This is a genomic window from Proteus sp. FME41 (assembly GCF_014897315.1).
Classification (GTDB): Bacteria; Pseudomonadota; Gammaproteobacteria; order Enterobacterales; family Enterobacteriaceae; genus Proteus.
The window spans coordinates 1-57671 of record NZ_JABUYL010000020.1; the positions used below are offsets into that span (position 1 = coordinate 1).

At 39.7% G+C, this 57671-nt stretch carries 49 protein-coding genes and 1 rRNA gene (1 of these 50 running past the window's edge); 28 read left to right on the plus strand and 22 right to left on the minus strand.

The window, feature by feature from the left end:
* Positions 1–125: 125 nt before the first annotated feature.
* Positions 126–241: ribosomal RNA gene (rrf, locus tag INT04_RS15700) — 5S ribosomal RNA — on the plus strand.
* Positions 242–382: 141 nt separating this feature from the next.
* On the opposite strand, the gene INT04_RS15705 is transcribed toward rrf, so the two are convergent.
* Positions 383–1042 (minus strand): GntR family transcriptional regulator, encoded by a 660-nt coding sequence (locus INT04_RS15705; protein ID WP_193017036.1) that lies wholly within the window; start codon positions 1040–1042, stop codon positions 383–385.
* 457 nt (positions 1043–1499) lie between these two features.
* Here INT04_RS15705 and INT04_RS15710 point away from each other — a divergent pair, with 457 nt between their 5' ends.
* From INT04_RS15710 to INT04_RS15740, 7 genes are all read left to right on the plus strand, one after another.
* Positions 1500–2750: an NRAMP family divalent metal transporter gene (locus tag INT04_RS15710; RefSeq protein ID WP_193017037.1), complete on the plus strand. Its 1251-nt coding sequence runs from the start codon at positions 1500–1502 to the stop codon at positions 2748–2750.
* Positions 2751–2763: 13 nt separating this feature from the next.
* Positions 2764–3549: a LamB/YcsF family protein gene (locus INT04_RS15715; protein WP_193017038.1), complete on the plus strand. Its 786-nt coding sequence runs from the start codon at positions 2764–2766 to the stop codon at positions 3547–3549.
* 2 nt (positions 3550–3551) lie between these two features.
* Entirely contained in the window at positions 3552–4358 is an 807-nt protein-coding gene (locus INT04_RS15720; RefSeq protein WP_193017039.1) for a putative hydro-lyase, read from the plus strand.
* A gap of 14 nt (positions 4359–4372) precedes the next feature.
* Complete coding sequence (locus tag INT04_RS15725; RefSeq protein WP_193017040.1) at positions 4373–5950, plus strand: urea amidolyase family protein; 1578 nt, start codon at positions 4373–4375, stop codon at positions 5948–5950.
* A gap of 16 nt (positions 5951–5966) precedes the next feature.
* Positions 5967–7712: an acetyl/propionyl/methylcrotonyl-CoA carboxylase subunit alpha gene (locus INT04_RS15730; RefSeq protein ID WP_193017041.1), complete on the plus strand. Its 1746-nt coding sequence runs from the start codon at positions 5967–5969 to the stop codon at positions 7710–7712.
* Positions 7713–7913: 201 nt separating this feature from the next.
* Positions 7914–8711: a sulfite exporter TauE/SafE family protein gene (locus tag INT04_RS15735; RefSeq protein WP_193017042.1), complete on the plus strand. Its 798-nt coding sequence runs from the start codon at positions 7914–7916 to the stop codon at positions 8709–8711.
* A gap of 103 nt (positions 8712–8814) precedes the next feature.
* Positions 8815–9045, plus strand: coding sequence for a hypothetical protein (locus INT04_RS15740; RefSeq protein ID WP_193017044.1), 231 nt, complete (start codon positions 8815–8817; stop codon positions 9043–9045).
* Positions 9046–9083: 38 nt separating this feature from the next.
* On the opposite strand, the gene INT04_RS15745 is transcribed toward INT04_RS15740, so the two are convergent.
* Positions 9084–9524 carry a PACE efflux transporter gene (locus INT04_RS15745; protein ID WP_193017046.1) on the minus strand — a complete coding sequence of 147 codons (441 nt, stop codon included), beginning with the start codon at positions 9522–9524 and terminating at the stop codon, positions 9084–9086.
* 110 nt (positions 9525–9634) lie between these two features.
* Between INT04_RS15745 and INT04_RS15750 the strand changes: the two genes are divergently transcribed.
* Complete coding sequence (locus INT04_RS15750) at positions 9635–10537, plus strand: LysR family transcriptional regulator (protein ID WP_193017048.1); 903 nt, start codon at positions 9635–9637, stop codon at positions 10535–10537.
* Here INT04_RS15750 and narL read toward each other — a convergent pair.
* Together narL and narX are read right to left on the minus strand one after the other, a co-directional pair.
* Positions 10534–11187, minus strand: a complete 654-nt coding sequence (gene narL / locus INT04_RS15755) for a two-component system response regulator NarL (protein WP_109402871.1) — start codon at positions 11185–11187, stop codon at positions 10534–10536. The genes INT04_RS15750 and narL overlap by 4 nt on opposite strands.
* Before the next feature lie 25 nt (positions 11188–11212).
* On the minus strand, positions 11213–13018 hold the full coding sequence (gene narX / locus INT04_RS15760; protein ID WP_193017050.1) for a nitrate/nitrite two-component system sensor histidine kinase NarX: 1806 nt from the start codon (positions 13016–13018) through the stop codon (positions 11213–11215).
* 297 nt (positions 13019–13315) lie between these two features.
* Between narX and INT04_RS15765 the strand changes: the two genes are divergently transcribed.
* The 6 genes from INT04_RS15765 to INT04_RS15790 all read left to right on the plus strand — a co-directional run bounded on the left by INT04_RS15765 (position 13316) and on the right by INT04_RS15790 (position 23125).
* Positions 13316–14710 (plus strand): NarK family nitrate/nitrite MFS transporter, encoded by a 1395-nt coding sequence (locus tag INT04_RS15765; protein ID WP_193017051.1) that lies wholly within the window; start codon positions 13316–13318, stop codon positions 14708–14710.
* A 52-nt stretch (positions 14711–14762) separates the two neighbouring features.
* Positions 14763–18524 (plus strand): nitrate reductase subunit alpha, encoded by a 3762-nt coding sequence (locus INT04_RS15770; protein WP_193017052.1) that lies wholly within the window; start codon positions 14763–14765, stop codon positions 18522–18524.
* The gene (gene narH, locus INT04_RS15775; RefSeq protein ID WP_193017054.1) at positions 18524–20077 is read left to right on the plus strand and encodes a nitrate reductase subunit beta; all 1554 of its coding nucleotides are present in this window, start codon (positions 18524–18526) and stop codon (positions 20075–20077) included. Before INT04_RS15770 ends, narH begins: the two co-directional genes overlap by 1 nt.
* A complete protein-coding gene (gene narJ, locus INT04_RS15780; RefSeq protein ID WP_193017055.1) occupies positions 20077–20802 on the plus strand; it encodes a nitrate reductase molybdenum cofactor assembly chaperone in 726 nt (241 codons plus the stop codon). The genes narH and narJ overlap by 1 nt, the downstream gene beginning before the upstream one ends.
* Positions 20799–21476: a respiratory nitrate reductase subunit gamma gene (gene narI / locus INT04_RS15785; RefSeq protein ID WP_193017057.1), complete on the plus strand. Its 678-nt coding sequence runs from the start codon at positions 20799–20801 to the stop codon at positions 21474–21476. Before narJ ends, narI begins: the two co-directional genes overlap by 4 nt.
* A gap of 452 nt (positions 21477–21928) precedes the next feature.
* Positions 21929–23125 carry a lactate oxidase gene (locus INT04_RS15790; protein WP_193017059.1) on the plus strand — a complete coding sequence of 399 codons (1197 nt, stop codon included), beginning with the start codon at positions 21929–21931 and terminating at the stop codon, positions 23123–23125.
* 74 nt (positions 23126–23199) lie between these two features.
* Here INT04_RS15790 and eptB read toward each other — a convergent pair whose 3' ends face one another.
* On the minus strand, positions 23200–24891 hold the full coding sequence (gene eptB / locus INT04_RS15795; RefSeq protein WP_193017061.1) for a kdo(2)-lipid A phosphoethanolamine 7''-transferase: 1692 nt from the start codon (positions 24889–24891) through the stop codon (positions 23200–23202).
* 530 nt (positions 24892–25421) lie between these two features.
* Between eptB and fdhF the strand changes: the two genes are divergently transcribed.
* The 4 genes from fdhF to INT04_RS15815 all read left to right on the plus strand — a co-directional run bounded on the left by fdhF (position 25422) and on the right by INT04_RS15815 (position 31702).
* Positions 25422–27566 (plus strand): formate dehydrogenase subunit alpha, encoded by a 2145-nt coding sequence (gene fdhF, locus INT04_RS15800; protein ID WP_193017062.1) that lies wholly within the window; start codon positions 25422–25424, stop codon positions 27564–27566.
* Positions 27567–27865: 299 nt separating this feature from the next.
* A complete protein-coding gene (locus INT04_RS15805) occupies positions 27866–29440 on the plus strand; it encodes a PTS transporter subunit EIIC (protein ID WP_193017064.1) in 1575 nt (524 codons plus the stop codon).
* A 15-nt stretch (positions 29441–29455) separates the two neighbouring features.
* A complete protein-coding gene (locus tag INT04_RS15810) occupies positions 29456–30817 on the plus strand; it encodes a 6-phospho-alpha-glucosidase (protein ID WP_193017066.1) in 1362 nt (453 codons plus the stop codon).
* A gap of 108 nt (positions 30818–30925) precedes the next feature.
* Positions 30926–31702, plus strand: a complete 777-nt coding sequence (locus INT04_RS15815) for a MurR/RpiR family transcriptional regulator (protein ID WP_193017067.1) — start codon at positions 30926–30928, stop codon at positions 31700–31702.
* A 21-nt stretch (positions 31703–31723) separates the two neighbouring features.
* Here INT04_RS15815 and INT04_RS15820 read toward each other — a convergent pair whose 3' ends face one another.
* Positions 31724–32611, minus strand: a complete 888-nt coding sequence (locus tag INT04_RS15820; protein ID WP_193017069.1) for a 2OG-Fe dioxygenase family protein — start codon at positions 32609–32611, stop codon at positions 31724–31726.
* Between the two features lie 176 nt (positions 32612–32787).
* Positions 32788–34401, minus strand: a complete 1614-nt coding sequence (locus tag INT04_RS15825) for a sigma 54-interacting transcriptional regulator (protein WP_193017070.1) — start codon at positions 34399–34401, stop codon at positions 32788–32790.
* A 404-nt stretch (positions 34402–34805) separates the two neighbouring features.
* Between INT04_RS15825 and hydN the strand changes: the two genes are divergently transcribed.
* From hydN to sugE, 4 genes are all read left to right on the plus strand, one after another.
* Complete coding sequence (gene hydN / locus INT04_RS15830) at positions 34806–35363, plus strand: electron transport protein HydN (protein ID WP_193017072.1); 558 nt, start codon at positions 34806–34808, stop codon at positions 35361–35363.
* Positions 35364–35435: 72 nt separating this feature from the next.
* A complete protein-coding gene (gene hypA, locus INT04_RS15835; protein WP_193017073.1) occupies positions 35436–35777 on the plus strand; it encodes a hydrogenase maturation nickel metallochaperone HypA in 342 nt (113 codons plus the stop codon).
* Positions 35778–35785: 8 nt separating this feature from the next.
* Positions 35786–36076 (plus strand): hydrogenase maturation factor HybG, encoded by a 291-nt coding sequence (gene hybG / locus INT04_RS15840; protein WP_193017075.1) that lies wholly within the window; start codon positions 35786–35788, stop codon positions 36074–36076.
* 131 nt (positions 36077–36207) lie between these two features.
* Positions 36208–36522: a quaternary ammonium compound efflux SMR transporter SugE gene (gene sugE, locus INT04_RS15845; RefSeq protein WP_072069833.1), complete on the plus strand. Its 315-nt coding sequence runs from the start codon at positions 36208–36210 to the stop codon at positions 36520–36522.
* 65 nt (positions 36523–36587) lie between these two features.
* On the opposite strand, the gene frdD is transcribed toward sugE, so the two are convergent.
* The 4 genes from frdD to frdA are packed head-to-tail and all read right to left on the minus strand — an operon-like array spanning position 36588 to position 39895.
* On the minus strand, positions 36588–36947 hold the full coding sequence (gene frdD, locus INT04_RS15850; protein ID WP_193017077.1) for a fumarate reductase subunit FrdD: 360 nt from the start codon (positions 36945–36947) through the stop codon (positions 36588–36590).
* Between the two features lie 14 nt (positions 36948–36961).
* Complete coding sequence (gene frdC / locus INT04_RS15855; protein WP_193017079.1) at positions 36962–37354, minus strand: fumarate reductase subunit FrdC; 393 nt, start codon at positions 37352–37354, stop codon at positions 36962–36964.
* A 14-nt stretch (positions 37355–37368) separates the two neighbouring features.
* Positions 37369–38106, minus strand: a complete 738-nt coding sequence (locus INT04_RS15860; protein ID WP_193017080.1) for a succinate dehydrogenase/fumarate reductase iron-sulfur subunit — start codon at positions 38104–38106, stop codon at positions 37369–37371.
* On the minus strand, positions 38099–39895 hold the full coding sequence (gene frdA, locus INT04_RS15865; RefSeq protein WP_193017082.1) for a fumarate reductase (quinol) flavoprotein subunit: 1797 nt from the start codon (positions 39893–39895) through the stop codon (positions 38099–38101). Before frdA ends, INT04_RS15860 begins: the two co-directional genes overlap by 8 nt.
* 943 nt (positions 39896–40838) lie before the next feature.
* Here frdA and epmA point away from each other — a divergent pair.
* Complete coding sequence (epmA, locus tag INT04_RS15870) at positions 40839–41816, plus strand: elongation factor P--(R)-beta-lysine ligase (protein ID WP_193017083.1); 978 nt, start codon at positions 40839–40841, stop codon at positions 41814–41816.
* Positions 41817–41861: 45 nt separating this feature from the next.
* Here epmA and INT04_RS15875 read toward each other — a convergent pair whose 3' ends face one another.
* The 7 genes from INT04_RS15875 to glpT all read right to left on the minus strand — a co-directional run bounded on the left by INT04_RS15875 (position 41862) and on the right by glpT (position 47341).
* Positions 41862–42275: a hypothetical protein gene (locus tag INT04_RS15875; RefSeq protein WP_193017085.1), complete on the minus strand. Its 414-nt coding sequence runs from the start codon at positions 42273–42275 to the stop codon at positions 41862–41864.
* Positions 42272–42814, minus strand: coding sequence for a LemA family protein (locus INT04_RS15880; protein ID WP_193017087.1), 543 nt, complete (start codon positions 42812–42814; stop codon positions 42272–42274). Before INT04_RS15880 ends, INT04_RS15875 begins: the two co-directional genes overlap by 4 nt.
* A gap of 9 nt (positions 42815–42823) precedes the next feature.
* Entirely contained in the window at positions 42824–43729 is a 906-nt protein-coding gene (locus INT04_RS15885; protein ID WP_193017089.1) for a hypothetical protein, read from the minus strand.
* Positions 43707–43913 carry a hypothetical protein gene (locus INT04_RS15890; RefSeq protein WP_193017091.1) on the minus strand — a complete coding sequence of 69 codons (207 nt, stop codon included), beginning with the start codon at positions 43911–43913 and terminating at the stop codon, positions 43707–43709. Before INT04_RS15890 ends, INT04_RS15885 begins: the two co-directional genes overlap by 23 nt.
* 36 nt (positions 43914–43949) lie before the next feature.
* Positions 43950–44507 (minus strand): LemA family protein, encoded by a 558-nt coding sequence (locus INT04_RS15895; RefSeq protein WP_193017093.1) that lies wholly within the window; start codon positions 44505–44507, stop codon positions 43950–43952.
* A gap of 266 nt (positions 44508–44773) precedes the next feature.
* A complete protein-coding gene (gene glpQ, locus INT04_RS15900; protein WP_193017094.1) occupies positions 44774–45853 on the minus strand; it encodes a glycerophosphodiester phosphodiesterase in 1080 nt (359 codons plus the stop codon).
* 135 nt (positions 45854–45988) lie between these two features.
* Positions 45989–47341, minus strand: coding sequence for a glycerol-3-phosphate transporter (gene glpT / locus INT04_RS15905; protein WP_193017095.1), 1353 nt, complete (start codon positions 47339–47341; stop codon positions 45989–45991).
* A 379-nt stretch (positions 47342–47720) separates the two neighbouring features.
* Between glpT and glpA the strand changes: the two genes are divergently transcribed.
* From glpA to glpC, 3 genes are read left to right on the plus strand one after another with little or no spacing between them, the layout of a single operon-like run.
* A complete protein-coding gene (gene glpA / locus INT04_RS15910; protein ID WP_193017096.1) occupies positions 47721–49379 on the plus strand; it encodes an anaerobic glycerol-3-phosphate dehydrogenase subunit A in 1659 nt (552 codons plus the stop codon).
* A complete protein-coding gene (gene glpB / locus INT04_RS15915; protein ID WP_193017097.1) occupies positions 49369–50676 on the plus strand; it encodes a glycerol-3-phosphate dehydrogenase subunit GlpB in 1308 nt (435 codons plus the stop codon). The genes glpA and glpB overlap by 11 nt, the downstream gene beginning before the upstream one ends.
* A complete protein-coding gene (gene glpC / locus INT04_RS15920) occupies positions 50673–51866 on the plus strand; it encodes an anaerobic glycerol-3-phosphate dehydrogenase subunit GlpC (protein WP_193017098.1) in 1194 nt (397 codons plus the stop codon). Before glpB ends, glpC begins: the two co-directional genes overlap by 4 nt.
* Positions 51867–52044: 178 nt before the next feature.
* Here the strand turns inward: glpC and INT04_RS15925 are convergent, their stop codons facing one another.
* The 3 genes from INT04_RS15925 to INT04_RS15935 form a co-directional block, all read right to left on the minus strand.
* Complete coding sequence (locus tag INT04_RS15925; protein ID WP_193017099.1) at positions 52045–53190, minus strand: phosphoenolpyruvate-utilizing N-terminal domain-containing protein; 1146 nt, start codon at positions 53188–53190, stop codon at positions 52045–52047.
* A gap of 59 nt (positions 53191–53249) precedes the next feature.
* A complete protein-coding gene (locus tag INT04_RS15930) occupies positions 53250–54353 on the minus strand; it encodes a glycerol dehydrogenase (RefSeq protein ID WP_193017100.1) in 1104 nt (367 codons plus the stop codon).
* Positions 54354–54719: 366 nt separating this feature from the next.
* Positions 54720–55394: a 7-cyano-7-deazaguanine/7-aminomethyl-7-deazaguanine transporter gene (locus INT04_RS15935; RefSeq protein WP_193017101.1), complete on the minus strand. Its 675-nt coding sequence runs from the start codon at positions 55392–55394 to the stop codon at positions 54720–54722.
* Positions 55395–55600: 206 nt separating this feature from the next.
* Between INT04_RS15935 and tusA the strand changes: the two genes are divergently transcribed.
* Entirely contained in the window at positions 55601–55855 is a 255-nt protein-coding gene (gene tusA, locus INT04_RS15940) for a sulfurtransferase TusA (RefSeq protein WP_036933135.1), read from the plus strand.
* A gap of 87 nt (positions 55856–55942) precedes the next feature.
* Here tusA and INT04_RS15945 read toward each other — a convergent pair whose 3' ends face one another.
* Positions 55943–57671: the 3' portion of a zinc/cadmium/mercury/lead-transporting ATPase gene (locus INT04_RS15945; RefSeq protein ID WP_193017102.1), read on the minus strand. It continues 647 nt past the right edge of the window; 1729 of the gene's 2376 nt are visible here — the last part of the coding sequence; its start codon lies off the right edge, out of view; the stop codon is at positions 55943–55945.

Below are 57671 nucleotides of genomic sequence, written 5' to 3' on the forward strand. Positions count from 1 at the left end.
TTAACCTGACAACACCGAAGGTGTTTTGTCTGAGAGACAAAGAGTAGATGAAGTAGGCTTGTTAAAGATTGAGATTACTGGTTATGGAGTAGGAATACGAGATAACGGGTAATAAACAGAATTTGCTTGGCGGCCATAGCGCAGCGGACCCACCTGACTCCATGCCGAACTCAGAAGTGAAACGTTGTAGCGCCGATGGTAGTGTGGGGTCTCCCCATGTGAGAGTAGGGAACTGCCAGGCATTAAATAAGACAAAAAAGCCAACCCAATGGGTTGGCTTTTTTGCGTTTGAAGCATTTGAAATTTATAAATAATAAAAAATCTGCTCAAATATTAAAACGCCCCAATATAGGGCACTTTATTTCTATTATAACTAAAATGGTTAACAGAGATTATAGCGAGAGAATGCCGCTAACACTGTTCTTTCTGAAATTTCCAAATACTCATCCATTGCAAGTGCTGCTTCTAGTGCTTTGCCATCCATTAAAAGTGTTAAAATTTGCTCATTTTTTTCAATATAAGGTGCATGTAGTAATTGGGGGTCATTTAACAAACCAAATGCTAAGCGTAATTCTGCAGAAATAAGTTGATACTGCTTAAATAATCGAGGGCTATCTGAAAGCTCAACAATAGCAGTATGAAAATGCATATTACAGGTTCCCACACCACTCCAATCTTGCTGTTCTTGAAACTTTTTTGCTTGATTAACATTATCTTGCATTCTAACAATAGCTGGATGCATAGGATAAGAATGTCGTAGAGCATCACATTCAATCAATCGTCTTACACGATAAATATCCATAATAGAGGCCATATCTGGCACTGAAACAAAAACACCACGATTAGGTTTGTAAGTCAAAAGCCCTTCTTGAGTGAGTACACGAAAAACCTCCCTTAAGGTATTACGCGATATCTCTAGCGTTTCACTTAATGCAGTTTCTGACAATCTCTCACCAGGAGGTAATTCTCCAATAGTGATTTTCTGCCGAATAACATTTGCAACTTTTTGAGAAAGAATTTGTGGTGATGTTTTTTTCTGCATTATCTTCTGCTATTAGCTCAATAGAAGCGCCTATTCTATCAGTGAGTTTTACAATATATAACCTCTATTATGCCAGTATGTTGTACTTCTCACTGTATACCATGTTGCTTGCTATCAAAAAAAGTTAATTTCTTCGCGATATATTTTTAATTATGACGTTTTTTGACGTTAATCTTATGCACCATTTTTGGGCATTTCATCTTTTTGCGCCTCATTTAGGTGCATATTCGATGCAAATTAATTTATGTTAATTGTCAATAAAATGTTAAAAATGCGATCTTCTTTGCACTTTTATCATCTCATATTTAAATCTATTTGCTTATTTATTCATCTATTATTATTAATTGTTCAACAATCCAATATCAGGTGATTAACAATTACGTATTCATGCTCAACAATGGCATGCAAATTGCCTTAGTAATAATAATTAAAATAATGATGATAAAGGGGGTAGCTTATGGCTACACAAGATTCTGCAAATACGGCTCCAACTGCGTTTATAAAAAATAGACGTTCTTCTCTGATTGCTGCTATTTTTTTAATGGCAACCTCGGCAATTGGCCCCGGCTTTATTACACAAACGGCAACCTTTACTGCCACAATGGGGGCTGCATTTGCATTTGGAATTTTAGCTTCGATAATTATTGATTTCATTGTGCAACAAAGCATTTGGCGAGTGATTACGGTAACCAATATGCGTGCATCAGATATTGCTAACAAAGCTATTCCTGGAAGTGGGTACTTGTTAGCAGTCTTAGTTATCTTCGGTGGGTTAGTTTTTAATGTAGGTAATATTGCAGGTGCAGGATTAGGACTTAACGCTATGGTTGGGCTAGATCCTAAATGGGGTGGGATCTTAAGTGCATTACTTGCGATCTATATTTTCTCATCACGTAAAGCCAGTAACTTTATCGATCGAATGATCATTATTCTTGGTATCGTCATGATCTTATTAACTGTTTTTGTGATGTTTGCCTCGAATCCTCCTATTGGTGAAGCATTACGACAAACCGTTTTACCTGATTCAATTAACTTTGCCACAATTACCACGATTGTGGGAGGGACGGTAGGCGGCTACATCTGTTATGCCGGTGCTCATCGCCTTCTTGATAAAGGTACAACAGGTATTGAGAATATTGAGGCTGTCTCTAGCGCTGCAACTAAAGGCATCTTAGTGGTTGGGTTAATGCGCTACATTTTATTTCTTGCCATTTTGGGTGTCGTTGCCAGTGGCGTAACGTTAGATATTTCTAGCCACGCAGCCAATCCAGCTTCTCAAGCATTCCAACATGCCGCTGGTTTAACAGGGTTACGCATCTTTGGTCTTATTTTATGGGCGGCTGCTCTTACTAGTGTTATTGGTGCTGCTTATACCTCCATGTCATTTATCACGGTGTTTAAAAAAGGGATCACAGAACGTCAGCGTAATATCGCAACCATTATTTTTATTGCTGTTTCATTAGCTATTTACATGGTGATGGGAACTGCGCCCGCGGCATTATTAGTCTTTGCTGGGGGATTTAATGGACTGATTTTACCTATTGGTATGACGTTATTTATTTTTGTTGCTTGGCGTCGTCAAGATTTAATGAATGGCTATAAATATCCAGCATGGTTGCTATGGTCAGGGATTATTGTCTGTGTGCTAACTTGGTATATGGGCATTATGTCAGTGGGTACCATTTTCAATTACCTCAACATTGCTTAAAGGAATAATAACAATGATTAAAACTATCGATTTAAACAGTGATTTAGGTGAAAGTTTCGGGCAATGGGCAATGGGGAATGATGATGCGGTACTTGAAATAGTCAGTAGCGCCAATATTGCCTGTGGTTTTCATGCCGGCTCACCAGATGGAATTTTAAAAACATTAAAAGCAGCGAAGCAGCATAATGTCGCGATAGGTGCGCATGTTGCTTATCCTGATTTAGTGGGGTTTGGTCGTCGTAATATGGATATTGCCAGTGATGAATTAACCGCAGATGTGATTTATCAAATAGGTGCTTTGCAAGGATTGGCTAAAGCCGCGGGTTTAAGTGTGACCTATGTTAAGCCACATGGTGCACTTTATAACACCATTGCTCATGATAAACGCCAAGCACTTGCTGTTATTGAAGCGATACTTGCTGTAGACCCTCAACTGACACTAGTTGCTTTAGCGGGATCACCTTTGATTACACTTGCGAAAGAAAAAGGCCTTCGAGTAATCGCAGAAGCTTTTGCAGACAGAGCTTATCATGCTGATGGTACGTTAGTTTCTCGTAAAAAAGAGGGCGCTGTTTTACATGATCCTGAACGTGTTGCTCAACGCATGTTACGACTTGTGCAAGAAGGTGGCGTTGAGTCCATAGAAGGCGTTTTTACTACGATACAAGCTGATTCCATTTGTGTTCATGGTGATAGCCCTGACGCAGTTAATTTAGCAAAAAGCGTAAAAGAAATTTTAATCAATCATGATGTTGCAATTAAGCCATTTGCACCTGCTTTACTGAAAAATGAGGCATAAATATGACTTATTTAATGAAAGCAACTGCGGATGCAATTGGCAAAGCACAAGAAGCTCGATTAGCTATTCGTCATGGTTTAGCTATACCAACGGCAGGTATGGCGAAAGGAATGACGCAAGCTAACATGATTAGTTTACCTCGTGATTGGGCATTTGATTTTCTGCTCTACGCTCAACGTAACCCGAAAAGTTGCCCAATATTGGATGTTTGTGAATCAGGCAGCTATCGTACTGTTCTCGCGAAAGACGCCGATCTGCGTACTGACATTCCTCTTTACCGAGTTTGGGAAAACGGCAAATTAGCGGATGAAATAACAGATGCCACTGAAATTTGGGCACAACATCCCGATCTCGTGACGTTTCTTATTGGTTGTAGTTTTACTTTTGAAACCCCTATGTTAGAAGCGGGCATTGAAATTCGACATATTACAGATAACGGCAATGTCCCGATGTATAAAACGAATCGTTTGTGTCGTCCAGCAGGGCGATTAGAAGGCGAGTTAGTGGTTTCAATGCGTCCTATTCCTTCAGATAGAGTCGCTGATGCGGTGATGATCAGTGGTCGTTTCCCTTCAGTACATGGTGCTCCCGTACATATTGGATCGCCCGACGCTTTGGGTATTAAAGATATTATGTCGCCAGATTTTGGCTCACCAGTGAGAATTGAAAAAGGCGAGATCCCCGTCTTTTGGGCGTGTGGTGTAACGCCTCAAGCTGCGGTAATGCGTTCAGGTGTACCTTTCGCACTTAGCCATGCTCCGGGGCATATGTTTATTACCGATGTGCCCGATGCAGCTTATCACGTATAAGGGAGGAAGAAACTTTGCGCTTTTTACCCGTTAATTTATCGCATTTATTAGTGGAGCTTTCTTCTTTAAAAGAGACGCTTGCGTTGTATGAGTCCGTTAAACAAGCGGATATTGCTGCTATTCAAGACATTGTACCTGCGGCAAAAACACTCTTAATTCACTATACGCCGTGGCTAATCACAGCTGAAGAACTTGTGTTTCAACTTCGACAGTTAGAAGTTAAAGCGGTATCAGCACGTCAAACACAATCATTAACGATCCCCGTTCATTATCAAGGTGAGGATCTTAATGAGGTCGCTGAATTATTAGGGATCGCTACCCGTGAAGTGATCCGCAGACACACAGAACAAACCTATCAAGTTGCCTTTACGGGTTTCGCTCCGGGTTTTGCCTATTTGATTGCAGATGAAACTGCGCTTTATGTGCCTCGTCGTAAAACACCGCGTACACGAATTCCGGCTGGATCAGTAGGACTCGCGGGTGAATTTAGTGGTGTGTATCCACAACAAAGCCCCGGTGGTTGGCAACTTATAGGTACCACAGAAATAAAAATGTGGGATCTTTCCCGTGAACAGCCTGCTTTTTTATTACCGGGTAATGAAGTGCATTTTGTTGATGCACAAAAATCACCAATAACAGTTTCATTACCTGAGAAAAAATCAGCAGTCACTTCCCAACTGTCTCTGAATGATAAAGGGTTATATGTTATTTCAGCGGGGCTGCAGACATTATTTCAGGATGAAGGACGCATTGGTGCAGCATCAATGGGCGTTTCTGCGTCAGGCGCACTTGATAAACCTGCATTACATTCAGCTAATCGCTTAGTGGGTAATCCTACAACTTGTGTTGCCCTTGAGGTAACGCTCGGGGGATTAACACTTAAAGCGCGACAAGATTGTGTGATCGCTTTAACCGGGGCGGATTGTTCCATTACGCTAAAACATGAGTCGGGTGAGACTGAATTCTTATCTGGTTATCAACCTATCGATGTTCGCTGTGGCGATGAAATTATTTTAGGTATGCCAAAAACAGGTGTACGTAGTTATCTTGCCGTGAGAGGTGGGTTTAAATTACCTAAAGTTTTAGGGAGTTATGCTTTTGATACCTTAGCGCAAATTGGTCCAAATGCGTTACAAGAAGGTGATGTTCTTCATCTTAATAACGAAAGTATACAAAACAGTATTATTGTTGAGGAACAACCGACATCAACACTTCCAAAACAAGGTGATATCGTCACGCTTGATATCGTTTTAGGACCTCGTACAGATTGGTTTACAACAGACGCGATAAAGATATTAACGTCACAATTATGGCAAGTCACTCCACAATCCAATCGTATCGGTTTACGTTTATTCGGTGATACGCCTCTTGCCCGAGAGCAACAACAAGAATTATCGAGTGAAGGTACCTGCATTGGCGCAATACAAGTGCCGATTAATGGACAGCCTGTTTTGTTTCTTAACGATCACCCATTAACGGGAGGCTATCCTGTTATTGGTGCTGTTGCTGAATACCACTTACCACTTGCAGGGCAAATTCCTGTGAATGCTAAAATTCGTTTTAACCCAATCACCGAATTTCAAGAATATTGATAGGAGCATGCCACTCATGACAACCATTAACCAAAAACAACGAGTGAAGCATCGGATACTTATTGCTAACAGAGGTGAAATTGCTGTTCGTATTATTCGTGCTTGTCAGGACTATGGTGCCACTTCAATTGCTATTTATGCCAATGATGATATTGATGCTCTGCATGTCCGCCTTGCAGATGAAGCGTATGGATTAAAGGGTAATTTACCCAAAGAGAGCTATTTAGATATCAATAAAATTATTGATATCGCCCATAAAGCCAACGCAACCATGATCCATCCCGGTTACGGTTTTCTTTCAGAGCGTGCAGACTTTGCAAAAGCGGTACAAGAGGCTGGATTTATTTGGGTTGGGCCAAACCCAGAAACGATCGAAGTGCTTGGCGATAAAGTGAAAGCGCGTAAAATTGCACAATCGGTTGGTGCGCCGCTTGTGAATGGTACGGCTGATCCCGTTAATGATGCCAAAGAAGTATTAAATTTTGCTAAACAATATGGTTTGCCCGTTGCGATTAAAGCTGCGTTTGGTGGGGGGGGACGAGGTTTAAAAATCGCCCACAAAATGGACGAAATTGAAGAACTTTATCATTCAGCAGTACGAGAGGCTGTAACGGCTTTTGGTCGTGGCGAATGTTATGTTGAGCAATTTTTAGATAAGCCTCGTCATATTGAAGCACAAATTATTGCCGATAAATTGGGTAATGTCGTCGTCGTTGGAACACGAGATTGTTCATTACAACGCCGTAACCAAAAGCTTATTGAAGAAGCGCCAGCACCTTATTTAAGTGATGAACAACGTGAACGTATACATCAATCAGCGAAAGATATTTGCGCTAAAGCAGGTTACGTGGGTGCGGGTACAGTCGAATTTTTATTAAGTGCAAATGGTACTATCTCCTTTCTGGAAGTAAATACACGTTTACAAGTAGAGCATCCCGTTACCGAAGAAACTGCAGGTATCGATTTAGTTATCGAACAACTCCGCATTGCAGAAGGTTTTGCGTTAAGCATTGATAAAACGCCGGTTCCTCGAGGGCATTCTTTTGAATTTAGGATCAATGCAGAAGATCCCGCAAAAGGTTTTTTACCTACCCCAGGTTTAATTACACATTTTTCTCAGCCATCCGGCCCTGGTGTACGAGTGGACAGTGGTGTTACTGAAAACAATCAAGTATCACGCCAATTTGACTCTATGATGGCAAAACTAATCGTTACAGGTGCAACACGCGAACAAGCGATTTCACGAGCCCGCCGAGCCTTGTCTGAGTTTAAAATTGAGGGGGTAGCAAGTGTATTACCTTTTCATTGTGAGATGATGAAGCAACATGATTTTACTGAAGAGTTTAAGGTACACACTCGCTGGATTGAAACCGATTTTCAGGCGAAAAAGAGTCATTTTCCGCGAAGTACGTCTGTAAAAAATGAAGAGTTGGTCCGTACTTTTATTGAAATTGATGGTCGTCGTCACGAATTAGCGTTACCGGCACAATTACTTTCACTCTCTGCGGTAATACCGACAGCAATCAGTACTCATCATGAGTACGAAGAAAATGAAAACGCAGTCACCGCTCCCATTTCAGGCGTATTACATAGTTGGATTTTATCTGATGGTGATAACGTCAAAGAGGGTGATGTGATTGCTATTATGGAGGCGATGAAAATGGAAGTTCAGGTAATTGCTTCTCGTAATGGGGTATTACAGCAAAAAGCCAAAACAGGCGACTACTTTTCAGCAGAAACGATTTTGGCTGAAATCAGTTAAGTGTCATTAACTTATAATTCATTGATTGTTTCTTAAAAAATCAATTATTAACACTGCCCTTTAATGTGAATAAATTTCATATTAAGGGGTTTTTTATAATAATACTATTTATATTCCTATTTGTTATATCTAATGCCTTTTGGTTATAAGTTATATTGCCTATACTCTAGGCTCGCTAAATTATCAGCAAAAGGAAATAAGATGCTGCTCGTCTCACAACTGCTTATTGGTGCTGCGATAGGATTAGTTATTACAACGACGGGGGTCGGCGGTGGTGTTATTTTACTGCCTGTTCTTATTTATCTTTTTGGAATGAATGCATTAGCGGCTGTGGCAACGGCTAATTTGTTATCTATGCTAATGAAACTCTCGTCTTCTTATATCCATTTTCGGTTAGGTAATATTCCATTAAAACCCGCACTATTGATTTTGGCGATCATGTTTCCTACGACTTTTTTAGCGAGTTACGGCGTGACTTGGCTGGGATCACAACCTCAATATTACGATCGTGTTGAATTTGGTATTAATATTTTAATGATCGTTGCTATCGTGTTTTCGTTGATCTTATTTTTACAGCGAATGATAAGACGATCAGCAATTTCTGATCCTTTACTTTCTTTCTCACCACCTTCTTCTGTCACTTTTTCTTCTTTATTTTTACCAGGAATGAGTGCGGGTTTTGTACTCGGCGCAACGGGAGTGGGGGGCGGATTAGTCGTATTGCCCGTACTAATGCGTTTTGCACAAATGGGAATTAAAGAAGCGATTGGTACTTCTATTTTTATTACCACCATTCTTTCGGGGGGCTCAGCTATCGCTTATAGTGCTGGTGGTTATACCGATGTGCATACCGCACTGATCCTCTGTTTAGGTTCATTACTCTCTATTCCGCTAGCACGCTATCTTTTAGTGTATTTATCAGAGCGTTTTTTCCAATATTTAACGCTGTCATTTATTCTGATGAGTATTATTATGATGAGTTGGAAATTAATAAATTAACTTAATGTAATATCGAATAAGTCAAGTTCTCTCTTATTGCCTTTAGTTAGACTAAACTATTCTATCATCATTAGATTAACTACTAAGAGTAAGTAAAAACAAGATGAACATTAAAATAGGTGATGAATTTTTAGTTTATATGGCTCTGGGTGAAGAGCGCTATATGAAAGAGTATTACCGTGTTGTTGAGTTAGACACACAACTTTCTCAAGTGACAGGAAAGCTTTTAAAACGAACGACGGCTGATGATAAGAACATTGGTCTAGGTCGTTGTGAATTAGAAGGTGGTATTGAGCAATTTGCAGTAGAAGATATCTATCCCATCAAAGAGTGATCGTCGTGTTCGATCACTCTTCTTTCTGAGCTGAAAGTTTAGGCCACTGGCGCATTTTCAGGTAATGCAGATTTTGGTAAACCAAAGACTTTGTCAAATACCCAGTTATACACAAAGGTATAACAAGGGATGATAATGATCAGGGCAAAATCCATCACTAATGCTTGCCACAACGAAACATTAAGCCACCATGCAATCAATGGAATTAAATAGAGCACCAGTGTTAGCTGAAATCCAATAGCGTGCACAAGGCGACGTCTAAATGTTCGAATTCTTGAAACCTGCCGGCTTTCCCAAAATTCAAATAGACAGTTATAAATAAAATTCCAACTTACTGCGATGGTGGTGATTACCAGTGCTAATGGGCCTGTTACTGCCGTTGAGCTATCAGCCAAGAGTGCAAGTCCGACTGATGAAATAACCCAACCAAAAATTTCATAAGCTGTCACGTAGACAATTTTTCGTTTGATACCTTGCATTGTGCTCTCTTTTTCTGTGGATTAGTGTTGTTAAGCATCGTAAGATAAATCAGCAAGAATGACAGAAAAAGTCAGCTAGTATCAATTTAACTGAAACATCAGGAGTGAACATGCAGTTCTCGAGTGAACATATTGCGATATTTTTAGCAGTGATGGATAAGGGATCTTTCTCTGCAGCTGCACGTTCATTAAAACGTGTTCCATCAGCAGTCAGCATGGCGATTGCCAATATGGAAGCGGAATTAGGGTATGCACTGTTTGAACGTTCATCACGAGAACCTCAGCCAACCGAAAAAGCCAAAGCACTCGAGCCACACGCCAGAATGATTGCAGAACAATTAAAATTGTTGCAAGTGCATGCGCAAGAGCTTTCGATGGATCTCGAAAGTGTTTTAAATATTGGTGTAGCAGCTGATATTAATCCTGATTATCTATTGCCTGCATTATCTGAATTAACGCAACGTTATCCGTTGCTCAATGTGAATGTGATAACTGCCGCACAAGATGACATTATTGAAATGCTTCATTCACGAAAAATTCAATTGAGCTTGGTTTATGGGGGCTTGTACGTAAATGGTGATGAGCAGTTTCAATATCTTGGCTCCGAATCACTGGTAGCAACCATATCAGCAAGCCATATTGCGTTAGCCCATCCTGCCAGTGTATTTATTGAAGACCTCGTTAACGTTCGCCAAATTATGATAGCAAGTCACACAAAAGAGATAAGAGATGTCCGCTCTTTGGTTGCAACCAATTATTGGCAAACAGACAGTTTTCAAATGGCGTTAGGAATGGTCGAAGCGGGTATGGGATGGGGTAATCTACCGTATTCGCTAATTTATACCCAATTGCAAAAAGGTAAATTAAAACAGCTTCAGTTTAAGAACACGAAAAATGAATTGCGATTACCTATCCATGCCATGTGGTTAAAAGGGGAGTCTTTACAAAAAGGTGCGAAAGAGCTAGTTGAGCTGATGAATACTCACCAGCCCATCGTTCCTAATTTTGATTAATCGACACGTTGTTGGTGAACCCAAACGGCAACTTCAACGCGAGATTTTAACTTCATTTTTTTCAGTAGATGTTTGACATGCACTTTAACGGTGCTTTCAGTAATATCGAGTTTACGCGCGATCATTTTATTGGATAATCCTTGTGCGATCAGTTTTAAAATATCACGTTCGCGCGGGGTGAGTTGTTCAATATCGCGCTCACCTTCGGAACGATCTTCGCGTAATGATTCGGCTAAAATAGGGGTTAACGCAGGGCTGACGACCATTTTTCCGGCAGCCGCTTGTTTTAAAGCAGCCAGTAATTCTTCAGGCTCCATATCTTTTAAAAGATAGCCATCTGCACCGCGTTTTAACGCAGTGACTAAATCATCGCTATAATTTGATACGCTAAAAACCACGATCCTTCCTGACAATGATTTTAATCTCAGTTGATCGAGTGTTTCAAACCCATTCATTCCCGGCATATTCAGATCCAGTAAGATTAAGTCAGGATCTAACTCTTCAGCTAATTTAACACCTTGAATACCATCACCTGCTTCCCCAACGACGGTTAATGTTGTATCAAGACTTAAGAGTTGTTTTACACCATTGCGTAGCATCGGGTGATCATCAATGAGTAAAATTGTCGCTTTTTCTGCGGGTGAACCCATATTATTCATTACGACTTGCTCCATGTTAGACAGGGTCTTTATGAGTAGTGATTAATGGAAATTTAACAAATACTTGAGTACCGCCCTGTTCACGTATTTTTATAGTATAAGAACCATTTAGGCTATTTGCGCGTTCACGCATAATAATAAGACCATAGTGATTTAGTTTTTCAGGATTAGGGCTAATTCCTTCCCCATTATCATTAATTTTTAATTCAACCATGCCATTATTAAGAGACAAAGAGACTTCAGCCCAGTTGGCATTGGCATGCTGTAGAATATTATTTAGTGCTTCACGAACGATTTGCACCACATGAATGCTTTGATGTGAATTCACACATTTTGCAGGCAATTGATAGTCAAAATTAATAGCAAAACCAAGGCGCTGATTAAATTCGTTTAACGTACTTTCTAGTGCGGCTAATAATCCTGGTTCAGTGAGTTTTAAACGAAACGTAGTTAACAATTCCCTTAGTTGGCGGTAAGCCACGTTAAGCTCTTCTCGCATCTCTTTGAGTAATTTTTGGCAATTATCCGGTAAGGTTTCTGACTGCATTTGCAAATAACTGACTTGCATTTTTAAACATGAAAGTGACTGTGCGATAGAGTCATGCAATTCACGGGCAATGGCAGAGCGTTCATCCATGAGTAAAAGCTGTTGTTGTTGCTCATTTTGTTGTTCCATTGCCAGCATTGCGGAAATTTGCTTAGTCAGCAATAACATTAAATTATTCTGTTCATCCGTTAGGGCGGTACATTCAGGTAATTGCATCACAAATAATCCATAACGATGGATCTGATCCGCTAATTCCCAATGCAATAGCTCACTTCGTAACGGAATAGTGACTAACGAGGTTTCATCACAACGTTCACATTGTTGATCTGGACAATGTTCAGGGCGTGAATGAGGCTCTAAGCTGATTTCATTAAACAGGGTGTGATGATTATCTTCATATAAGCGTATCTGCAAATAGGCATCTGGAATAATTTGCTGAAGCTCAAAAAGTATCTGCCTTAATCGAGCGCAAAGCGGTGCAGGCGAGTGCAATTGTTGACTTGAATGATAAAGGTAAGAGAGTACTTGATTTTTTTGTTGTAAATCCTGTGTTTTTTCAATCACTCTTTTTTCTAATTCGCTATATAACGTTGAAAGCTCTTCTGACATGGTATTGAGTGCGATACCCAATGTGGCAATTTCATCATGATGTGTGCGCTGGTGGAAACGTGCTGAAAAATTACCATGACCAATTGAATTTGCCATTGCCATAAGTTGTTGCCAAGGATGTAATAAACGGCGACGGAAATGCCAAACAGAGCCAAACAGCAATAACAGTGTCAGTGCAGTGAAAATAAGTTGGGTATAAGCCACTAGTCTGATTTTTTGCTCTGTCAGTTGGTCGATACTCAATACTAATTTATCTAGCTGTGAAACAAAAAAGGCAACCTCTTGCTTGGCATCATTACGTTGTTGAGCAGAAAGCAAGGTTGGCTTTAAGGTCTCTTTCCAATAAGTATTTAATTGGGCATATTGTGATTGCAGTGATTCATTGCTTAGGACTTGAAGTAACTCGCCACTGTCTAAGTCTGTTTCTAACTCGTGAAGATAATAACGATGTTGCTCATCTAGAGGCAAAGCAGATAGCAAGCGATAGCTTTGCATTCGCAACGATCCTGATTTATTAATTGCATGTGCATTACCTTGTACACTCAAAATAATATGGTTGGAAATTGCCATACCGACAACACCCAACAGAGTGAAAAGTAACATTAAAATAGCAATTTGATTAATAATTGAAAAACGGTAGTGCCATTGGATTTTATGCGTGCTCATCGTTATTTTTCCAAATTTATTCAGTCACTATCTTGCCTTAAAAACTCATCAAATGTCATATACTACTAAAGTGTTACCCCCAAATAGCTAATAGGAGTAATTTCGCTTCTAAATTATAGCGTTTTTTGTTTAACATTTTAATTTTAAATGAAAAATTCAGACTAACCCTATTAATACTTAGGTGTGAATAGCTATTTTGGTTTAAAAATCAAACAAATGTTTGCTTGATACAGATCATAACTTATTAACAATTCTAATCGTACAAAGGTGCCAATCTAACCGTTAACCGAGGTTGTTATGGCACTCACTCAACACCCAGAAAAAATGAAAAAAGGAGTGATCGAAGATTGGCATCCTGAAGATAAAGCCTTTTGGGAAAAGACTGGTCAAAAGATCGCGTCACGTAATTTATGGATTTCTGTTCCTTGTTTACTTTTATCATTCTGTGTATGGATGCTTTTTAGTGCAGTTGCAGTAAATTTGAACAAAGTAGGGTTTAATTTTACTACCGATCAGTTGTTTATGTTGACCGCCCTGCCTTCCGTCTCTGGTGCTATTTTACGCGTTCCTTATTCCTTTGTTATTCCTATTTTTGGTGGTCGTCGCTGGACGGCAATCAGTACCGTATTCCTAGTTATTCCTTGTATTTGGCTTGGTTTTGCTGTGCAAGATACAACAACATCATATTCTACCTTTATTGCTATTTCACTGTTATGTGGTTTTGCTGGTGCAAACTTTGCTTCTAGCATGGCAAATATCAGCTTCTTCTTCCCTAAAGCTCGCCAAGGCGGCGCATTAGGCTTAAATGGTGGGTTAGGTAATCTGGGTGTTAGCGTGATGCAGTTAGTTGCACCCTTAGTGATTGGTATTGGTGTTTTTACAATGTTCAGTGGCCCAGGTGTGGTTCAACCTGATGGCTCACGTTTATGGCTAGAAAATGCAGCGTGGATTTGGGTTCCTTTCTTACTTATTCTGACGTTTGCGGCTTGGTTTGGTATGAACGACCTTGCTGCTAATAAGGCTTCGTTAAGCCAACAGTTACCCGTTTTAAAACGGGGTCATCTCTGGTTGTTAAGTATTTTATATCTGTGTTCTTTTGGTTCATTCATCGGCTTTTCTGCGGGTTTTGCAATGCTTTCTAAAACCCAATTTCCCGATATTGTTATTCTTCACTATGCCTTTTTTGGTCCTTTATTAGGTGCCTTAGCTCGCCCAGTGGGGGGCGCTCTGTCTGATAAATTTGGGGGCATTCGCGTCACGTTGATTAACTTTATCATCATGGCCGTTTTCTCTGCTCTGCTCTTCTTAACACTGCCTGAAAAAGGGGCTGGTGGCTCGTTTATCGCCTTCTACGGTGTATTTATGGTGCTGTTTTTAACGGCAGGCTTAGGCAGTGGTTCAACATTCCAAATGATTGCGGTGGTGTTTAGAAAAGTCACTGTTGATCGCATGAAAGCACAAGGTGCAACAGATGAAGCGGCTCAAAAAGAAGCCGTCACAGAAAGTGCCGCAGCACTTGGTTTTATTTCAGCAATTGGTGCAATTGGTGGCTTCTTTATTCCAAAAGCCTTTGGTACATCACTGGCTATGACTGGCTCACCAGCCGGTGCAATGAAAATCTTTGTTCTATTTTATATCGCCTGCGTCCTGATCACTTGGTTGGTCTATGGGCGTAAACACAATAAACAATAATGACGAATTATACGCAATGTGAGAGCGCTCGCGCGCATTGGGAGAGTATCTGATGAGTAAGTTTCTCGATAGATTCCGCTATTTTAAGCAGCTTGGTGATACCTTTTCAAAGGATCATGGTCAAGAGCTGAATGTTAACCGCGATTGGGAAGATGGTTACCGTAGTCGCTGGCAACATGACAAAATTGTACGTTCTACCCACGGTGTTAACTGTACAGGCTCATGTAGCTGGAAGATTTATGTCAAAAATGGGTTAGTGACATGGGAAACCCAACAAACGGATTACCCGCGTACACGTCCTGATTTACCGGATCATGAACCTCGTGGCTGTCCTCGTGGCGCAAGTTATTCTTGGTATTTATACAGTGCAAACCGCGTTAAATACCCAATGGTACGTAAACGTTTGATTAAATTATGGCGTGAAGCGAAAGCTGAGCACAGTGATCCTGTTGATGCTTGGGCTTCTATTATTCATTCACCAGAAAAAACCAAAAGCTATAAACAAGCGCGCGGTCGTGGCGGGTTTGTTCGTTCTTCATGGTCTGAAGTGAATGAAATTATCGCAGCTTCAAATATTTTTACGGCTAAAGAATTTGGCCCTGACCGTATTATCGGTTTCTCACCAATTCCGGCTATGTCGATGGTGTCATATGCGGCGGGTGCACGTTATTTATCGCTTATCGGTGGGGCATGTTTAAGCTTCTACGATTGGTATTGTGATTTACCCCCCGCATCACCAATGACTTGGGGCGAGCAAACAGACGTTCCTGAATCGGCGGACTGGTATAACTCTTCTTACTTGATTGCATGGGGCTCTAACGTACCGCAAACACGGACACCTGATGCTCACTTCTTTACAGAAGTTCGTTACAAAGGAACGAAAACCGTTGCCGTAACGCCGGATTACGCTGAAATCGCAAAACTGTGTGATCAATGGTTAAATCCAAAACAAGGTACTGACAGTGCAATGGCAATGGCGATGGGACACGTTATTCTTAACGAATTCCACGTTAAACGCCAAACTGAATATTTTAGTAACTATGTACGTACTTACACTGACATGCCAATGCTGGTGATGTTAGACAAACACGACTCAGGCAAATTAGTTGCAGGCCGTATGCTACGTGCCTCCGATTTAGTGAACAATCTGGATCAAGAGAAAAACCCAGAGTGGAAAACCATTGCGATTGATGAGAAAACACAGCAATTGGTTGTACCTCAAGGCTCGATGGGCTTTCGTTGGGAAGGTTCTTCAAAATGGAATCTTGAACCTAAAGACGGTAAAAGTGGCGAGAATGTCACCTTCCAGTTGGGGCTTTTAGATAACCATGACGATGTCGTTGATGTCGCATTCCCTTATTTTGGCGGTATTAAAAGCGAATACTTTGAAGGTGTTGTCCTTGATGATGTGATTGTTCATAAACTGCCTGCTAAGCGTATTACGCTTGCGAACGGCGAAGAAAAATACATCACGACTGTTTATGATTTATTGTTAGCAAACTATGGTATTGACCGTGGTTTAAATGATGAAAACTGTGCTTCAAACTACGATGAAATTAAAGCGTATTCACCTGCATGGGCTGAAAAAGTCACAGGTGTAAGTCGTCAAGATATCGCACGTATTGCGCGTGAATTTGCGGATAACGCAGAAAAAACACATGGTCGCTCTATGGTGATTGTCGGTGCGGGTATTAACCACTGGTATCACATGGATATGACCTATCGTGGTATTATCAATATGCTGATTTTCTGCGGTTGTGTTGGTCAAAGTGGTGGGGGTTGGGCACACTATGTTGGACAAGAAAAACTGCGCCCTCAAACAGGTTGGTTGCCTTTAGCCTTTGGTCTTGACTGGCAACGTCCACCTCGTCATATGAACAGTACGTCATTTTTCTATAACCACTCAAGTCAGTGGCGTTATGAAACCGTATCACCAACCGAGTTGTTATCGCCATTAGCGGATAAATCACGCTTTAGTGGTAGCTTGGTGGATATGAACGTACGTTCAGAGCGTATGGGATGGTTACCTTCTGCACCGCAATTAAATTTAAATCCACTTTCTATTGCGAAAAAAGCACAAGACGCGGGCGTAAGTGCCGCTGACTATACCGTTAATGCACTCAAATCAGGCGATATTCGCTTTGCTTCAGAGCAACCGGATGATCCTCAAAACTTTCCACGTAACTTATTTATCTGGCGTTCTAACTTATTAGGTTCGGCGGGTAAAGGGCATGAATATTTACTGAAATACCTGCTGGGCACAGAAAACGGCTTACAAGGTAAAGATTTAGGCGAACAAGGCCAAGTCAAACCAGAAGAAGTGGAATGGCAAGATAAAGGGGGGGAAGGTAAGGTCGATTTAGTTGTGACTTTAGACTTCCGTATGTCAAGCACCTGTTTATTCTCAGATATCGTTTTACCAACGGCAACGTGGTATGAAAAAGACGATATGAATACATCCGATATGCATCCCTTTATTCACCCATTAACGGCAGCCGTTGATCCAGCGTGGGAATCTAAGACTGACTGGGAAATCTATAAAGGGATTGCAAAAACCTTCTCTGAACTTTGCGTGGGTCATTTAGGTGTTGAAACCGATTTAGTGACACTGCCTATTCAACATGACTCTGCGGCTGAAATGGCACAACCTTTTGACGTAAAAGATTGGAAAAAAGGGGAGTGTGATCTTATTCCTGGTAAAACAGCGCCGCATCTTGTTCAGGTAGAACGTGATTATCCTAACACTTATGCTCGTTTTACTTCATTAGGCCCACTGATGGATAAATTGGGTAATGGCGGTAAAGGGATTAGCTGGAATACACAGACAGAAGTTGATTTCCTGAAAAAACTCAATCGAGTTCGCCATGATGGCGCAGCAAAAGGTCGCCCAGCAATTGAAACGGCGATAGATGCAGCCGAAGTTATTCTCTCTTTAGCACCTGAAACCAACGGTCAAGTTGCTGTAAAAGCGTGGGAAGCACTCAGTAAAGTCACGGGTCGTGACCATACGCATTTAGCCGCAGTCAAAGAAGACGAAAAAATTCGTTTCCGCGATATCGTTGCTCAACCCCGTAAAATTATTTCAAGTCCAACATGGTCTGGTCTTGAAGATGAACATGTCTCTTATAATGCTTGTTATACCAACGTTCATGAGATGATCCCATGGCGTACGTTAAGCGGTCGTCAGCAGTTGTATCAAGATCATGAGTGGATGCGTGCTTATGGTGAAAGTCTAGTGGTCTATCGTCCACCTATTGATACCAAAGCGATTGATGCCGTTAAAGGTAAAAAACCAAATGGTTTCCCTGAGAAAGCGCTGAACTTCCTGACGCCTCACCAAAAATGGGGTATTCACTCAACGTATAGCGATAACTTACTGATGTTAACGCTAGGTCGTGGCGGCCCTGTGGTATGGCTGAGTGAAGATGATGCCAAAGAGATGGGCGTTAGCGATAACGATTGGGTTGAAGCTTACAACAGTAATGGTGCATTAACGGCAAGAGCCATTGTCAGCCAACGTATTCCTGATGGCATGATTTATATGTATCACGCACAAGAGCGTCAAATAAACCTACCGGGATCTGAAATGACCGGAATGCGTGGCGGTATTCATAACTCTGTGACACGTGTTTGCCCTAAACCAACGCATATGATCGGTGGGTACGCTCAATTGGCTTATAGCTTTAACTATTACGGCACTGTGGGCTCTAACCGTGATGAGTTTGTTGTGGTGCGTAAAATGAAACAGATTGATTGGCTTGATGGTGAAGGTGATGCTTATCAACAGACCCTGAATGGACAGGAGAAGGCATAATGAAAATTCGTTCACAAGTCGGTATGGTACTGAACCTCGACAAATGTATCGGTTGCCATACCTGTTCAGTAACCTGTAAAAATGTTTGGACCAGTCGTGAGGGTGTTGAATACGCATGGTTCAATAACGTTGAAACTAAACCGGGTACAGGGTATCCCCAAAATTGGGAAGACCAAGAGAAGTGGAAAGGGGGGTGGATCAAAAATATCAAAGGTAAATTAGTACCAAGAATGGGTAACCGTGTTGGTCTATTATCTAAAATTTTTGCCAACCCTGATGTTCCTGCATTAGACGATTACTATGAGCCATTTGATTTCGACTACGAGCATTTAAAAAATGCTCCAGAAGGCTCATTACCAACAGCACGCCCGCGTTCGCTGATCACAGGTCAGCGCATGACTAAAATTGAAAGAGGCCCTAACTGGGAAGACGATTTAGGGGGCGAATTTAGCAAACGTGCAGCGGATAAAAACTTCGCTAACATGCAAAAAGAGATGTATGGGCAGTTTGAGAATACATTCATGATGTATTTGCCACGTTTATGTGAACACTGCTTAAATCCTGCTTGTGTGGCGACCTGCCCGAGTGGTGCAATTTATAAACGTGCTGAAGATGGCATTGTGCTTATCGACCAAGATAAGTGCCGTGGATGGCGCATGTGTTTAACAGGATGTCCATACAAAAAAATCTACTTCAACTGGAAAAGCGGTAAGTCAGAAAAATGTATTTTCTGTTATCCACGAATTGAAGCGGGTCAGCCAACACTGTGCTCAGAAACTTGTGTAGGACGTATTCGTTATCTGGGAGTAATGCTGTATGACGCAGATAAAATCTCACAAGCCGCCAGTGCAGATAACGAAAAGGATTTATACCAAAGCCAGTTAGATATTTTCTTAGATCCATTCGATCCTGAAGTGATCAAAGCCGCTGAAGAGCAAGGTATTCCGTTAAGTGTGATTGATGCAGCACAACGTTCACCTGTCTACAAAATGGCGGTGGATTGGAAGTTGGCATTACCACTGCACCCTGAATATCGCACCTTACCCATGGTGTGGTATGTACCACCTTTGTCACCTATTCAGTCAGCGGCCGATGCGGGTGTGTTACCGCATACCGGTGTATTGCCTGATGTAGAAAGCTTACGTATTCCTGTTCAGTATTTAGCTAACTTACTGACAGCGGGCGATACAGCACCTGTATTATTAGCACTAAAACGAATGCTCGCGATGCGTCATTACAAACGTGCTGAAACCGTAGAAGGAAAAACAGACTTAAGTGCATTAGAACAAGTCGGTTTGACCGAAGCGCAAGCACAAGAGATGTACCGCTATTTAGCAATTGCCAATTATGAAGACCGTTTTGTTATTCCCTCTAGCCACCGTGAACTCGCAAGAGAAGCATTCCCAGAACGTAATGGTTGTGGCTTTAGCTTTGGTGATGGTTGTCATGGTAGCGATAGCAAATTTAATTTGTTTAATAGCCATCGTATTGATGCGATCGATATCACATCTAGAACCCCTCAGGATGAACGTCGTTCAGAGGAGAAAATATAATGATCTCTTTGAAAGTGATTTCTCATCTCTTAGATTATCCTACACAGGAATTGTGGGATAACCGAGGCGAACTTATCGATGCATTACAGGAAGCTGATGAACTTCCTGTAACTCAAGTTGCAAAATTAATGGCATTTATTCATGTCTTAACGCAACAGGCGTTATTAGATGCACAATCTAATTACAGTGAGCTTTTTGATAGAGGCCGAGCACGATCATTGTTGTTATTTGAACATGTTCATGGCGAATCACGTGATCGCGGTCAAGCAATGGTTGATCTGCTAAATCAATATCAACAAGCGGGGATCACATTAAGTAGCCGTGAGTTACCTGACTATCTGCCGACTTACCTTGAGTATTTAACGCTACTGCCGACGACAGAGTGTATTGAAGGGCTAAATAACATTGCGCCTATTTTGGCGCTGTTAGGTGAGCGTTTAAAACAACGGGGCAGTGATTATCATGCACTCTTTGATTTATTACTTTGCCTTTCACAAAGTGGGTTAGATGCATCACAACTTGCTGCTCAAGTAGAAAAAGAGCCTTTAGATGATACACCTGCTGCATTAGATGCTGTGTGGGAAGAAGAACAAGTCACGTTTCTGGGAGAAGGCACGCAATGTGGCAGTAGTAATATTAGCCAGCATCAGCGTCGTTTTGCACAAGAAACTGCGGTTCAATATCTCAATGTGGGGAATGCGTTGGATACGGGAGCACAAAAATGAATTACATCAATATGTTATTTTTTGATATCTATCCCTATATTGCCGGTGCTGTCTTTATTATCGGTAGCTGGTTACGTTACGACTATGGTCAATATACATGGCGTGCAGGCTCTAGCCAGATGTTAGACAAGAAAAATATGCGATTGGCTTCTAACTTATTCCACGTTGGGATCATCGGTATTTTTGCAGGGCATTTTTTAGGTATGTTAACGCCGCACTGGATGTATGAATCATTCTTGCCTATTGAATATAAGCAAATTATGGCAATGGTAGGCGGTGGTACTTGTGGTGTGTTAATGCTGGTGGGTGGCGTGATGTTATTAAAACGCCGTTTAACCAATCCACGAGTGAGAGCCACATCTTCATTTGGTGACATCATGATCTTAACACTACTGGTGATACAGGTTGCGTTAGGTCTGCTAACAATCCCATTTTCTGCCCAACATATGGATGGTAGTGAAATGATGAAGCTGGTGGCATGGGCACAATCTATTGTGACATTCCATGGTGGTGCATCAGCAAACCTTGAAGGTGTTGCATGGATATTTAAACTGCACATTTTCTTAGGAATGACCATTTTCTTACTGTTTCCATTCTGTCGATTAGTCCATATTTGGAGCGTTCCCATTGAGTATTTGACGCGTCGTTACCAAATCGTGCGTAATCGTCATTAATGAATGGCCTATCTCCTGATAGTTATTTAGAGATCTTTTAACGGTACTTCTCTCACCCCCGCCCGCGGGGGTTTTTTTATCTCTTTTTTCTGCCTCAAAACTTCAACAAATTTTTTGAATGGTTAAGACAATAATCTTTAGATTCATTTAAGAATGGTTGAACTTATAATTATTTCCAGCGAAACAAAAACACTTTTATAAACCAATAAACAGTTAATTAAATATCGTAATATTTAATTAATGTTTAAGATTACTAATTTATTAATTAAAAACAAATTGGAATGAGCTGAAAAAGAGTATGACAAACCATAATACTTTAACAAAAAAGTAAGCGGTTAATTTAAGTTTTACTTAAAAATAGGGCTTATATTCTATTTCAATAAGAATAGTTTAATATAAATTAAATTTATTAAATTATAGCAATAAATTCTTAATTAACACATGGATTAAAAATGAAAAATAAAATATTAAAAACTACCGCTATTGCAATGGCATTAAGCGTAGGTATTGTGCAAGCTGCGGAATATAAGGCAAGTACAGCAGAAGGTCCAATTAAAATCGTTAATTTGAATGCCATGGAAAATCAAGTTAAAGATAATATGGATAAAGGTGCTTTTGGTTATATTCGTGGTGGCGCTGAGGATGAAACAAATCTGCGTTCAAATACAGAAGCATTTAATAAAAAATATATTATGCCTCGTGCATTACAAGGTATCGAATTTTCTGACTTAGATCTAAAAACAGAATTTTTAGGAATTAAATTAGATACGCCTATTATTCAGGCACCGATGGCAGCTCAAGGACTTGCACATCAACAAGGCGAAGTTGCTACAGCAAAAGGGATGGCAAAAGCGGGTTCTATTTTTTCATTAAGTACTTATGGTAATAAAACGATAAAAGAAGTGGCTGATGCAAAACCAGGTTACCCGTTCTTCTTTCAACTTTATATGAGTAAGAACGATTCATTTAATGAATATATTTTATCTCAAGCGAAACAGTATGGCGCTAAAGGTATTATCTTAACAGTTGATTCACCTGTTGGTGGTTATCGTGAAGATGATATTAAAAATAGCTTTCAGTTCCCATTAGGTTTTGCCAATTTAGAAGCGTTTGCAAAAATCAGTGATGATAAATCGAAAACAGGTAAAGGTGCGGGTATTAGTGAAATTTACGCACAAGCTAAACAAGCCTTTACACCCGCAGATATTCAGTATGTGAAAAAAATGTCGGGCTTACCTGTCATTGTAAAAGGTATTCAATCACCTGAAGATGCAGATGCTGCAATTAAAGCGGGTGCAGATGCTATTTGGGTTTCTAACCATGGCGGACGTCAATTAGACAGTGGTCCAGCATCAATTGATGTATTACCTGCAATTGCAAAAGTGGTCAATAAACGTGTTCCTATTGTTTTTGATAGTGGTGTACGTCGTGGCTCACATGTCTTTAAAGCATTAGCCAGTGGTGCAGATATTGTGGCTGTTGGTCGCCCAATTCTTTATGGCTTAAATTTAGGGGGCGCTGAAGGGGTAAATTCAGTTATCCAACAATTAAATAAAGAGTTAAAAATTAATATGATGTTAGGTGGTGCGAAAACAGTAAAAGATATTCAAGCCACTCAACTTTATACCGATGCTAGTTTTAATCATTAATTTAAACGTCGTTTAGGTAATAAAAAACCATGCACATTATCGGGCGTGGTTTTTGCTATTTTATTTTCAAAAAATTACTTTTGTGTTGGGTCTACTTCACCAAAACAGAGGTTATTTTGATTATTAATACCCCCATCTGGTGATGAATAACCTAAGCAACCTAGCATCGAATCAAAAATATTGTGGTGATAGAACGTGCGTTCCGCATCTTGATTACGTTTTAAGTTATCAAATAACTGCTTATTTTCAGGCTCGGCTAAATAGCTATCTGACATCCAAACTAAGAAAGGCACTTTAAATTGTTCTGGTGGTGCAATTTCTTTTGGTGTGCCATGTAAGCCACCTTTTTCAGAAATGGATTCACCATGATCGGAGGTATAAAACACAATGGCTTTTTTATCGCGTAATGTGTCGAGTATGCCATCAATAAAATAGTCGGTATAAAGAATAGAGTTGTCATAAGCATTCACTAACTGCTCTTTAGTACACTCATCATCGACATTTAAACATTCAGGTTGGTATTTTTTGAATGATTCAGGGTAACGTTGTGAATACATAAAGTGAGAGCCTTTAGTATGTAAAATCACTAAATGATTCCCCTTTGGATGCTGAGAAACCGCATTCGCCGTTTCAGCAATTAATAAGGTGTCATCCAGCTGTTTACCAAAGTTGCTGTTCTTTGCTGTCATCATCTCTTTCATTGCGTAATTATTTAAATCAAGCTTATTGTAAAACCACAATTCGCTTTGCATTGAAAAGAGTTCTGATGTCATACCTAACTGTTTCAGTACTGAGAAAATATTGTTCTCTTTTAATGTACGTTGATCGTTACTTTCGGTTCCATTTTCACGGACAAACATACATTTTAATGAAAGTTTTGTCGCGGTATCACAAGAGATACCTTTTAGTGCAATAAGGTTTTTCTCTTGACTTAACAGTGGGTTGGTTTGCCTTTCATAACCTAATAATCCCATATGATCCCATCTTGCTGTTTCACCGATAATAAAGACAACGTACACATCATCATTCGCTTTTGACGGTTGATAAGTAAAGTGATCAGCTGGGTTAAAAATATTCTGGTTATTAAAGGTATCGTCGTACTGTGTTATCGCATATTGGAATAACGGGATAATCCAATTTGTGGGTAAATACGCATAACTTAAACCGCCACTGTAGCTCGGCAAATCTAGATTGTTACGGATTTCGTAAGCTTTTTGTCTTGAGTCTAATGTCTTAAGATAAGCAAACACAGCTAACGCAATAATAAGCATTTTGGCCGTATTTTTTATCCAGATTTTTTTCTTTTGTGTTTTGGTTAGATTTTTTTCTGGCTTTTTACATAGCCAAATAAGCGCCAATGGCAAAATAGAAAGACCAATAATCCAAATAATGACATTCGGACTAATAAGTTCTTTAGATAAATCAGTATCGGTAGTCAGGGTAGAAATAATAATGCCGTAACCAATCACGACATCATAAAACGAAATATAGTAACTTGCACAGACACTGACAACCAGAATAAAAGAAGCCACTATTTTAAAAAAGAGAGAACCTAAGAAGGAAAGTAACCGCAACAAAAAAAAGGTGAAAGCAATATTAACGGCAATTTCACCTAGAATATAGAATGCATCAATGAGGGGGTTGTTTGTGTTCTGTGTGCCATATCGGCCAATGTAAACGGAAAGATTAAGAAAAAAACCAAGATAGACAGCTAAAAAAAGAGCAATGTTCTCTTTAGAAAATTGTAAAAACTTTAATTTTTGCATGTTCAATTATAATCAAAATGTAGGGTGTAGAGGTCTTTATGACCGCGAAGTTGTTTTCAGGTTCAGTATTATGTGCTTTTTTTTATTGAAGTTTGAAAATTTTTATTTCAATTCTATCAATATTAAAATTATTAATTTTAAATAGTTATAATAAATAGAGATATAAGTAGAGATATTAGTAGGTTGTCATCACAATATATGGCGATAGTTGGATAAGGACAGATAAGGATGCGTATTTATAAATTGACTTTTGCTGATGAAATAAATAATCATAACTACGCTATAAGACTTAATGTATAACGTATTTTGATAGAAACACAAATCGACATAAATATCGTCATTAGTGTCGAGCACTTCCTATTATTTTAGTTTTCATTGTTTTCTTACTCACTCAATGGTTTTTATTTTTCTTTATTTTTCATTGCGTTGTGGAAAAGTAAAAAAGCGTGCTTATTTGGCACACTCTCTGCATAGATAGAGGAGAGGATCAGGTAATAACCTGAACATTGATGAACACAGGAGCAATGTTGATGAAAAAAGTCATCACGGTCTGTCCGTATTGCGCCTCAGGATGCAAAATCTACCTGAAGGTGGAAAACGGTAAAATCATTGGCGCTGAAGGAGCCAATGGTTTAACAAACCAAGGTGAGCTGTGTCTGAAAGGGTATTATGGATGGGATTTTATCCATGATACTAAGATACTGACTCCACGTCTTAAAACACCCATGATCCGTCGTGAAAGAGGCGGAAAACTAGAATCGGTTTCTTGGGAAGAAGCGATTGAGTTTGCCAGTAGCAAGCTTCTCGCCATCAAAGAGAAATACGGTGCTAAATCTATTATGACAACTGGCTCGTCACGAGGCCCAGGTAACGAAGCTAACTTCGTTATGCAGAAATTTGCTCGTGCGGTTGTTGGAAATAATAATATAGACTGCTGTGCTCGTGTCTGACACGGCCCTTCGGTTGCAGGTCTGCAGCGTTCGGTCGGTAATGGTGCTATGAGCAACTCAATCGTTGAGATTGAGGATACCAAATGTTTATTTGTCTTCGGTTATAACGCCGCAGATTCGCATCCTATTGTTGCTCGCCGTATTGTTAAGGCGAAAGAAAAGGGTGCTAAAATTATCGTATGTGACCCACGTTACATCGAAACAGCCCGTTTGGCTGATTTACACTTAGGCTTAAAAAATGGCTCTAACATTGCGCTATTAAATGCCATTGCGCATGTGATTATTGAAGAAGGATTGCAGGATAAATCCTTTATTGAAAATCATACCGAGCAATTTGAAGAATATTGTAAATTAGTTGAAAGCTATACACCTGAATCCGTTGAAGAAACCACTGGATTAAGTGCGCAAATTATTCGTGAAGCGGCGCGTATGTACGCGAAAGCAGAAACGGCAACAATTCTTTGGGGAATGGGTGTCACTCAATTCTATCAAGGTGTTGAAACGGTTCGTTCACTGACAAGTTTGGCATTGCTAACAGGTAATATGGGTAAAAAATACGTCGGTGTTGGCCCAGTTCGTGGTCAAAATAACGTACAAGGTGCGTGTGATATGGGTGCATTGCCTAACACACTGCCAGGTTATCAGTACGTTACTGACGAAAAAGCGCGTGAAAAATTTGCTAAAGCGTGGGGCATTGAATCAATGCCGGATGAAGTGGGCTATGCGTTAAGTGAAGTCCCTCATAATATCGATCACGGTTTAGTCAAAGCGCACTATGTAATGGGTGAAGATCCACTGCAAACTGAGCCTGATTTGGCGACTATCCGTAGAACCTTTGATAAATTGGATTTACTGATAGTGCAAGATATCTTTATGACCAAAACAGCGGCGATTGCCGATGTTATTTTCCCAGCAACATCATGGGGTGAGCATGAAGGTGTCTACACTGCGGCAGACCGTGGTTTCCAACGTTTCTATAAAGCAGTTGAACCTGTTGGTGATGTGAAAACAGACTGGCAAATTATCAGTCTGATGGCAACCGCAATGGGTTATCCAATGCATTACAACAATACCAAAGAAATTTGGGATGAGTTGCGTGAGTTATGCCCAATTTATTATGGTGCAACTTACGAAAAAATGGCGGACTTGGCGTATATTCAATGGCCTTGCCCAACAGAAGATAGCCCAGGTACACAATATCTGTATGAAGGCGGTAAATTTGATACCCCTAATGGTAAAGGTCAATTCTTTACTTGTGAGTGGGCGCCACCTATTGACAAATTGTCTGATGAATTTCCAATGGTACTGGCAACAGTGCGTGAAGTTGGGCACTACTCTTGCCGTTCAATGACGGGTAACTGTAAAGCATTGGCGGCATTAGCGGATGAGCCGGGTTATGTTCAGTTAAATACGGAAGACGCCAAACGGTTGGGAATTAAAGATCAAGAGTTAGTTTGGATACGCTCTCGTCAAGGTAAAGTCATTACGCGCGCTGCGGTCAGTGATCGACCGAATAAAGGTGCGGTATATATGACTTACCAGTGGTGGATTGGTGCTTGTAACGAACTCGTTGCAGAAAACTTAAGCCCAATTACTAAAACACCTGAGTATAAATATTGTGCAGTATGTGTTGAGCCAATCAAGGAGCAGGCTCAGGCAGAACACTTTGTAAAAACGGAATATAGCAATATTAAACGCCGTTTAAGAGAAGCCGCCGAGGGCTAATTTTAACTGACTAATATTGTCTTTCTGCCTTAAGACCGAGTTTATTGACCTTTGTGTCAGTAAGCTCGGTTTTTTTATGGTGCTTTGTTGTGGTATTGCCTTTTCTCTTCAGATTATCATCAAAAATATCCTTTTATTTGCCTGAATATTCATCATGCGTTGGCTCACAATAAAAAAAGTAACATGTTACTTTTAACGTAATCCGTTTCTAAATCAAGTGGATAAATTGCTTTTTATAGAATGCCAGCGCAGGATGCTGTTATGGAAATGAGTGTAAGAAAACAACAACGAGATACCGTATGAAAAAACTCATTAATGCCCTACAAGCGTTTGGTAAATCCCTCTATGGGCCTGTCTTAATATTGCCTATTGTCGGTTTATATATCGCGTTAGGTAATGTCTTTGGCAATGGCAACCTTGCAGAATATATTCCGTTTTTAAATCACCCGATTATTCAAAGCATTGGACAATTACTTGCAAAATCATCTGTTGCTATTTTAGTGAATCTGGCGCTGATTTTTGCTGTAGGTATTCCCGTTGGTTTAGCTAAGAAAGATAAAGGCTATGCGGGTTTAATTGGCTTAGTCACTTTTGTCATTTTCACGAATGCCATGAATATTACGCTAACACTACAAGGTAAGTTGGTTAGCGCAGAAGAGATGCGAGCTGCTGGTCAAGGTATGGTATTAGGCGTTCAAGTCCTAGAGATGGGCGTCTTTGCCGGTATTTTAACCGGAGCAATATCAGGATGGCTTTATAACCGTTATTCAGGTCGTCAATTTAACGGCATTATGGCTATTTATTCAGGTCACTGTTTTGTTGCGATTATCGCCATTCCATTCACCATTGCATTGGCTGTTTTAATGTGTGAAGTCTGGCCTTTTGCGCAGGCAGGCATTACTAAAATGGCGCTCGTTATTCATGATTCAGGTGCTTTTGGTGCGCTGATTTATGGCTTCTTAGAACGTATTCTTATCCCAACAGGATTACATCATCTGGTGTATACCCCATTCTTGTATACCGAATTAGGCGGTGTTGCAGATGTTTGTGGCACAACATACCAAGGCGCAAGAAATATCTATTTTGCTGAAATGGCATGTCCTGAAGTTAAACAACTCAGTAGTACTGTGATTTGGGATGCACGCGGTATCGCTAAAATGTTTGGTTTAACCGCAGCCGCAGCCGCGATGATTTCTGTGGCTAAAAAAGAGAAAAAACAGATGGCAAAGGCGATTTTAATTCCTGCGGCTGCCACTTCTTTTTTACTGGGCGTAACAGAACCTCTTGAGTTTTCCTTCCTATTTGTTGCCCCTATTTTGTTTTTGGTACACGCCGTATTAACTGGTATTGGCATGATGCTGTTCTACCTATTAGGTGTTCATGCAATTGGTGCGAATGGTGTGATTGATTTCATTTTATATAACTTGCCGTTAGGCACTGAAAAGTCAAATTGGCCGATGTATATCGTGGTGGGTTTGATTATGTCAGTTCTCTATTTCGTTATCTTTAGAACCCTGATTTTGAAACTGAATCTTAAAACACCCGGCCGTGAAGATGATGATGAAGAGACACGTCTATACAGCAAAGACGATTACAAGAATAAAGCAGAGAGTACAGCACCTAAAGAAACCGTTGAAACTATCAATACATTAGGTGAAGAGATTATTGAAGGACTCGGTGGTCGTGACAATATTGAAGTGGTTGATAATTGTTATACCCGCTTAAGAGTCATTGTTAAAAATGTCGATGCAATTCATGAAGATATCTTGAAAAAAACGGGTGCTAAAGGCGTTGTCCGCCACGGTAATAACGTTCAAGTTGTTTATGGATTACATGTGAAAAAAATGCGTGAAGCGGTCGAAGCCGCACTTTAAATAGGAGAAAGTAAGATGACAAAATCACCTTTTATCTTAAGTATTGCAGGCGGCGGAAGCACCTATACACCGGGTATCGTTAAAAGTTTAATGGTGCGTTTAGAGGATTTTCCTCTGAGTGAAATCCGTTTATACGATATTGATCAAGAGCGCCAAGACACTATTGCACCTGTCGTTGAAAAAGTTATTCGCGACCATAGCAAAATGATTAAATTTACGGTAACAACGGATGCAAAAACCGCGTTTGATGGTGCTCATTTTGTCTTTGCTCAAATGCGTGTTGGCCAATACAAAATGCGTGAACAAGATGAAAAAATCCCGTTACGTCATGGTGTTGTAGGGCAAGAAACGTGTGGACCAGGTGGACTGGCTTATGGTTTACGCACTATTTTACCGATGGTTGAGCTAATTGATTTAGTTGAGCAATATGCGGATAAAAAAGCATGGATTGTGAACTATTCCAATCCAGCCGCGATTGTTGCTGAAGGAGTACGTCGTTTACGTCCTAATGCGCGAGTATTGAATATCTGTGATATGCCTGTAGCGGCAATGCGTAATATGGCCGCTGTATTAAAAGTGGATCGTCATGATTTAGATGTGGATTATTTTGGCTTAAATCACTTTGGTTGGTTTACTTCAGTGCGTGTAAAAGGTGAAGAAAAACTGCCTGAGTTACGTGAACATATCGCTAAATTTGGTCTTTTAACTGAAGATGCGGCGCAAACTGACCCACAACATTCTGATCCATCATGGGTAAAAACGTGGCGTCATATTCAGCCATTAATGGAAGCATTCCCTGAATATATTCCAAATCCATATTTACAGTACTATTTGATGCCAAATTATATCGTGGAACATCAAGATCCTGACTACACTCGTGCAAATGAAGTGATGGATGGTCGTGAAAAACGTTTGTTCGAAGCTGCGCGCGAATATAAAGAAACAGGAATTTTACCCGATGCTTTTCATGTAGGGGTTCATGGTGCCTTTATTGTTGATGTTGCTTGCTCTTTAGCCTTTGATTTACGCCAGCGTCATTTGGTCATCGTTGAAAATAAAGGGGCGATTTCTGACCTTCCTTATGACGCTATGGTTGAAGTTCCTGCTTATATTACTTCTCATGGCCCTGAGCCTATTCGTGTTGGCGATATACCTCGTTTCCATCGTACCCTATTGGAGCAACAACTTGCCTCAGAACAATTGCTTGTGGAAGCAACACTTGAAGGTAGTTATGAAAAAGCACTAGAAGCGTTCACCCTGAATAAGACAGTACCAAGTGTTATCCATGCGAAGAAGATCCTCGATGATATGATTGAAGCCAATCGCGAATATTGGCCTGAATTACGTAAAGCTTATGTAAATGGTAAGCGTGTTTGATCTCAAGCCTTGCTGTTAATGAGTAATTGAATAAAAATGCTGTTCTATCACCAGAACAGCATTTTCCTTTTATGTTGCTAAGGACGATGTATCCATAAGGTACCCGGTATGTCGGCACGATTATCATCTTTACTCTCAAGAGCCACAGAATTAACACGCGCAGAATATCGTATTCTCTCTTATTTAATTGATAACCCGACACAAGTTGGAAAGCTTACAATCAGAGCACTTGCGCAGGTGAATTTTGTTTCAACAACAACCATTATGCGTCTTTGTCAGAAATTAGGTTTTTCTGGCTATAGTGAGTTGATTTATTACTGCAAACAATTGTTATCGACAGCGGAACAGACACATCACTTAAAAAGTGATGACACGCAAACGGCAGAGCCTCTTTTTGATCAGTTTTTAGCAAACTACTTAAAAACGTTTACGTTGATTTCAGATGAACGCAAACAAGCATTTGTCGATCTTATTAACAGTAAAAATTCTTTTTTTATTTATGGTGCGGGGTTTTCTCATATATTTTCAGAATATATCAGTAAGCGGTTACAATTGATTGGTAAAGATGCTTTTCTTTCTGGACTCAGTGACAGTAAGAATATCTTTATTAATAATGCATCACGCTATACGGTTTTTATTGCGATATCGCGCAGTGGAGAGACAGAACAAGTTGTTGAAAAGGCGAGAATAGCAAAAAGTATTGGTATGAAGATTGTTGCCTTTACTCGCGCAAGTGCCAATCCGTTGGCCGAACTTACGGATATTCATTTCCCCATTTATGACGATGCAGTAAATTATCATTGTGACACTATCGAAAGCTCGTCTTTTGAATCAAACCTTGTCTTGATTATTGATTTGTTACTTAGCCGAGCTCAACGATTTTAATTTATGTATAACGCTTTATGACTAAGCAACAGACTGATTTAAATAAAGCGTTAAGGGTAAATCAGGGTGTGTATTCATTGAGTCGAATTGATGTAATGGGTGAGCATCAACAGTGGGATAACGAGATAATAAAACGATAAAATCTTGGTAAGCCTGATTTTTATTATCATGAGTAAAAATAGGCGTACCGCTATGATTTAATTCATTATCTGCAATTAATAAAATATCAAGATATTGCGCATTATTGTGTTCATAAAGCACATTTTCAGGGTTAATGTCTTGCCAAGGTGTTCCTATAGCTTCTTGTGGTGAATGAACACGTAATGCACCCGTATTATCCTTAACATTATACTTACTCATCATCACAATCATGGTGTGGTCAACGCCATCCTTATGCACTCCTTCAATTGAAAGTTCGCTTAAAGAATCTGGTTGAGCAATTAGTCTTAAATGAAAAACAGTCGATATTGACTTTGGCGATTTTTGATCTGTTAAATGGCGAGAAGTAAATGTATTACCTTGAATTAATAGCATTTTTAATTTTAATAAGGCTTGATAGGCGGTATTGCTCTGCCAGCGATCATCGAGTGCTCTAAAATGTCTTTGCGCACCACTGTCTTCACGAATAAATCCATCTTCCTCAGTAAGAACAAAAGGTTGATACTCTAATCTGGAGATGGTTTCTATGTCATTATCAAAAAGGTAGCGTCCTGTTCGGGAGTGACGAAACGAAAGCGTGGGATCTTGGGCTAAATAATCGCCGTATTCTATCAGTGTATTAATATCTTTTTCTTCAGCACCTAATTGTTTTATTAAATTAATAACAACATTTTGGGGAATAAAAACATATTTATTATTTTTGTACTCTTTTTTTATTTCATTAATATTATTTATAAGCAGGCTATTCATATATAATATGCTCCATTGATGGTTTATATTATTAATAATTAATTAGAGAAATAACTAATTAATTATAATTAACTAGATTATAGAGAGAGATTAATATGTTTCAAATTCATAAAAAAAAGAGTGTAATAAATTAATTACACTCTTTTTAAATAATTGAAGAAGAAATTATTTCGGAATTAAAGTATTTCTGGAATTGAAATACCGAGGCGTTGCATCCGTGATAATAACGTGGTTCTTTTTAAACCCAATTTTAATGCTGCGCCTCTGGCACCAGCAACCACACCGTTGGTTTCTCTTAACGCTTGAATTATCCTTTCTCGCTCCTCATCATCACTCTCTGGCGCATTAGTCTGCATGCGCTTTTCAATCGATGAAGGTTGAGAAAGGACCTGCTTTAAACGAGAGGGTTTACAAATATGAAGCTCTTTCAATTGAAGGTTTAATGTTGAACCTCGCGTTAAAATAACAGCGCGTTCAATAATATTTTCAAGCTCACGGACATTGCCCGGCCAGGGATACAGTGTTAGTTGTTCCAGTGCATTGGCAGGAATACAATCTATTTTTCTATCCATTCTACGTGCAATTTTTTGCGTAAAATGTTTGACCAAAAGTGGAATATCTTCAGGTCGTTCTCTTAATGGCGGAATAATAATAGGAAAAACATTAAGACGATAATACAGGTCTTCTCTAAATTCACCTTCATCCGTTAAATTATGGAGATCTTTATTGGTTGCAGCAATCAGCCTGACATCAACTGGGATCACTTTATTGCCACCCAATCTTTCTATTTCTCGCTCTTGAAGAACACGAAGCAGTTTAGGTTGTAATTCAATCGGCATATCACCAATTTCATCTAGAAATAGCGTACTTTTATCTGCCATTTCAAATCGACCAATATGCGTATTAGTTGCCCCTGTAAATGCGCCTTTATCATGACCAAAGAGATCACTTTCTAACAGGCCAGAAGGCACTGCCGCACAGTTCATTTTTATCATCGATTTACTTTTTCGCTGACTTAAACGATGGATTGCACGCGCAATTAATTCTTTACCTGTACCCGTTTCACCTAAAATAAGCACAGTACTGTCGCTTTGTGCCACTAATTCAATTTGTTCAAGCACGTTATGCATGGCATCGCTTTGATAAATAATCTCACTAAAGCATGCATTTTTATCTATTTGCTCATTTAGCCAAATATTCTCATTTTTTAAACTGTCTTTTAAGTGTGTTATCTCTTCATAAGCCGCCGCATTTTCAATGGCGATACCAATACGCGCTGCAACTTGCTGTAGCAATTGGCAAGTGTCGTTGGTAAAAACACTCCCTAATTCATGCGCTAAGATTAATAATCCTAAGGGCTTATGATTAAAAGCCAGTGGCAATAACAAAGCCGTCTGCATATTTTGCTTAACTAGACGCTTAATCAAAATATCGTCTTGATCTTCTTTATTAATATCAATTAAGACTGGTTTATTTTGGTTAATAATTTCTTCTGCTTTGTTATTCGCGCTACTAAACTTACGTTGTTGGCGAATGACCGATTTTCCAGTCTGATAACGGCTAGAATAAAGAATACCTTCATGACTATTTTGTGATGAGGTACGGCATAACATTAGACTAATATGGTTTAGTCCAAAAAAACGATGTATTTCTTTAGAGACTTCAGAAATAAGACCATCCATGTCTAGGTGAGCTAATACAGAATTAGTGATATCAACCAGTATTCGATATTGGTTACGCTCATTACGAAGGCTCTCCATAGTTTCAGCATTGTTACTGCTTAATTTCATGACACCACCGATTGCCCTAAAAAATTAGCTATATTGTAGTAGGTTTATAATAAATTTATATCAATGACTGAACCATTTTTGATCCAACCCGCTATTTTTGTATCTGTAATAAAACTTAAAAATATAAACTTATCAAATCGATATATAATAAAATATATAGGGGTTTATATTATCGTCAAAAGTGTCGAATAATTTGACGAAGTGACTGGTTTATTAATTAATAATCATTTTTATTTGAAAATTATTTAATTGAAAAATAAGGAATAGTTACCTCAAAAATATATTGGCATGAACCGTGCTAGATTCATTCTATTGATACCCTAATTATTACTCTTAATTAGAATAATTAGTTGCATTTATCGCCATATATAACGGCTATATATAACAAACATCAGGAGAATATGATGAACCGTTTCATCATTGCAGACCCTAAAAAATGTATTGGTTGCCATACTTGTGAAGTGGCTTGCGTTGTTTCGCATCAGCAAGCAGAGCAAGACAACTTAGCCATCGACCAAATTAATGAGCAAAATTTCCAACCTCGTATTCATGTTGTTAAAGGATTTTCAATTAGTACTGCGGTTGTTTGTCACCAATGTGAAGATGCCCCTTGTGCCAATGTGTGTCCCAATGGCGCTATTATTCATAATAAAGATTATTACTATGTCGATCAGGAAAAGTGTATCGGCTGTAAAACTTGTGTCCTGGCTTGTCCTTACGGCACCATGGAAGTTGTTTCTCGCCCTATTATGCGTAAATTAACGGCGCTTAATACTATCGATGCATTTAAGGCAGAAGCGAATAAATGTGACTTATGTCATCACCGAGAAGCAGGTCCTGCGTGTATCGAAGTTTGCCCAACGCATGCTTTAGTGTGTATCGATAGAGATGCGCTTGACGAGATGGTGAAAGAACGTCGTCGCAAAGCCGCTTTTGAAACCGGTGCTGAATTGTTGTTCTAAGATCAATAATAAAGCAACGTTGTACTGATACTATAGTTGCTATTATTTATCCTGCTTCAATAAGGTATCAACATGCATGAAATCACGCTTTGTCAAAGCGCATTTGAGATAATAGATTCACAAGCGAAATTAAATAATGCACAAAAAGTAAAAAGCGTATGGTTGGAAATTGGCGCATTATCTTGTGTTGAAGTGAGTGCGCTGGAATTTTGCTTTGATATTGTCTGCCGAGACACTCTTGCACAAGGTTGTGAGTTACATATTGAGATTATCCCCGCTAAGGCATGGTGTTGGGATTGTCACCAAGTTGTGACTATTTCAACATTTAATGCGGGTTGTCCTTCTTGTGGTAGCCAAAATCTGCGTGTTGAGAATGATGATGCAATGCGAGTGAAGCAAATAGAGATCGAATAGGGGTTGTTATGTGCCTTGGTATCCCAGGTCAGGTTGTCGAAGTTGGAAAGACAATCACTGAAAACGCAATGGTTGATGTTTGTGGCGTTAAACGTGAAGTGAATATTGCGCTCGTTTGTGAAGGTGAGCCACATACTATGATAGGCAAATGGGTGCTTGTGCATGTTGGCTTCGCCATGAGTATTATCAATGAAGAAGAAGCAAAAGAAACACTGGATGCCTTGATGGCGATGGGCGAAGTGGAAGATGATGTCTCCGCTTTTCTTTATGGTGAAGAGGGCGCGCCCTCAAAAAATTGAGTTAATTTTGTGCTATTGCATGATTAATTCCTTTTTCTTATACTCTATCTTCATCTTTCAAAAGCTGGGACGACCCAGCTTTTTGTCTTTGTATTCAGGGGACGACCCCAGCTTATCGAGTAGGGGAAGTTATGTCTTGGATTATTCTTTTTGTTGCAGGTTTATTAGAAATTGTGTGGGCTGTCGGCCTTAAGTATACCCACGGTTTTACACGCCTAACCCCGAGTATTATCACCATTAGTGCCATGGTTGTGAGCATGGGAATGTTATCTTACGCCATGAAAGGTTTGCCTGCGGGTACTGCTTATGCAATTTGGACTGGTATTGGTGCAGTGGGTACCGCAATCTTTGGTATTTTGGTCTTTGGTGAGTCCGCAAATATCTATCGTTTACTGAGCTTAGCGATGATTATTTTCGGTATTATCGGGCTGAAATTAGCGAGTTGATTATCATCAGTTTTCCATAAAAAAGCCACTCAATTGAGTGGCTTTTTATCTTACGTATCTATGAGTTATAGCGTAACTACACCAATAATCGCGATAACGCTGATAATGGCTGCACCACCATAAAATACCCACTTGCTTGCAGGTACATGCACTTTAAAATCGTGCAGAGTATGGTGAATACGGTGTAATGCACACCACACTGGCAGAATGATCATTAGCAGTAAGAAAAGACGACCAATGATACTTTGGCTAAATGCCATGATACGTTCATAAGTAAATGCTTCTGGCGCAATACCCATAGGGATTAGGATACCGAGCAGGATAATGACGGCTGGAGATACAATTGCACTCCACATACCACCTGCACCAAATAATCCCCAGAAAATAGGTTCATCAGAGCGCTTAGGAAGTTGATTCTGATTCATTATTTCCTCCTGGGTTACATTAACGCCACTGCCAGAATAGCGGCAGTAACAACGATAGTGACAGCCCAGAAACCACGGACAATAGGTTCTTGAGGCATTTTTTCATCTTTAACAACGATAACCACAGCTTTAGGTGCGAGCTTAAACCAAGTCGCGGTATGGAAAAGCGTTGCTACTAAGGTCACGATATTAATAATCAATACTATTGGGTTGCTTAGGAATGCGACAAAGCCCGCCCAACTTTCTGGTCCATTTTTCAGTGCAAATACACCAAACAGTACAACCAGACTGAACCAAAGTTGTGGAAGACAGGTCCCTTCACGGGTGATATAGAAACGATAGAATCCCAGTTTCGTCCACCAGTTTGGCTGCATACCACGAACATAAGGCTTACGTTGTGTTGTCATGTCTTGTTTCCTCCTTAACGTGGTTTCAGCATTGCAATGACAAAGTCTTGCGCACTGGCTGCTTTACCCTGCTGAATAGCGGCGGCAGGATCCACATGTTTTGGACAGACTTCAGAACAGTAGCCAACAAAGGTACAAGACCAGACACCGTTCTCACCGTTTAACTGAGGCATACGTTCTTTAGCCCCATGGTCGCGACTATCTGTGTTGTAACGTTGTGCTAACGTAATCGCTGCTGGACCAATAAACTCTGGGTTTAAACCAAATTGAGGACACGCTGCATAGCAAAGACCACAGTTGATACAACCTGAGAACTGGTGGTATTTCGCCATTTGAGCAGGAGTCTGTTTATTCGGACCTTCTGAAGGCTTACGATCGTTACCAATGATATAAGGTTTAATCGCTTCTAAGCTTTCGATAAAGTGAGTCATATCGACAACAAGGTCACGTTCAACAGGGAAGTTACCTAGCGCTTCAATTCTGACACCGTTTGGATATTCCCGAACAAAGGTTTTACACGCCAATTTAGGGACTTTGTTAACCATCATGCCGCAAGAGCCACAAATCGCCATACGGCAAGACCAACGGTAGGAAAGATCTGGCGCTAAATTATCTTTAATATAACCCAATGCATCCAGTAATGAGGTTTGCTCATCATAAGGAACATCATACGTAACGAAATGAGGTGCTTCGTCCGTTTCTGGGTTATAGCGCATGACTTCCATTTTAATGTGCTTCATGTCATCAGCCATTCGCTTTCTCCTTATTCTGCTTGTCTTGTGCAGTCGCTTCACCACCATAGACACGTTTAGCAGGAGCTGATTTCGTGATCTTCACATCGCTATATTCTAAGCGAGGTGCACCTTCTGGGTTATAGAACGCCAGAGTATGTTTTAAGAAATTCACGTCATCACGCTCAGTACAACCTTCGTCAAGACGTTGGTGTGCACCACGAGATTCTTTACGATTGATTGCAGAATGCGCCATACATTCAGCGACATCTAAACCAAAGCCAAGCTCAATTTTATAGAGTAAATCTGTATTAAAGACGCTACTGGTGTCTTTAATTTCAACACGTTTGAAACGTTCTTTTAATTCAGCCAGTTTATCAACGGTTTTTTGCATTAACTCAGGTGTACGATAGATACCGCAACCTTCTTCCATTGATTCGCCCATTTCATCACGGATTTGTGACCAACTTTCAGAACCTTTTTGGTTCATCAGTTTTTTCAGGTTTTCTTCGATGTCACGTGTACGAGCATCTAATACTGACGCATTCGCTGGTGCAGCTTCTTGTGCGCAACGAACGGCTTCTTCACCCGCAAGACGACCAAATACAACCAGTTCAGCCAGTGAGTTAGAACCTAAACGGTTCGCACCGTGTAAGCCAACTGATGAACATTCACCCACCGCAAACAGACCTTTAATACGGGTTTCAGTTTGTTGGTTAGTTTCGATACCACCCATTGTATAGTGAGCTGTAGGGCGAACAGGGATTGGTTCATTAACAGGGTCAACACCCACATACGCTTTAGCCAGTTCACAAATAAATGGCAAACGTTCATGGAGTTTTTTCGCACCTAAATGACGTAAGTCAAGATAGACAACATCACCACGGTGAGTTTTGATAGTACGGCCGGCGCGCCACTCATGCCAGAAGGCTTGAGAAACTTTATCGCGAGGACCTAATTCCATGTATTTATTTTCAGGTTTGCCTAATGGTGTTTCTGGTCCTAGGCCGTAATCTTGCAGATAACGATAGCCATCTTTATTGACCAGAATACCACCTTCACCACGACAACCTTCGGTCATCAGGATACCTGAGCCAGGTAAGCCTGTTGGGTGATATTGAACAAATTCCATATCACGCAGTGGGACACCATGACGTAAAGCAATACCCATACCGTCACCAGTGACAATACCGCCATTGGTATTGAAACGGTAAACACGTCCAGCACCACCGGTTGCCATAATGACAGCGTTAGCACGAATTTGAACTTTCGTTCCTTCCATCATATTAATCGCAACAAGACCACGAGCGTGACCTTCATCAACGAGGATATCGAGAACAAAGTGTTCATCGAAGCGTTGAATTTGTGGATATTTTAAGGATGTTTGGAACAGGGTATGTAACATATGGAAGCCGGTTTTATCGGCTGCGAACCAGGTCCGTTCGATCTTCATCCCACCAAAACGGCGGACGTTAACTGACCCGTCTTCTTTACGGCTCCAAGGACAGCCCCAGAGTTCTAGTTGAGTCATCTCGGCTGGACAATGCTCAACGAAGTAATCTACGACATCCTGTTCACACAACCAGTCACCGCCAGAAACGGTATCATTGAAGTGGAAATCATAGGAGTCGTGAGCCTGAGTCACTGCTGCTGATCCGCCTTCTGCTGCCACAGTGTGGCTACGCATTGGGTAAACTTTTGAGATCAGAGCAATTTTCAGTTGAGGATTCGCTTCCGCTGCAGCTATTGCTGCTCGTAAGCCTGCGCCCCCGGCTCCGATTATCGCTATATCGGCATTAAAGGTTTGCACTGCGCTTCTCCATTGTTCAAGTGAAAATTGGAATAATTGTCTAGAATTCAATTCACTGACATTATTAATTTGTAATGCTATTTTTTTAAGCTATCCGTAACGAAATTGTTTCACTGCCTTGTGACTGCGCTTGATAACATCTTTATTATCATTGACTGTAATTTTAGTATAACGAAATGTAGAGCACCGAAATTTGATATGAATGATGGTTTTCCCGTATTTCGCAAAAAAAGTGTGATCCACACCAAGAATTCTGGGTTTTTATAATAAGCGCCCAGATAAACTTGAGGATAAAATAGAATATATTCTTCTAAATTGAAAATTATAAATAGTAATGAATAATCAATTTTTAAAGTATAGATAGTTTTAATTATAAATGACAATCTTTTTTTATTATTTATTGATTTGTAAGAGTAAATAAATTTATCTTGCTTAGGGTTAATTTGCATTAATAAAAAAACATCCTGAAATTTAAAATATTTTTTTTACTATTTATCTAAAACAAATCGGTTTGTCTTGTTAATTGTTAATAAAATATTAATAATATTTCTAAAGGTTTTTAATACTCATCAAAATACGTAAATTTAAATAAAAAATTAACTTTGAAGTTTAGAAGATAATGGCTATTTGAATATAAGAATAGTGTTAGTTTATTGTTATTTCTAATTGAGAAAAAGAATTATTCTAATTAACTTTTATTATAAAAAGTAAGAAAAAGGGGCGAATTTGTTGTACTAATTTGATGTTTATTCAAACAATAAAAAGTGCCAAAAAGTAGATGATTTGTAGAATTATATTCATTTGACTTATGTGTTTTTACTTAAAATAAGATGAATTTGTGAACTAGCCTAAAATGAAAATCTGCTTTGTCAGGGAGAAATTTGTCTGTTGGGTAGGATGCGAGTAAACTGCACGCTTTGTTTTCTGTTGGAGTTTTTCGTTCATGAGTGAAATCGCGGATTGGCAGCCAAGCGCCTCAATCGCCAACTTACTGAAAAAGGCGAAAATAGTCAGTAATATTAGGCGTTTTTTCGCTGATCGTGGTGTGTTAGAAGTTGAAACACCTATGATGAGTCAGGCTACCGTTACCGATGTTCATCTTTCCCCATTTGAAACCCAATTTGTGGGGCCGGGCGCATCACAAGGGCTTAAGCTTTATTTAATGACAAGCCCTGAATACCACATGAAGCGTTTATTAGCGGCAAACAGTGGGCCGATTTATCAAATGGGACGTTGCTTCCGTAATGAGGAAGCCGGTAGATATCACAATCCGGAATTTACGATGCTTGAGTGGTATCGCCCTTGTTTTGATATGTACCGGTTGATGAATGAAGTCGATGATTTATTACAAGAAATCTTGGATTGTGAAGCATCAGAATCACTCTCTTATCAACAAGCATTCTTGCGCTATCTTGATATCGATCCTTTATCCGTTGATAAAGAAAAATTACGTGAAGTGGCAGCAAAACTGGATTTATCAAATATTGCTGATACAGAAGAAGATAAAGATACACTGCTTCAATTACTCTTTGTCTCTGGGGTTGAGCCACATATCGGGTTAGAAAAACCCACCTTTATTTATCATTTCCCTGCATCACAAGCATCATTGGCTGAAATCAGTTCTGAAGATCACCGTGTTGCTGAACGTTTTGAGGTCTATTTTAAAGGTGTTGAGTTAGCGAATGGATTTCGCGAATTGACTGATGCACAAGAACAACGCCATCGTTTTGAACGTGATAACCGCCAACGAGTCGCAATGGGATTATCAGAACAACCTATTGATGAGCGTTTTTTAGCGGCACTTGAGGCAGGATTACCTGAATGTTCAGGGGTAGCTTTAGGTGTTGATCGTCTCATTATGCTGGCGCTTGGTGTAGAGCGTCTTAGTGATGTGATTGCCTTTCCTGTTTACAGAGCATAAGTTCATCTATCGATGAAGATTAAAAAAGAGAGCCGAGGCTCTCTTTTATTTTTTTGATTTTCGGCTTTGTCTTCGTTTTTCTTCTGCTTCAATGGCTTTTTCTTGAAACTTTGCAAATTTATTTCCTGTTACATCTTTCATATAGCGATAATTAATAAACCAATACGTAATACATGAAAATAAAATAACCCACCAGATTAAGAGGAGTTTTAATGCAGAATTAACCCCTAGTATTAAATGAAAACTAATCAAGACCATTAAGCTGACAAATATCGAGCTAAATAATCCCCCTGCAATTTGTGACATATATTTTTTTAAAGGAGTGATACTTATTAATGGCAAAATAATCGCCATAGAAAATAATACTCCAAATGTAGCAAACATAATAATCGAGATAGGTTCATTAAAGCTCAGAAACCAATCTGTTATGCCAAAAAAAGAAAAGGGAATTTCTATCATGATGTTGTCTCCCTATTTGGGTAAAAAAGAGGGATATCTTTAAAATTAAAAATCAATTTAAACAATATATTAGGAAAAATATGTATTTCAGTATTATAGAGAGTGACAGATTGATTAAAGAACTCTCGTCTGTCAGCAATACACTCTTCTAATTCTTTCGCTTGCGTTTGTAATAAGTGTAAGTTTTTTCCACTGATAAGTTCAGGGTATTTTTCTACAATAATGAGTGATTTTTTTATTTGTGGTAATAACTGATTAGCTAAATCAATTTTTTGATCTAATGCATCTGCATGTAAATAGAGAACTCTATTTTCAGCTAATTTTTCAAATAAAGCTTTCTCATGATCCATTGATTTTTGTGTAATAACTATCAGCATGGGGATCAAGTCGGCTTGTTTTTTTAATATAACATCAATATTTGCAAAGGCTTTATAGCAATTGTTTTTTAGCATCACCATGTTGTTATAAATCATCACTAATTGGCGTATTAAAAAATAAACCAAAGCGAGAATAAAAATGATGAAAATAAGCCATTCCATATTAATCAATTACCAAGATGAAGAAGTGTTATTAAAATAAAGTGTTAGTATGCCGTTTTGGTAATCCATTGGTATTACTAGAATGGAGAAGATAACAAAAAGAGCAATAATAACGATGATGGCCGAGTTACGACGTAAAGGGCGTGCTTTGTTCCAACGAACAACATAATCTTGTGGCGATAAGCCTAGCAGGTAATGAGGTTCTTTACGTGTGATAACCACTTCACCATTGATAGACTCTGCACTACCAATTAATAAATACGTTGAGTCTGATCCCAAGATGTACTCTTTAAAGCGTTTATTATTATATTCAAGATCTTGATGAGGCTCGATGCCTAGATGCACTAAGGGGGTATCTGCTGCGAGAACTTGAATTGATCCAGTATCATCAGTCATTGTGAAATTGGTGATCTTTTTTTCACAGAGTGTTTGGTGGTAACTTTTCTTGCCCTCTTTGTCTGTGGATACGTTATATTCATAATAGAAGTAACCATAACACTCTTTTTTACCTAGGCGACTCGTTAATTTTGTTCCTGCAGTTATCTTGCCTTCAATCTCAACAAGCCCAATGGCTAAAGAGCGAATTTTAGATGTTGCTAGAATTTTTTGAAAACGTAAAAAACGCTTTTCAGGTGTTCTTTTGACAGTTTGATAAACGAACATTAAAACGAAACTTAAAAAGAACAATCTATGATCAATAAAAAAGCCAAAGCTTAAACAGAGCAGTAAAAGGCTAATAAATACGGTGTTAATCAGTGCCGAAAACTTAGACGCACCTTCCATTTGTAATTGATGATAATTTTTTATCGCCTTTTCACCAATATTCCCAATATGATTTGAAATGCCATAGGAAAATATCAAAATAACAGCAAATGCAATACAGGAGATAAGATTAACAACAGATAAGATTAACAACAGAGTCTTCACCGCTAGGATAAAGGTCATTTCCCCGCGAAAAAAACAGATAATTTCCAGCAGCAAATGCGATCCCTAAAAAGGGAACAATACCCAAGTTATTTTTCTTTTTTTGAGCGCGTTTACTGCGTAAAAAATAAATTAATGCGCCCACAGCACAGCCGATAAAAAAATAAATTAACACTGCAATCTACCCTTAATGCGGTTATTTAACTTACTGTTATTTAAAATGAATACCTTCAAATTTCATTTCTTCTTTCGGTATTTCTAGTAATTGCATACGTTCAAAGCGGAAAAGGCCGGCAATTAAGCTATCAGGAAACATCTCTATTGCGGTGTTGTAGTAAGTCGTAGCATCATTAAAGCCTTCACGACGTTGAGCAATTTTATTTTCTACATCACTAACACCGGTTTGAAGTAATGCTAATTGTTCGCCTGAAATTAACGTAGGATAATTTTCAGCAAGCGCAATCATCCCTCGCAGTGCAGTATTCATCTCATTGGATGCGCTGATTTTTTCATTAATATTTTGTGCTTTAAAATAGCGCTGTCTTGCATCACTGAGTGCAATAAAAACACTTTTTTCGTGTTCCATTGCTTTTTCAGCTATTGTCATTAATTGTGGAATTTGGTCTGCACGCTGTTTTAAAATAACGTCAATATTCGCAAATTGGTTACCGACTTGATTTCGAGTCGCAATTAGACGGTTATAAATAGAAATTCCCCAACCAATAAAAAGAACGATAAGAATAAGTAAAATAATAGCCATTATTGTCATAGTGATCCCTTCTTCTCAATATTTAATAAATGATGATAGCTAACTTAAAAAGTTATTTTGGTTTTTTAATTAAATTATTAGAGTAACTTAGAGAAAGATGAAGAAATATACAATCAGAAAGGGCGCAAATATCCTACTTCAAGTTGAAATGTTGTTGACGGTGTTCACTCGTACTAGTCACATACTAATGTATGTGACTAGTATCTCATTAACTTGGCGCTTAGCTGCACCTTGAATTATTTAGAGTATAAATAAAATGTGAGTTGTTATTTAGCTTGTTTTTGTAAGAACTTAACCCCTAAATCAGGGAAGTCTGTAAAGACACCTTCTGCACCCGCTTGGTTATAAATGATGTCGTAAAGCTGATCACCATCTTTTGCGTATTTAGGAAGTTTATCAATACGCACTGTAAATGGATGAATGGTGAGTTTATTAGCGTGAGCATCTGCCGCCATACCTGTTAAGGTGATTTTTTCTGGCGTTGAGTTTTCTTCTACTAACATATGGTAATCAGGACCAATGCCATCTGCATAAGTGGCAATTTCTTTCATTGCGCCTGGCTTAAACATCCACTCATAACTGTAGTTTGTCCATGTGCCATCAGATTGTTTTTCGTAAGTCTCATTCCAGTCGGTATAAGCAATTAATTGAACGAGTTTTAAGTCCATGCCCATTTTTGGCATCAATTCTGTTTTGATGCGTTTTAGGTCGTTGGCATCGAAAGATTGCAGATATACATTATCGGTTTTTTGTGTATAACCGTACTGTTTAAGGACTTCGAGCACTTTTGTTGTGATATCTTTGCCTTCTTGCTCGTGGAACCAAGGCGCTTTAATTTCAGGGTAAATACCAATATCTTGACCTGTTGATTTATTTAAACCTTGAATAAATTCAATTTCTTCTTGGAAAGTGTGTACACGGAAATCAGATTTACCCATAGGGAAACGGTTTGGGTAGCTTTGGACTTTTTTACCATCAACAATATCAAAGCCTTCGGTAAATTTTAGCCCTTTGATCTCGTCAAGCGTAAAGTCGATAGCGTAATAACGACCGTCTTTTCTTGCTCTGTCTGGGTAACGTTCAGCTACATCTGTTACACGGTCAAGATAGTGATCATGCAAGACAACCAGTTCGTTATCTTTTGTCATCACTAAGTCTTGTTCAAGATAATCTGCACCTTGTGCATATGCTAATGCTTTAGCGGGTAGGGTATGTTCAGGCAAATAACCACTTGCACCACGGTGAGCGATAACAACTTTATCACTTGCCGCTTGTGCGATTGCACTTAAAGATAGAGTTAAAAGAACGCCTGCAACTAACGGTTTTATTTTAAAAGATGTACTCATAAAGCTGCTCCATTTTAATTCTACGTACAATAAAGTTATGTACAGTTGGCAATAAAAAAGCCACATCAACAAACTGATGTGGCTTGATTTTTTAGAGATGAGATTTAATCAATTTCATAAATAACCAGTTAACGATTATTCGTATTTCTGAAGCATTTCACGTTTGTGTTTGGTTTCAGTAACCATTACGATAAGTAATAACACAACAGACAATGCACTACCGCCGATCATGACCATAAAGCCGCCATCCCAGCCGAAGTAGTCAACGGTGTAACCTACGATAGCACTTGCTGCAACAGAGCCACCTAAGTAACCGAAGAGGCCAGTAAAGCCTGCCGCTGTACCTGCGGCTTTCTTCGGTGCAAGCTCAAGGGCATGCAGACCAATCAACATCACAGGACCGTAGATTAAGAAACCGATAATCAACATACATGCCATATCAATATTCGGGTTACCCGCTGGGTTCATCCAGAATACGATAGTAGCAATGGTGACTAAGGTCATGAAGAACACACCTGTCGCACCACGGTTACCTTTGAACACTTTATCTGACATCCAACCACACAGCAGTGTGCCCGGAATACCCGCGTATTCGTATAAGAAGTAGGCCCATGATGATTTATCCATGGCGAAGTGTTTTACTTCACGCAGATAAGTTGGTGACCAATCCAGTACGCCGTAGCGCAGTAAGTAAACGAACACGTTCGCAATCGCAATCATCCACAGAAGTTTGTTAGGGAACACATACTTCATAAAGATTTCTTTAGCAGTCAGTTCTTGCTCGTCAGTTTCTTTATAATCAGGTGGGTAGTCGTTTTTATATTCTTCAATAGAAGGTAAGCCACAAGATTGCGGTGTATCACGCATTAACGCGAAAGCAATCATGGCAACTAAGATAGCCGCGATAGCAGGCATATATAATGCCGCTTTCCAGTCGTTAAACCATGCCATACCCAATAAGAACAGTAATGGAGGTAAACCACCACCGACGTTATGCGCACAGTTCCAAATAGAAACGATACCGCCACGTTCTTTTTGTGACCACCAGTGAACCATGGTACGTCCACAAGGAGGCCAGCCCATACCTTGGAACCAACCACAAAGGAACAACAGAACGAACATAACCATAATGCTCGAAGTTGCCCATGGTACAAAGCCCATAAATAGCATCACTAAGGACGCCAAAATAAGACCTGCGGGTAAGAAATAACGAGGGTTAGCGCGGTCAGAGAATGAGCCCATGATAAACTTAGAGAAACCATAAGCAATCGAGATCCCTGATAAAGCAAAACCTAGGTCACCTTTAGAAAACCCTTCTTCTACAAGATAAGGCATTGCTAGTGCAAAGTTTTTTCTTACTAAATAATAAGCAGCGTAGCCGAAGAAAATCCCCATAAAGATCTGCCAGCGTAGGCGGCGATAGAGTGGATCTACCTGTTCTTCTGGTACGCGCGCTTTATGTGGCGCAGGTCTAAACAGACTTAACATATTAGCCTCCGATGGCTTTATTTTAATATGTTGATATTAAATAATGACAAAACGAACAGTGAAGTTATCAAAAAATTTTCTTTAACGAACTTAATAGTAAACTTATACAATCAAATTTACTGTGAGGTATTACTCAGTTGTCGAATAAATTTTCAATATGTGCAATTTTGAGTGATATGTTAACTTTATGAAATACTTTCTGTTAAATAATTTGTGATTAGTATCACATAAGTGGTTTTAATTTTTCACTCGTGAGCGTTTCTCTTTCGTTTTTGCTCATTATCAAACATTAACCACACTTTTTGTGTATCTTATACACTATAATTAGCGCTAAAGAATAATTAAGCGTTTGCTGAATGTAATGTGAGAGGGCATCTCTATGATGAGCGGTTCACCAGTGACAGAAACAGATGTCATTATTATTGGCGGGGGAGCAACCGGTGCAGGCATGGCAAGAGACTGTGCACGCCGTGGATTACGTTGCGTCCTGTTAGAAAGACACGATATTGCAACCGGTGCAACCGGTCGAAATCATGGTTTGTTACACAGTGGAGCACGTTATGCGGTGACCGATCCCGAATCAGCGCGTGAATGTATTGAAGAAAACATGATTTTAAAACGGGTCGCTCGTCATTGTGTTGAAAAGACGGATGGCCTTTTTATTACCCTACCCGAAGATTCTTTAGAGTTTCAACAGACCTTTATTCAATCTTGCCAAGCGGCAGGTATTGATGCTCAAGCGATTTCACCCGAAGAAGCTATTCGCTTAGAGCCCTCTGTTAACCCGAATTTAATCGGCGCGGTGAAAGTTCCTGACGGTACGGTTGATCCTTTCCGCCTGACAGCAGCCAATATGCTAGATGCTCGTGAACACGGCGCACAAGTCCTGACTTATCATGAAGTCGTGGGACTTATTCGTGAAGGTGACCGAGTTAAAGGTGTGAACGTTTACGATCACCAAGCGAAAAAAATGTATGAAATTCGTGCTCAAATCGTTGCGAATGCTGGCGGTATTTGGGGACAAAAAATTGCTGAATATGGTGAATTAAAAGTGCGAATGTTCCCAGCAAAAGGGGCATTGCTAATTTTAGGTCATCGTATTAACAATATGGTGATCAACCGTTGTCGTAAACCTGCGGATGCCGATATTTTAGTCCCTGGCGATACCATTTCATTAATTGGCACAACCTCAACGCGTGTTCCTTACGATGAAATCGACAATATGTATGTCACCCCTGAAGAAGTCGATATTCTTATTCGTGAAGGTTCTATGTTAGCACCAAAACTAGCGCAAACGCGTATTTTGCGCGCTTATGCGGGTGTGCGTCCTTTAGTTGCGAGTGATGATGATCCTTCTGGTCGTAATGTTAGTCGTGGTATTGTTTTACTCGATCATGCTCAACGTGATGGTTTAGAAGGTTTTATTACCATTACGGGCGGTAAATTAATGACTTACCGACTGATGGCTGAGTGGGCGACAGATAAAATCTGTGAAAAATTAAACGTCTCTGCAAAATGTACAACTGCAGAAGAAGCATTACCAGGCTCTCGTCAATCTGCGGAACAAGCATTACGGAGTGTTGTATCACTTCCTGCCCCGATCCGTGGCTCTGCGGTTTATCGTCATGGTGATTTAGCAAATAAATTACTGAGCAATGAACGTATTGATAAAAGCTTAGTGTGCGAATGTGAAGCGGTAACGGCTGCTGAAGTGCGTTACGCGGTTAACTCTTTGACAGTCAATAATTTACTTGATTTACGTCGCCGTACCCGTGTTGGGATGGGAACTTGCCAAGGTGAACTTTGTGCGTGTCGTGCCGCTGGGTTATTAAATCGCTTACAAGTGACTACACCTCATGAATCAGAGCAGCAACTAGCCCATTTCCTTAATGAGCGCTGGAAAGGCATTCGACCTATTGCGTGGGGTAATGCATTACGTGAGAGTGAATTTACTAGTTGGGTTTATCAAGGTTTATGCGGTTTAGATGCGGATATGATTGAAAAAACAGCGTTAGCGGAGGCAGATAATGAAATTTGACGTCATCATTATAGGGAGCGGACTTGCAGGATTAACGGCAGGTATACGTCTTGCTGAAGCGGGTAAGTCTTGCGCCATTATCAGTAATGGTCAAAGCGCACTGCATTTTTCATCTGGTTCACTGGATTTATTAACGCATCTTCCTGATGGTTCACCCGTGACTCAGCCTAAAAAAGCGCTGGCAGCACTGGCTGAATTAGCGCCTAAACACCCTTATAGCCGTATCGGAGAAGCCAAGGTTTCTACCTTTATTGAACAAGCTCAAGCATTACTAGCAAGTACGAGTGGTCTTGAATATCAAGGTAATGGTGATGAAAACCATTATCGCATTACACCCGTAGGGCGTTCTCGTATGAGTTGGATGAGTCCAAAACGAGTGCCTATTCATGGCGTTGAACACGCATTACCGTGGAAAAAATTAGCGGTAGTAGGTATTGAAGGTTTCTTAGATTTTCAACCACAATTTGCAAGCAATACGCTGAATGAGCAAGGTGTTGATGCTATTCCTTATCATATTCACTTACCGCTGTTAGATAGACTGCGTGATAACCCGAGTGAATTTAGAGCCGTCAATATCGCGCGCTATTTAGATAAACCTGAAAATACACAAGCGTTAGCCAATGAGCTGAAAAAGCATATTGATGATAGTGTTGAGGCGATTATTTTGCCTGCGTGTATTGGACTTGATGCTGAAGATCCCGTGACGTTACTCCAACAGTTAGTGGGAAAACCGATTTGTTTATTACCCACATTGCCACCATCACTGCTAGGCATGCGTTTACATCAAGCGTTAAAACTGCGTTTTCAACAGGCAGGTGGTTTAATTATGCCAGGTGACCGTGCCGAACATGTTGATTTAGTAGGTAATAAAGTTACGGGTATCCATACTAGAAATCATACTGATATTCCTATTCGTAGTGATCATGTTGTGCTGGCAACAGGAAGTTTCTTTAACAATGGTTTAATCGCAGACTTTGAGCGTGTCTATGAGCCTTTAATGGAACTCGATTTGTTAGAAACATTGCCACGTAATGAGTGGACGCAGGTAAATGTCTTCGCTAAACAGCCTTATATGCGATTTGGTGTAGATACAGACAGCCAACTAAGACCAATGAAATACGGTGAAATATTTGAAAATGTTTATGCTGTAGGGGCTGTGTTAGGGGGATTTGATCCCCTTAATGAAGGTTGTGGTGCAGGTGTTTCAATGATTAGTGCACTTTATGCCGCGCAACAAATTTTACAGCATGATAAATCCGCACAGAGCACATCTGCGGTTGTGGAGGCAGCACAATGAGTCTACATGATAACAGTTTTGAAGCTTGCATTAAGTGTACGGTCTGTACAACTTACTGCCCTGTTGCAAAAGTGAATCCACTTTATCCTGGCCCTAAACAAGCTGGCCCTGATGGCGAGCGTTTACGTTTAAAAGATCCAATGCTTTATGATGAAGCATTGAAATATTGTACCAACTGTAAGCGTTGTGAAGTGGCATGTCCGTCAGATGTGAAAATTGGTGACATCATTTCCCGCGCCAAACTGAACTACAATACAAAAAACCCAAAAATTCGTGATGCAATTTTAAGTCACACTGATTTAATGGGGACACTATCAACGCCAATGGCTCCGATTGTCAATACCATTACGGGATTAAAACCAGTCCGTAAAATTCTGGATAAAGCACTAAAAATCGACCATCGTCGCGAACTACCCAAATATTCCTTTGGTACATTTAGAACATGGATGAAGAAACAAGCGCAAGAGCAAGCGCGCTATAAAGAACAAGTTGCCTTCTTCCATGGTTGTTATGCTAACTATAACCACCCGCAGTTAGGGAAAGATTTAGTCAAAGTGTTTAATAAAATGGATATTGGTGTCCAATTATTAAAACGTGAAAAATGCTGTGGTGTTGCATTAATTGCAAATGGTTTTGTTAAACAAGCGAAGAAACAAGCTGCCGTAAACCTAGAGTCTTTGACAGAAAAAATTGTCGAGAACAATATTCCTGTCGTGGCAACATCATCAACCTGTACTTTCACTATTCGTGATGAATATGAACATATTCTTGATATTGATACTTCAAAAGTACGTGAGAATATCGAGTTAGCCACACGCTATATTTACCGTTTATTAGAAGAAGGCCGTGAATTACCGCTGAAACACACACCGTTAAAAGTGGCATATCACACGCCTTGTCATATGGAAAAAATGGGTTGGACGGCATATTCCATTGATTTAATTAAACGTATCCCTGGCGTTGAGGTCATTGTTCTTGATTCTCAATGTTGTGGTATTGCCGGAACGTATGGTTTTAAATCTGAAAACTACGATGTTGCTCAAGGCATTGGTGCGGGCTTATTCCGCCAAATTGAAGAGAGTGGCTGTGATTTGGTGATAACAGACTGCGAAACCTGTAAATGGCAAATTGAGATGTCAACAACGAAAAAATGTGAACACCCCATTAGTTTATTGGCAAGAGCATTATAAGTATTGCCTACTAGATAATAAAAAAGTAATTGATTACTAAGATAACAAGCAGCTCGGGAATAAAAGAGGATCTTTTATTCCCTTTTTTATTTCTAATAAAGTATAAAGATGAATATATCGAAATAATAAAAGGTAAACAGCCTGTGCTAATAATAGGCTGTTTAATAAACATTATTTTTTAATGAGAAATATACGTATTTTGATAAAGCCAAATATTTTGTACTTTTTTGAGGGTAATATTCTGCCCATTAGTCAGTGATAACGCTTGTCTGCCAGCTTCATTAATAATGGGAATATCTAATGCATTGGCTAATACAGTTGTATTTGACAACGGATTACCATGACTTAATAAAATTCCTTTAATCTTATGAGTATCAAGTGCGATTAATGTTGATGGATGAAGCTGCTTTGTGACGAGAATAGCATTTGGATAAGGAGGATGTGTTATTGGTGGAGGTGCTGACGTTAAGTAGCGTAGTAATCGAGATAAAATATCATCTAAATCACTTTCACGAGCACGCATATTATCATCGTCCATTTGTGCGTAAGTATCGATTAAATCAATAAATGTCTGCTGTAAGGCAAATTCAGCATTACAGTGGTGTTTGCTTATCATGCTACATACAGTCAGTTGTAATTCGGTATTGTCTAATAAAAAACGGTGGCTAGAAAAAATATGAGAATACTGTTCACCGATTTTACGGTATGCCTCTTCAGTCAACCAATCAATATCCTTTTTGGATCGTTCGATCGCCTTAATTAGTCGTTTTTGTTCTTCGAGTAACAAATGAGAGGATATTTTTTTTCTTGGAATAACAAATCGATGATAAGGATAGTGCCAAACGGGGGCCGTGATAACCCTAACAGGCTCATAATTTGTATTTTTAGGATGAATATTAAAATTAGGGAGATTTTCACCTAATTGGAGTTTTTTGATAGTAATGGTTTTATGGGCGGCTTTTTCTGCTTCATCAAGAGAAGACCCTAAAGCAATACTACTTGCGGCGGCTAATGTTCCTTCAACAATAGGAGCTGAACTTAATGCCACATTAGTGGCAATGTTATGTTCAAGATTAGCAATTGCGAGCGCCGCATTTTGTGCTGAATGATAAGTATCGAGTAAAACAAGGACGCCTTGCTTGCTATAACATTTTTTAATCGCGGTGAGTATGATTTCTGGTGAAACTTCATTAGCAAGATCAGAAGGCGTTTGATAATTTGTCGCAATGGCAATTTTCACTTGGCGATCTACAGTCTGGTTAACGAGCTCTTTAATACCATTGGCGAGCGTAAGACTCTTTGACACTAATACGATACTGACCATAAAGCACCCTTTTTTGTAAATGTAGATAGGGAAATAAGAACTCCCTATCTACTCAGGCTTTAATAAAGCCATTCCCGTCCTAATTGGTCGGCCGTTAAAATGGCGGCATAAACCTTATCTGAATCAACATCAAATGGCATGTTGTAAATAGTCTCTCCTTCAGCGCAACTTAACTCAGCAACAGCCATAATTTTTTCATTTAACTCATCACCCGTTGCGTTGATCCCTAACTCTTCTAAGGTGACCGGTAATCCCACTAAAATACAGAAATCGAGAAACTCTTCGAGTTCTTCTAATGGGCTATTTTCTAAGACCAATTGCACTAATGTACCAAACGCAACTTTTTCGCCATGATACATATGATGACATTCTTCTAATGCGGTAAACCCATTGTGGATTGCATGTGCAGCGGCAAGTCCCGCACTTTCAAAACCAATACCACTTAAAAATGTGTTGGCTTCAATAATATTTTCTACAGCGGTTGTGCAAACGCCTCGGCTCACGGCGAGTTTTGCTTTATAGCCATCTTCCAATAAAGTGCTATAGCATAGCTCTGCCAGTGCAAGGGCTGCGAGTGTCGATTTTCCCCCTGCCATTGTCTGTTTTTGTGCTTGGCTACAGGCTCTTGCTTCAAAGTAGGTTGCTAAAGCATCCCCCATACCTGCCACTAATAAGCGAGCGGGTGCTGAAGCAATAACATTGGTATCCATGACAACGACGTCAGGATTGGTTGGGTAAAAGAGGTAACTATCAAATGCGCCTAATTCAGTGTAAATCACAGAAAGTGCACTGGTTGGTGCATCAGTAGAGGCAATGGTTGGGGAAATAACCACAGGAAGCTGGCATTTATAAGCAACAGCTTTGGCAGTATCCAGTGTTTTACCACCGCCAACGCCAATGATAACAAGTGATGCCTGTGCTTTTGCGAGTTCGGATAAACGATTAATTTCGTTATGTGTACATTCACCATTAAACAGTTCGAAATGCCCATTAACTTCATATTGAGACATACTGTCTTTAACGGTACTGCCGACTAATTCCATTACAAATTTATCAGCAATGATCAGTGCTCTATCACCAAATGGTTTCGCGTATTTACCAATATGATATAGCGCATCAGGCCCTTGAATATATTTAGCGGGGGATTGAATAACTTTTAACATAATAGACTCCTACTATTCGCAAAAGAGAGTAAAAAATCCTTATGGTGAGACTCGTCATCCCAACTGACATATAACAATATAGAGATGTTCCAAGAATACATTAACAGCTTAGTTGGTGAATAAAATAATTTATTATAAATAATTAAGAGTATTTATATTAGCATGCAAAAAATACCTCAATAATGATATTTAAGTCATATTTTGTGAGTTATTTAACTAATCATGCTAATTAATTACTGAACGAAATATTTACCGCAAATAATAAAATAGCAGTAAACAGGATAAAGCTTCATAAAGTTTAATTATGAAGCTTTATTATAGGTATAATGACATTGATATCATTATTATTTTGCGAGGCATGCCAAATTATGAGCGGATTTCAGCATAATCTTGTTTTTGATTTTCCTGTGCGAAAAAGTGACGCAAAATGAAATTCAACAAAACACCATAAGCAGGCAAGAAGAACAGCATACAAATGGTTAATTTAAATACATAATCAACTAACGCAATTTCCACCCAATTAGCTGCCATAAATGCATCGGTACTACGATAAAATGCAATAAAGAAGAAAGCGAGTGTATCGAGCAGATTACCAAAAAACATAGCCGCACTAGGTGCAACCCACCATTTTTGTTGTTGTCTTAAACGATTAAAGACAGACACATCCATGATTTGCCCTAATACATAAGCCATAAAACTGGCTGTCGCAATTCTTGCTACCATGACATTAAAATCACCCAATGAGGCAAAGCCTTGCCAACTCCCTTGGAAAAAGAGTGTTGAGATTAGGTAAGAAATTGCTAAAGCAGGCAGCATAACAGCAGTAATAATGCGTCGAGCAAGCGGTGCGCCATAAATACGAACCGTTAAATCTGTTGCCAGAAAGATAAATGGAAAGGTAAAGGCACCCCAAGTGGTATGAAAACCAAAAATGGAGATAGGTAATTGCACTAGATAGTTACTAGATGTAATTATCAGAATGTGAAACAAAGAAAGCCATAACAGCGCCACCGCTTTTTGGCGGGGAGTAAACATATACATAAATTGTACCTTTTTAGAGATTGGGGTGAGGGAACCCAATAAAACAGTGATTTCTCTCTTAACTGAGAGGATGCGCATATTACGCTGGTTGCGCAACAAAAGCAAAGGTTAGGGTTGAATACCGTTGTGCTTAATGTGCCGTGATGTGAACACGAAAGCGAGATATACTAATGCTATCTGTCAGTGCAAGAATAATGGTTAATAGAATGAATGCTCAATTTGATGATGCAACTAAAACATTAGATACGCTAGGGCTACGTTGCCCAGAGCCTGTGATGCTAGTACGAAAAACGATAAGGAATATGGCATTAGGTGAGACACTGTTAGTGATTGCTGACGATCCCGCTACGGTACGTGATATTCCCGGTTTTTGCCGTTTTATGGAACATGATTTATTAAATCAAGAAACGCAATCAGCACCTTATCGTTACCTTATCCGTAAAAAAGAGAGCAATTTGTAATTTATCTGTCAGTCTTGCTTATCATCGTGCTAAAAAATAACCCAAACCCCACGTTATTGAGGTTTGGGTTTTGTTATTTTATGCCTATCACTCTTGGTTTGATGACTTAATTTTTACTCTTAATAGCCTTACTGCGTTAGCTGTAACCAGTGCTGTTGCACCCGAATCAGCAAGTACAGCAACCCATAGTCCTGTCAGTCCTAATAAACTCGTGACTAAGAATACCGCCTTTAAACCCAATGCTATCGTAATGTTTTCACGAATAATTTTACGTGTTGCACGAGAGAGTTTAATAATTTCAGGTAAACCCGTTAAACGGTTATGAGTCAATGCGGCGTCAGCTGTTTCAAGTGCAACGTCAGTCCCACTTCCCATTGCAACACCAATGGTTGATGCTTTCATTGCGGGGGCATCGTTAATACCGTCACCAACCATCATCGTGTTATGTGTCTTGCTGATTTCCATTACTGCGGTTACTTTATCTTCAGGCAATAATCCTGCTCGGAAATCCATTCCTAATTTTTTTGCAATAGCCGCAGCCGCTCGTGGGTTATCACCCGTTAGCATCACGGCATTGATATTCATCTCTTTCAATAATTTCATTGATTCAATGGCATCACTGCGTAAGGTATCTTGCATGGCAACAACACCAACGAGCTGAGCCTCTTTTAGTACTACTACAACGGTTTTACCTTCATCTTCAAGGCGTGCAACCTCTTGTTGCCATTGAGAAGAGAGTGATGCGGCTTCTGATAACTGAGAAGGCGCACTGACAAGGATACGCTGATTATTGAGATAACCTTCAATTCCTTTACCCGCTAAGGCTTTACGATCTTGAGCTTCAACAACAAGCACCCCTTTTTCTTGCGCTTTATTGATGATGGCTTTTGCTAATGGGTGATGAGAACCTACTTCGACAGATGAAGCTAACGTCAGTACTTCTTTCTCATTAAAACCCGTTTCAGCAACAATATCCGTAACTTGAGGTTTCCCTTCTGTTAATGTCCCCGTCTTGTCTAAGGCAATCGTGTTAACTGTACCTAATTGCTCTAATGCGGCCCCCCCTTTAATCAGCGCTCCGCGTTTAGTTGCTGCCGCTAGTGCTGAAGTGATTGCGGCTGGTGTTGAAATAACTAATGCACAAGGACAACCAATCAGTAATAGGGTTAAACCACGGTAAATCCACGTTTCCCAAGGCTGTGAGAACAACAGTGGTGGCACAATGACAACAAGTGCTGAGAACAGCATAATCGCAGGTGTATAGTAGCGACTAAAGCGGTCAATAAAACGCTCGATAGGGGCTTTACGCTCTTCGGCTTCTTCTATCAGTTGCAAAATACGATCAATGGCATTTTGGCCTTGTTCAGACACCACTTTCATTTGCACTGATCTATCAACGGATAAACAGCCAGCAGCGACTTTTTCACCTTGTAAACGCTCTACAGGTACGGATTCACCCGTTAATGCACTTTCATCAAAGCTTGCAAATGCACTGACTAATTCAGCATCTGTCGGCAAACGTGAACCCGGTGCAATTTCGATAATATCGCCAGGACGGAGTTGCGCAACGGGTACTGTTTGTTTTTTTCCGTCTTTTACCCGAGTGGCTTCTTCTGGCACTAATGCCATTAATGCGCTCACACCTCGTCGAGCTCGACCTGCGGAGTAGGATTCAAGCATTTCACCAATCATAAACAACAAGATAACCATCGCGGCTTCTTCTGTTGCATTAATAAACAGAGCACCAATAGCCGCAACGCTCATTAATGTTTCAATAGCAAAAGGTGTTCCGCTGCGAATTAACTGCAATGATTTT

Coding starts and splice junctions, on each gene's coding strand:
- INT04_RS15705 (WP_193017036.1), bottom strand. CDS start 1,042: ATGCAGAAAAAAACATCACCACAAATTCTTTCTCAAAAAGTTGCAAAT.
- INT04_RS15710 (WP_193017037.1), top strand. CDS start 1,500: ATGGCTACACAAGATTCTGCAAATACGGCTCCAACTGCGTTTATAAAA.
- INT04_RS15715 (WP_193017038.1), top strand. CDS start 2,764: ATGATTAAAACTATCGATTTAAACAGTGATTTAGGTGAAAGTTTCGGG.
- INT04_RS15720 (WP_193017039.1), top strand. CDS start 3,552: ATGACTTATTTAATGAAAGCAACTGCGGATGCAATTGGCAAAGCACAA.
- INT04_RS15730 (WP_193017041.1), top strand. CDS start 5,967: ATGACAACCATTAACCAAAAACAACGAGTGAAGCATCGGATACTTATT.
- INT04_RS15735 (WP_193017042.1), top strand. CDS start 7,914: ATGCTGCTCGTCTCACAACTGCTTATTGGTGCTGCGATAGGATTAGTT.
- INT04_RS15740 (WP_193017044.1), top strand. CDS start 8,815: ATGAACATTAAAATAGGTGATGAATTTTTAGTTTATATGGCTCTGGGT.
- INT04_RS15745 (WP_193017046.1), bottom strand. CDS start 9,524: ATGCAAGGTATCAAACGAAAAATTGTCTACGTGACAGCTTATGAAATT.
- INT04_RS15750 (WP_193017048.1), top strand. CDS start 9,635: ATGCAGTTCTCGAGTGAACATATTGCGATATTTTTAGCAGTGATGGAT.
- narL (WP_109402871.1), bottom strand. CDS start 11,187: ATGGGTTCACCCGCAGAAAAAGCGACAATTTTACTCATTGATGATCAC.
- narX (WP_193017050.1), bottom strand. CDS start 13,018: ATGAGCACGCATAAAATCCAATGGCACTACCGTTTTTCAATTATTAAT.
- INT04_RS15765 (WP_193017051.1), top strand. CDS start 13,316: ATGGCACTCACTCAACACCCAGAAAAAATGAAAAAAGGAGTGATCGAA.
- INT04_RS15770 (WP_193017052.1), top strand. CDS start 14,763: ATGAGTAAGTTTCTCGATAGATTCCGCTATTTTAAGCAGCTTGGTGAT.
- narH (WP_193017054.1), top strand. CDS start 18,524: ATGAAAATTCGTTCACAAGTCGGTATGGTACTGAACCTCGACAAATGT.
- narJ (WP_193017055.1), top strand. CDS start 20,077: ATGATCTCTTTGAAAGTGATTTCTCATCTCTTAGATTATCCTACACAG.
- narI (WP_193017057.1), top strand. CDS start 20,799: ATGAATTACATCAATATGTTATTTTTTGATATCTATCCCTATATTGCC.
- INT04_RS15790 (WP_193017059.1), top strand. CDS start 21,929: ATGAAAAATAAAATATTAAAAACTACCGCTATTGCAATGGCATTAAGC.
- eptB (WP_193017061.1), bottom strand. CDS start 24,891: ATGCAAAAATTAAAGTTTTTACAATTTTCTAAAGAGAACATTGCTCTT.
- INT04_RS15805 (WP_193017064.1), top strand. CDS start 27,866: ATGAAAAAACTCATTAATGCCCTACAAGCGTTTGGTAAATCCCTCTAT.
- INT04_RS15810 (WP_193017066.1), top strand. CDS start 29,456: ATGACAAAATCACCTTTTATCTTAAGTATTGCAGGCGGCGGAAGCACC.
- INT04_RS15815 (WP_193017067.1), top strand. CDS start 30,926: ATGTCGGCACGATTATCATCTTTACTCTCAAGAGCCACAGAATTAACA.
- INT04_RS15820 (WP_193017069.1), bottom strand. CDS start 32,611: ATGAATAGCCTGCTTATAAATAATATTAATGAAATAAAAAAAGAGTAC.
- INT04_RS15825 (WP_193017070.1), bottom strand. CDS start 34,401: ATGAAATTAAGCAGTAACAATGCTGAAACTATGGAGAGCCTTCGTAAT.
- hydN (WP_193017072.1), top strand. CDS start 34,806: ATGAACCGTTTCATCATTGCAGACCCTAAAAAATGTATTGGTTGCCAT.
- hypA (WP_193017073.1), top strand. CDS start 35,436: ATGCATGAAATCACGCTTTGTCAAAGCGCATTTGAGATAATAGATTCA.
- hybG (WP_193017075.1), top strand. CDS start 35,786: ATGTGCCTTGGTATCCCAGGTCAGGTTGTCGAAGTTGGAAAGACAATC.
- sugE (WP_072069833.1), top strand. CDS start 36,208: ATGTCTTGGATTATTCTTTTTGTTGCAGGTTTATTAGAAATTGTGTGG.
- frdD (WP_193017077.1), bottom strand. CDS start 36,947: ATGAATCAGAATCAACTTCCTAAGCGCTCTGATGAACCTATTTTCTGG.
- frdC (WP_193017079.1), bottom strand. CDS start 37,354: ATGACAACACAACGTAAGCCTTATGTTCGTGGTATGCAGCCAAACTGG.
- INT04_RS15860 (WP_193017080.1), bottom strand. CDS start 38,106: ATGGCTGATGACATGAAGCACATTAAAATGGAAGTCATGCGCTATAAC.
- epmA (WP_193017083.1), top strand. CDS start 40,839: ATGAGTGAAATCGCGGATTGGCAGCCAAGCGCCTCAATCGCCAACTTA.
- INT04_RS15875 (WP_193017085.1), bottom strand. CDS start 42,275: ATGATAGAAATTCCCTTTTCTTTTTTTGGCATAACAGATTGGTTTCTG.
- INT04_RS15880 (WP_193017087.1), bottom strand. CDS start 42,814: ATGGAATGGCTTATTTTCATCATTTTTATTCTCGCTTTGGTTTATTTT.
- INT04_RS15895 (WP_193017093.1), bottom strand. CDS start 44,507: ATGACAATAATGGCTATTATTTTACTTATTCTTATCGTTCTTTTTATT.
- glpQ (WP_193017094.1), bottom strand. CDS start 45,853: ATGAGTACATCTTTTAAAATAAAACCGTTAGTTGCAGGCGTTCTTTTA.
- glpT (WP_193017095.1), bottom strand. CDS start 47,341: ATGTTAAGTCTGTTTAGACCTGCGCCACATAAAGCGCGCGTACCAGAA.
- glpA (WP_193017096.1), top strand. CDS start 47,721: ATGATGAGCGGTTCACCAGTGACAGAAACAGATGTCATTATTATTGGC.
- glpB (WP_193017097.1), top strand. CDS start 49,369: ATGAAATTTGACGTCATCATTATAGGGAGCGGACTTGCAGGATTAACG.
- glpC (WP_193017098.1), top strand. CDS start 50,673: ATGAGTCTACATGATAACAGTTTTGAAGCTTGCATTAAGTGTACGGTC.
- INT04_RS15925 (WP_193017099.1), bottom strand. CDS start 53,190: ATGGTCAGTATCGTATTAGTGTCAAAGAGTCTTACGCTCGCCAATGGT.
- INT04_RS15930 (WP_193017100.1), bottom strand. CDS start 54,353: ATGTTAAAAGTTATTCAATCCCCCGCTAAATATATTCAAGGGCCTGAT.
- INT04_RS15935 (WP_193017101.1), bottom strand. CDS start 55,394: ATGTATATGTTTACTCCCCGCCAAAAAGCGGTGGCGCTGTTATGGCTT.
- tusA (WP_036933135.1), top strand. CDS start 55,601: ATGAATGCTCAATTTGATGATGCAACTAAAACATTAGATACGCTAGGG.